This window comes from Streptomyces morookaense, assembly GCF_013030945.1.
GTDB lineage: Bacteria > Actinomycetota > Actinomycetes > Streptomycetales > Streptomycetaceae > Streptomyces > Streptomyces morookaensis.
Genome location: NZ_JABBXF010000004.1, coordinates 284,712 through 340,399 on the forward strand (window position 1 = coordinate 284,712; position 55,688 = coordinate 340,399).

General features: G+C 73.2%; 49 protein-coding genes and 2 pseudogenes (1 of these 51 only partly in view). 20 read left to right on the forward strand and 31 right to left on the reverse strand.

The genetic code is table 11. The annotated features are described in order from the left end of the window. Window positions 1–6,407, reverse strand: partial view of an SDR family NAD(P)-dependent oxidoreductase gene (locus HG542_RS35625; RefSeq protein ID WP_438816688.1) — the 5' portion only. It extends 3,142 nt beyond the left edge of the window; the window shows 6,407 of its 9,549 coding nt (coding positions 1–6,407); its start codon is at window positions 6,405–6,407; its stop codon lies beyond the left edge, outside the window. A gap of 161 nt (window positions 6,408–6,568) precedes the next feature. After that, complete coding sequence (locus HG542_RS02935; protein ID WP_171078394.1) at window positions 6,569–7,774, reverse strand: cytochrome P450; 1,206 nt, start codon at window positions 7,772–7,774, stop codon at window positions 6,569–6,571. Between the two features lie 386 nt (window positions 7,775–8,160). Here HG542_RS02935 and HG542_RS02940 point away from each other — a divergent pair, with 386 nt between their 5' ends. Together HG542_RS02940 and HG542_RS02945 are read left to right on the forward strand one after the other, a co-directional pair. After that, window positions 8,161–9,252 (forward strand): PP2C family protein-serine/threonine phosphatase, encoded by a 1,092-nt coding sequence (locus HG542_RS02940; RefSeq protein ID WP_171078395.1) that lies wholly within the window; start codon window positions 8,161–8,163, stop codon window positions 9,250–9,252. Between the two features lie 172 nt (window positions 9,253–9,424). Then, window positions 9,425–9,859 (forward strand): cupredoxin domain-containing protein, encoded by a 435-nt coding sequence (locus HG542_RS02945; protein ID WP_227722706.1) that lies wholly within the window; start codon window positions 9,425–9,427, stop codon window positions 9,857–9,859. A 63-nt stretch (window positions 9,860–9,922) separates the two neighbouring features. On the opposite strand, the gene HG542_RS02950 is transcribed toward HG542_RS02945, so the two are convergent. From HG542_RS02950 to HG542_RS02970, 5 genes are all read right to left on the reverse strand, one after another. Further along, window positions 9,923–10,786: a Tat pathway signal protein gene (locus HG542_RS02950; RefSeq protein WP_171078396.1), complete on the reverse strand. Its 864-nt coding sequence runs from the start codon at window positions 10,784–10,786 to the stop codon at window positions 9,923–9,925. Between the two features lie 166 nt (window positions 10,787–10,952). Continuing rightward, a complete protein-coding gene (locus HG542_RS02955; protein ID WP_171078397.1) occupies window positions 10,953–12,092 on the reverse strand; it encodes a permease in 1,140 nt (379 codons plus the stop codon). Between the two features lie 93 nt (window positions 12,093–12,185). Further along, window positions 12,186–12,818, reverse strand: a complete 633-nt coding sequence (locus tag HG542_RS02960; protein WP_171078398.1) for a 50S ribosomal protein L25/general stress protein Ctc — start codon at window positions 12,816–12,818, stop codon at window positions 12,186–12,188. Between the two features lie 124 nt (window positions 12,819–12,942). Further along, entirely contained in the window at window positions 12,943–14,121 is a 1,179-nt protein-coding gene (locus HG542_RS02965; RefSeq protein ID WP_171078399.1) for a MalY/PatB family protein, read from the reverse strand. Window positions 14,122–14,145: 24 nt separating this feature from the next. Then, window positions 14,146–15,363 (reverse strand): hypothetical protein, encoded by a 1,218-nt coding sequence (locus HG542_RS02970; RefSeq protein ID WP_171078400.1) that lies wholly within the window; start codon window positions 15,361–15,363, stop codon window positions 14,146–14,148. A gap of 180 nt (window positions 15,364–15,543) precedes the next feature. Here HG542_RS02970 and HG542_RS02975 point away from each other — a divergent pair, with 180 nt between their 5' ends. From HG542_RS02975 to HG542_RS02990, 4 genes are all read left to right on the forward strand, one after another. Next, window positions 15,544–16,467: an MBL fold metallo-hydrolase gene (locus HG542_RS02975; RefSeq protein ID WP_171078401.1), complete on the forward strand. Its 924-nt coding sequence runs from the start codon at window positions 15,544–15,546 to the stop codon at window positions 16,465–16,467. A 434-nt stretch (window positions 16,468–16,901) separates the two neighbouring features. Then, the gene (locus tag HG542_RS02980; protein WP_171078402.1) at window positions 16,902–17,201 is read left to right on the forward strand and encodes a hypothetical protein; all 300 of its coding nucleotides are present in this window, start codon (window positions 16,902–16,904) and stop codon (window positions 17,199–17,201) included. 153 nt (window positions 17,202–17,354) lie between these two features. Continuing rightward, on the forward strand, window positions 17,355–17,972 hold the full coding sequence (locus tag HG542_RS02985) for a trimeric intracellular cation channel family protein (protein ID WP_171078403.1): 618 nt from the start codon (window positions 17,355–17,357) through the stop codon (window positions 17,970–17,972). 712 nt (window positions 17,973–18,684) lie between these two features. Next, a complete protein-coding gene (locus tag HG542_RS02990; protein WP_171078404.1) occupies window positions 18,685–19,548 on the forward strand; it encodes an isocitrate lyase/PEP mutase family protein in 864 nt (287 codons plus the stop codon). 85 nt (window positions 19,549–19,633) lie between these two features. Here HG542_RS02990 and HG542_RS02995 read toward each other — a convergent pair whose 3' ends face one another. The 5 genes from HG542_RS02995 to HG542_RS03015 all read right to left on the reverse strand — a co-directional run bounded on the left by HG542_RS02995 (window position 19,634) and on the right by HG542_RS03015 (window position 24,547). After that, complete coding sequence (locus tag HG542_RS02995) at window positions 19,634–20,863, reverse strand: FUSC family protein (RefSeq protein WP_171078405.1); 1,230 nt, start codon at window positions 20,861–20,863, stop codon at window positions 19,634–19,636. Window positions 20,864–21,100: 237 nt separating this feature from the next. Further along, window positions 21,101–21,928, reverse strand: coding sequence for an ABC transporter permease subunit (locus tag HG542_RS03000; RefSeq protein WP_171078406.1), 828 nt, complete (start codon window positions 21,926–21,928; stop codon window positions 21,101–21,103). Beyond that, complete coding sequence (locus HG542_RS03005; RefSeq protein ID WP_171078407.1) at window positions 21,925–22,839, reverse strand: ABC transporter ATP-binding protein; 915 nt, start codon at window positions 22,837–22,839, stop codon at window positions 21,925–21,927. Before HG542_RS03005 ends, HG542_RS03000 begins: the two co-directional genes overlap by 4 nt. 43 nt (window positions 22,840–22,882) lie before the next feature. Beyond that, window positions 22,883–23,911: a zinc-binding alcohol dehydrogenase family protein gene (locus HG542_RS03010; RefSeq protein WP_171078408.1), complete on the reverse strand. Its 1,029-nt coding sequence runs from the start codon at window positions 23,909–23,911 to the stop codon at window positions 22,883–22,885. 15 nt (window positions 23,912–23,926) lie between these two features. Continuing rightward, on the reverse strand, window positions 23,927–24,547 hold the full coding sequence (locus tag HG542_RS03015; protein WP_171078409.1) for an Rv1733c family protein: 621 nt from the start codon (window positions 24,545–24,547) through the stop codon (window positions 23,927–23,929). Window positions 24,548–24,718: 171 nt separating this feature from the next. Between HG542_RS03015 and HG542_RS03020 the strand changes: the two genes are divergently transcribed. Continuing rightward, the gene (locus tag HG542_RS03020) at window positions 24,719–25,594 is read left to right on the forward strand and encodes a universal stress protein (RefSeq protein ID WP_171078456.1); all 876 of its coding nucleotides are present in this window, start codon (window positions 24,719–24,721) and stop codon (window positions 25,592–25,594) included. A gap of 4 nt (window positions 25,595–25,598) precedes the next feature. Here the strand turns inward: HG542_RS03020 and HG542_RS03025 are convergent, their stop codons facing one another. The 9 genes from HG542_RS03025 to HG542_RS03065 form a co-directional block, all read right to left on the reverse strand. Further along, entirely contained in the window at window positions 25,599–27,089 is a 1,491-nt protein-coding gene (locus HG542_RS03025) for a hydrogenase large subunit (protein ID WP_171078457.1), read from the reverse strand. 30 nt (window positions 27,090–27,119) lie between these two features. Next, the gene (locus HG542_RS03030) at window positions 27,120–28,766 is read right to left on the reverse strand and encodes a proton-conducting transporter transmembrane domain-containing protein (protein WP_171078410.1); all 1,647 of its coding nucleotides are present in this window, start codon (window positions 28,764–28,766) and stop codon (window positions 27,120–27,122) included. Then, the gene (locus HG542_RS03035; protein ID WP_171078411.1) at window positions 28,766–29,473 is read right to left on the reverse strand and encodes a hypothetical protein; all 708 of its coding nucleotides are present in this window, start codon (window positions 29,471–29,473) and stop codon (window positions 28,766–28,768) included. The genes HG542_RS03030 and HG542_RS03035 overlap by 1 nt, the downstream gene beginning before the upstream one ends. Window positions 29,474–29,480: 7 nt before the next feature. After that, entirely contained in the window at window positions 29,481–30,434 is a 954-nt protein-coding gene (locus HG542_RS03040; RefSeq protein WP_171078458.1) for a respiratory chain complex I subunit 1 family protein, read from the reverse strand. Window positions 30,435–30,439: 5 nt separating this feature from the next. Next, a complete protein-coding gene (locus tag HG542_RS03045; RefSeq protein ID WP_171078412.1) occupies window positions 30,440–32,470 on the reverse strand; it encodes a proton-conducting transporter transmembrane domain-containing protein in 2,031 nt (676 codons plus the stop codon). Further along, complete coding sequence (locus HG542_RS03050; protein WP_171078413.1) at window positions 32,467–32,949, reverse strand: NADH-quinone oxidoreductase subunit B family protein; 483 nt, start codon at window positions 32,947–32,949, stop codon at window positions 32,467–32,469. The genes HG542_RS03045 and HG542_RS03050 overlap by 4 nt, the downstream gene beginning before the upstream one ends. 139 nt (window positions 32,950–33,088) lie before the next feature. After that, window positions 33,089–33,694: a hypothetical protein gene (locus tag HG542_RS03055; RefSeq protein ID WP_171078414.1), complete on the reverse strand. Its 606-nt coding sequence runs from the start codon at window positions 33,692–33,694 to the stop codon at window positions 33,089–33,091. Window positions 33,695–33,877: 183 nt separating this feature from the next. Continuing rightward, window positions 33,878–34,471 carry a DUF4865 family protein gene (locus HG542_RS03060; protein ID WP_171078415.1) on the reverse strand — a complete coding sequence of 198 codons (594 nt, stop codon included), beginning with the start codon at window positions 34,469–34,471 and terminating at the stop codon, window positions 33,878–33,880. Window positions 34,472–34,490: 19 nt separating this feature from the next. Further along, window positions 34,491–35,078 (reverse strand): TetR/AcrR family transcriptional regulator, encoded by a 588-nt coding sequence (locus HG542_RS03065; protein WP_171078416.1) that lies wholly within the window; start codon window positions 35,076–35,078, stop codon window positions 34,491–34,493. Window positions 35,079–35,148: 70 nt separating this feature from the next. Between HG542_RS03065 and HG542_RS03070 the strand changes: the two genes are divergently transcribed. The 6 genes from HG542_RS03070 (at window position 35,149) to HG542_RS03095 (ending at window position 39,892) form a co-directional block, all read left to right on the forward strand. Continuing rightward, a complete protein-coding gene (locus HG542_RS03070; protein ID WP_171078417.1) occupies window positions 35,149–35,853 on the forward strand; it encodes a PhzF family phenazine biosynthesis protein in 705 nt (234 codons plus the stop codon). A gap of 34 nt (window positions 35,854–35,887) precedes the next feature. Next, a complete protein-coding gene (locus HG542_RS03075; RefSeq protein WP_171078418.1) occupies window positions 35,888–36,475 on the forward strand; it encodes an NADPH-dependent FMN reductase in 588 nt (195 codons plus the stop codon). A 145-nt stretch (window positions 36,476–36,620) separates the two neighbouring features. After that, window positions 36,621–37,304: a hypothetical protein gene (locus HG542_RS03080; RefSeq protein WP_171078419.1), complete on the forward strand. Its 684-nt coding sequence runs from the start codon at window positions 36,621–36,623 to the stop codon at window positions 37,302–37,304. 71 nt (window positions 37,305–37,375) lie between these two features. Then, a complete protein-coding gene (locus HG542_RS03085) occupies window positions 37,376–37,924 on the forward strand; it encodes an EF-hand domain-containing protein (protein ID WP_171078420.1) in 549 nt (182 codons plus the stop codon). 108 nt (window positions 37,925–38,032) lie between these two features. After that, on the forward strand, window positions 38,033–38,899 hold the full coding sequence (locus tag HG542_RS03090; protein WP_171078421.1) for a hypothetical protein: 867 nt from the start codon (window positions 38,033–38,035) through the stop codon (window positions 38,897–38,899). Window positions 38,900–38,974: 75 nt separating this feature from the next. Then, the gene (locus HG542_RS03095) at window positions 38,975–39,892 is read left to right on the forward strand and encodes an alpha/beta fold hydrolase (RefSeq protein WP_229922468.1); all 918 of its coding nucleotides are present in this window, start codon (window positions 38,975–38,977) and stop codon (window positions 39,890–39,892) included. A gap of 114 nt (window positions 39,893–40,006) precedes the next feature. Here the strand turns inward: HG542_RS03095 and HG542_RS03100 are convergent, their stop codons facing one another. Together HG542_RS03100 and HG542_RS03105 are read right to left on the reverse strand one after the other, a co-directional pair. Beyond that, the gene (locus HG542_RS03100) at window positions 40,007–40,555 is read right to left on the reverse strand and encodes an NADPH-dependent FMN reductase (protein ID WP_171078422.1); all 549 of its coding nucleotides are present in this window, start codon (window positions 40,553–40,555) and stop codon (window positions 40,007–40,009) included. 176 nt (window positions 40,556–40,731) lie between these two features. Further along, window positions 40,732–41,418 carry a helix-turn-helix domain-containing protein gene (locus HG542_RS03105; protein ID WP_171078423.1) on the reverse strand — a complete coding sequence of 229 codons (687 nt, stop codon included), beginning with the start codon at window positions 41,416–41,418 and terminating at the stop codon, window positions 40,732–40,734. 165 nt (window positions 41,419–41,583) lie between these two features. Here HG542_RS03105 and HG542_RS03110 point away from each other — a divergent pair. Next, window positions 41,584–42,348: pseudogene (locus tag HG542_RS03110) on the forward strand (aldo/keto reductase); the annotation flags it as partial. A gap of 434 nt (window positions 42,349–42,782) precedes the next feature. On the opposite strand, the gene HG542_RS03115 reads toward HG542_RS03110, so the two are convergent. Both HG542_RS03115 and HG542_RS03120 read right to left on the reverse strand, forming a co-directional pair. Further along, window positions 42,783–43,751, reverse strand: coding sequence for an aldo/keto reductase (locus HG542_RS03115; RefSeq protein ID WP_171078460.1), 969 nt, complete (start codon window positions 43,749–43,751; stop codon window positions 42,783–42,785). Window positions 43,752–43,762: 11 nt separating this feature from the next. Then, on the reverse strand, window positions 43,763–44,359 hold the full coding sequence (locus tag HG542_RS03120) for an NADPH-dependent FMN reductase (protein ID WP_171078424.1): 597 nt from the start codon (window positions 44,357–44,359) through the stop codon (window positions 43,763–43,765). Window positions 44,360–44,460: 101 nt separating this feature from the next. On the opposite strand from HG542_RS03120, the gene HG542_RS03125 reads away from it, so the two are divergent. After that, entirely contained in the window at window positions 44,461–45,297 is an 837-nt protein-coding gene (locus tag HG542_RS03125) for a helix-turn-helix domain-containing protein (RefSeq protein ID WP_171078425.1), read from the forward strand. Window positions 45,298–45,726: 429 nt separating this feature from the next. On the opposite strand, the gene HG542_RS03130 is transcribed toward HG542_RS03125, so the two are convergent. Further along, window positions 45,727–46,941 (reverse strand): MFS transporter, encoded by a 1,215-nt coding sequence (locus HG542_RS03130; RefSeq protein WP_176606183.1) that lies wholly within the window; start codon window positions 46,939–46,941, stop codon window positions 45,727–45,729. Beyond that, the gene (locus HG542_RS03135; protein ID WP_171078427.1) at window positions 46,941–47,288 is read right to left on the reverse strand and encodes an ArsR/SmtB family transcription factor; all 348 of its coding nucleotides are present in this window, start codon (window positions 47,286–47,288) and stop codon (window positions 46,941–46,943) included. Before HG542_RS03135 ends, HG542_RS03130 begins: the two co-directional genes overlap by 1 nt. A gap of 224 nt (window positions 47,289–47,512) precedes the next feature. Between HG542_RS03135 and HG542_RS03140 the strand changes: the two genes are divergently transcribed. The 3 genes from HG542_RS03140 (at window position 47,513) to HG542_RS03150 (ending at window position 50,431) form a co-directional block, all read left to right on the forward strand. Further along, window positions 47,513–48,154, forward strand: a complete 642-nt coding sequence (locus HG542_RS03140; RefSeq protein ID WP_171078428.1) for a TetR/AcrR family transcriptional regulator — start codon at window positions 47,513–47,515, stop codon at window positions 48,152–48,154. Window positions 48,155–48,222: 68 nt separating this feature from the next. After that, complete coding sequence (locus HG542_RS03145) at window positions 48,223–48,942, forward strand: VC0807 family protein (protein WP_229922470.1); 720 nt, start codon at window positions 48,223–48,225, stop codon at window positions 48,940–48,942. Window positions 48,943–48,973: 31 nt separating this feature from the next. Further along, window positions 48,974–50,431, forward strand: a complete 1,458-nt coding sequence (locus tag HG542_RS03150; RefSeq protein WP_171078429.1) for an FAD-dependent monooxygenase — start codon at window positions 48,974–48,976, stop codon at window positions 50,429–50,431. A 74-nt stretch (window positions 50,432–50,505) separates the two neighbouring features. Here HG542_RS03150 and HG542_RS03155 read toward each other — a convergent pair whose 3' ends face one another. Next, the gene (locus HG542_RS03155; protein WP_171078176.1) at window positions 50,506–50,715 is read right to left on the reverse strand and encodes a hypothetical protein; all 210 of its coding nucleotides are present in this window, start codon (window positions 50,713–50,715) and stop codon (window positions 50,506–50,508) included. A gap of 143 nt (window positions 50,716–50,858) precedes the next feature. Further along, window positions 50,859–51,518: a DUF4360 domain-containing protein gene (locus HG542_RS03160; RefSeq protein ID WP_171078430.1), complete on the reverse strand. Its 660-nt coding sequence runs from the start codon at window positions 51,516–51,518 to the stop codon at window positions 50,859–50,861. Between the two features lie 309 nt (window positions 51,519–51,827). Here HG542_RS03160 and HG542_RS03165 point away from each other — a divergent pair, with 309 nt between their 5' ends. After that, window positions 51,828–53,063, forward strand: a complete 1,236-nt coding sequence (locus HG542_RS03165) for a cytochrome P450 family protein (protein WP_171078431.1) — start codon at window positions 51,828–51,830, stop codon at window positions 53,061–53,063. A gap of 18 nt (window positions 53,064–53,081) precedes the next feature. Here the strand turns inward: HG542_RS03165 and HG542_RS03170 are convergent, their stop codons facing one another. Together HG542_RS03170 and HG542_RS03175 are read right to left on the reverse strand one after the other, a co-directional pair. Then, the gene (locus HG542_RS03170; protein WP_171078432.1) at window positions 53,082–54,710 is read right to left on the reverse strand and encodes an APC family permease; all 1,629 of its coding nucleotides are present in this window, start codon (window positions 54,708–54,710) and stop codon (window positions 53,082–53,084) included. Window positions 54,711–54,812: 102 nt separating this feature from the next. Then, window positions 54,813–55,229, reverse strand: a complete 417-nt coding sequence (locus HG542_RS03175; RefSeq protein ID WP_171078433.1) for a hypothetical protein — start codon at window positions 55,227–55,229, stop codon at window positions 54,813–54,815. Between the two features lie 240 nt (window positions 55,230–55,469). Between HG542_RS03175 and HG542_RS03180 the strand changes: the two are divergent. Continuing rightward, a pseudogene (locus HG542_RS03180) lies at window positions 55,470–55,688 on the forward strand (WD40/YVTN/BNR-like repeat-containing protein); the annotation flags it as partial.

Genomic DNA, 55,688 nt, shown 5'->3' on the forward strand with positions numbered 1-55,688 from the left:
TGCGCGGGGAGCGCCTCCGGGGTGGCCGCGGAGAGCACCCACGGGATCAGCGGCGGGGCCGCGGCGGTCGTCGGCTCCGGTTCGGGCCCGGGCTCGGGTTCCTCCAGGATCACATGCGCGTTGGTGCCGCTGAGGCTGAACGAGGACACCGCCGCCCGGCGCGGACGGCCCGCGCGCGGCCAGTCCATCGGCTCGTCCAGCAACTGCACCGCGCCGTCGTCCCAGTTCACGTGCGGGCTCGGGGCGTTCAGGTGCAGGGTCGCGGGCAGTCGGCCGTGCCGCATGGCCAGCACCATCTTGAGCACACCCGCCACACCCGCCGCCGCCTGGGTGTGCCCGAGGTTGGACTTCGCGGACCCGACCAGCACGGGCCGCGCCCGGTCCTGCCCGTAGGTCGCCAGCAGCGCGGTGGCCTCGATCGGGTCGCCGAGCGGGGTGCCGGTGCCGTGCGCCTCCACCGCGTCCACCTCGCCGGGCGCCAGGCCCGCGACGGCCAGCGCGTCCCGGATCACCCGCTGCTGGGCCGATCCGTTCGGCGCGGTCAGCCCGTTGGACGCGCCGTCGGAGTTGAGTGCCGAGCCGCGCAGCACGGCGAGCACCCGGTGGCCACGTTCACGCGCGGTGGACAGCCGCTCCATCACCAGCAGGCCGGCGCCCTCGCTCCACGCGGTGCCCTCGGCGGCCGCGTCGAACGGTTTGCACCGGCCGTCCGGGGCGAGCACCCCCACCTGGGAGAACTCCACGAACAGCGTCGGCGTGGTCAGCACCGTGACGCCACCCGCCAGCGCGACCGTGCACTCACCGGCCCGCAGCGCCTGCGCGGCCTGGTGCATCGCCACCAGCGCGGAGGAACACGCCGTGTCCACCGTGATCGCCGGGCCGTGGAAGCCGAACGTGTAGGCCAGCCGCCCCGACGCGACGCTGCCCGCGTTGCCGATCGAAACGTCGCCGGTGAGGTCCTCGGGCGTCCGGTGCGCGCGGCGCGCATAGTCGTTGCCCATCAGCCCGAGGTAGACACCGGTGCGGGTGCCCCGCAACGCGGTCGGGTCGATCCCGGCGTCCTCCAGCGCGTGCCAGGCCAGTTCCAGCAGGATGCGCTGCTGCGGGTCCATCGAGACCGCCTCCGCCGGGGCGATGCCGAAGAAGCCGTTGTCGAACTCGGCGATCCCGTCCAGGAAGCCGCCGTGCCGCACATAGCTGCGTCCGCCACGGCCCGGTTCCGGGTGGTAGACCTCGTCCAGGTTCCAGCCGCGATCGGCCGGGAACTCGGTGATCGCGTCCCGCCCGGCGGCCAGCAGCTCCCACAGTTCGTCCATGGTGGACACCCCGCCGGGAAAGCGGCAGCTCGCGCCGACCAGCACCACCGGGTCGTCCCTGTCGTACGGGCCGGGGCCGGCGACCGGTGTCCGGCCGCCGGGTACCGCGGCGGGCAACTGCCCGGACAGGTACCCGGCCAGGGCCGCGGGGGTGGGGTGGTCGAACACCGCGGTCGCGGGGAGCCGCACCCCGGTCGCGGCGGTGAGCCGGTTGCGCAGCTCCACCCCGGACAGCGAGTCGAAGCCGATGTCGCGGAACGCCCGCGCCGGGTCCACCCGGCGCTCCACGCCGAGCACGGAGCCCACCGTGGCCAGCACGAGTTCGAGCACCGCCCGCTCGCCACCGGAGACGAACGCGGGTGCCGCGGCCACGGCGGCCGGCCGGGCCGCGGTCCTCCGGGCGCCGAGCAGCCCGGCCCACACCGGAGCCCGTTCCGGGCCTGCCGCACGCACATTGGCCAGGTCGAAGCGGGCGGGCACGGTGCACGCCACGTCGGTGCCCAGCGCCGCGTCGAACAGTGCGAGCCCGTGTTCGCGGGACATCGGCACGAGCCCGGTCCGCCGCAGCCGGGCCCGGTCGGTGTCGCCCAGCCGCCCGGTCATGCCGGTGTCCTGCGCCCACAGTCCCCACGCCATCGACGATGCGGGCAGCCCCCGCGCGCGGCGGTGCTGCGCCAGCCCGTCCAGCCATGCGTTGGCGGCCGCGTAATTCGCCTGCCCCGGCGTGCCGAGGACGCCGGCTGCGGAGGAGAACAGCACGAAGGCCGCCAGGTCGAGGTGTTCGGTCAGTTCGTGCAGGTTGCGCGCACCTTCGACTTTCGGTCGCAGCACCGTGTCGAGCCGTTCGGCGGTGAGGGAGCGCACCGTGCCGTCGTCCAGCACCCCGGCGGCGTGGATCACCGCGGTCAGCGGGTGCTGCGCGGGGATCGCCGCCAGCAGCCCGGCGACGGCGGCCCGGTCGGCGACGTCGCATGCCACGACCGTGATCTCGGCAGTGCCGGCCAGGTCCTCGAGGCCGGAGTCGGGCGCCGTGCCGCCCCGCCGCCCCGCCAGCACCAGGTGCCGCACCCCGTGCTCGGTGACCAGGTGCCGGGCCAGCTCCCGGCCGAGTACGCCGGTCCCGCCGGTGATCAGCACCGTGCCTCCGTCGAGGGAGGGCCGGTCCCCCGTCCGCGTCACCCGGGCCAGCCGTGGCGCGAACGCCTGCCCGCCCCGGACGGCGACCTCCGGCTCACCGGTGCCCAACGCCAGCTCCAGGGCGGAGTCGGCGCCCTCGGCGTCGTGAGGGTGGTCCAGGTCGACCAGCACGAACCGGCCGGGATGTTCGGTGCGCGCCGTGCGGACCAGGCCCCAGACCGCCGCGGCGTCGGGGTCCTGGTCGTCCTCCGGGGCGATCGCGACCGCACCACGGGTCCGCACGATCAGGGGCCCGTCCGTCGCCTTCTCGTCGTCGGTGTCCAAGAACTCGCGTACCCGCGCCAGTGCTTCCCCGGGCCCGGCCACGTCCACGATCGGCGCGTCCGTGATCGCCGGGGCGGGCCGCCGCGCAACCGGCACCCAGTCCAGCCGGTGCAGCGCCCGGTCCACGCCCGCCGTCGCCGACCGCACCGGCCCCACGGGCCGGAGCGCGAGCGCGCCGATCGTGGCCACCGCTTCCCCCGCCGCGTCGGCGAGTGTCACGGCGAACGAGTCGTTGCCCTGCGGAGCGAGCCGCACCCGCAACGCCGTGGCCCCGACCGCATGGAGTGCGACCCCGTTCCAGGAGAACGGCAACCTCACCGGAGCGTCTCCCGCATCCAGCAGCAGCGGGTGCAGTGCGGCGTCGAGCAGGGCCGGGTGCAGGCCGAACTGCCCGGGATCGACGGGCAGTTCGACCTCGGCCCAGCGCTCCGCGCCGAGCCGCCAGGCCCGCCGCAGCCCCTGGAAGGCCGGACCGTACTCGTAACCCTGTGCGTCGAGCTGTGCGTACGCGCCGTCGAGGTCGATCTCCTCGGCACCGGCCGGCGGCCACTCCGTCAGGGTCGCGCCGCCGGACTCCGCGGCCCGGAGCGTCCCCGTCGCATACCGGGTCCACGGGGCGTCCGGCGCGGACCGGGCGTACACCGCCAGCGCGCCCGGATCCGTCTCGCCGATCGCGATCTGCACTTCGGTCTCGCCCCGCTCGGGCAGCACCAGCGGGTTCTCCAGCACCAGCTCGTCCAGCATCGGCAGCCCCGCCCGCTCACCCGCGTGCAGCGCCAGTTCGACGAACGCCGCCCCGGGCAGCAGCACGGTGCCGCGCACCTCGTGCTCGGCCAGCCAGGGGTGCCGGGCGAGGGAGAGCCGACAGGTGGCGACCAGGCCGCCGCCGGCGAGCTGGACCACCGAGTCCAGCATCGGATGCCCGGCGTCGGGCCCGGAGGCGGCGGTGGGCAGCATCCAGTACCGCTGCCGGCGGAACGGGTAGGTCGGCAGTTCCACACGCCGGGCACCGTCGAACAGCCCGTTCCAGTGCACGTCCACACCGTGCACGGCTGCCTCGGCCACCGCCAGCAGGAAGCGGTCGGCACCGCCGTCGTCCCGTTTGAGGGTCTCCAGGACCACGCCGCCCCCGTCGGGGTCCTCCTGGTATTTCCTGAGGATCTGCCGCACGCCGCCGGCGAGCACCGGATGCGGGCTCGCCTCCAGGAACGTGGTGTGCCCGGCCGCGACCAGGCCGCGCACCGTCGCCTCGAACTCGACCGTGGCGCGCAGGTTGCGGTACCAGTAGTCCGCGTCCAGCCCGGTGGTGTCCACCGGGCCGCCGGTCACGGTCGAGTGGAAGGGGATCTCGGCCGCCATCGGGGCCACCGGCGCCAGCAGGTCGCGCAGCTCCGCACGCAGCAGTTCGACCTGTGCCGAATGCGAGGCGTAGTCCACCGGCAGCAGCCTCGCCCGTTCGTCCTCGGCGACCAGGGCGGCGGCGAACTCTTCGACCGCCTGGACGGCGCCCGAAACCACCGTCGCCCGCGGCCCGTTGACCGCGGCCACCGAGAGATCCTCGCCCCAGCGGGCCATCGCCTCTTCGACCGCCGCTCTCGGCAGCCCCACCGACAGCATTCGGCCCGTACCGGAGAGCGCCCGCAAGGCCCGGCTGCGCAGCGTGACGATCCGCGCCCCGTCGTCCAGGGACAGCGCGCCGGCCACGGTCGCGGCCGCGATTTCGCCCTGGGAGTGACCCACCACCGCGGCCGGCCGCACCCCGTGTGCCCGCCAGAGTCCGGCCAGCGACACCATGACCGCCCACAGTGCGGGCTGCACCACGTCCACCCGGAGCAGCGCGTCCGCGTCGGTGAGCACGTCGCCCAGGTTCCAGTCCACGTATGGAGCCATCGCGTCCTGGCAGGCCGCCATGTGCCCGGCGAACACCGGGCTGGACTCCAGCAGTTCCGTGGCCATCCCGGTCCACTGCGTGCCCTGACCGGGGAACAACAGCACCGGATCGGTGTCCCGGCAGGGCGACCCGACGACCGTGCCCGGTGCCGAACGGCCCTCGGCGAGCGCCTCCAGTCCGTGCACCAACGAGTCCCGGTCCCGGCCGAGGACGGCGGCCCGGTGCTCGAACCCGGCCCGGCCGGCCGCCAGCGTGAACCCGGCGTCCAGCAGGCCGACCCGGTCCGGGCGGAGCCGCTCGGCCAGCCGGCCGGCCTGCTCCCGCAGCGCCTCCGCCGACCGTGCGGACAGCAGCAGCGGCACCGCGGACGCCGGTCGTGGTGCCGCGGCGGGCACGGGTTCCGGCGCCTGTTCGAGGATCACATGGGCATTGGTGCCGCTGATGCCGAACGAGGAGACCCCGGCTCGGCGCGGGAGTCCCGTCTCCGGCCACGGCGTGTCCTCCGCGAGCGCGGCGACCCTGCCGGAGTCCCAGTCCACGTGCGGGCTGGGCTCGGTCAGGTGCAGGATGCGCGGCAGCACGCCGTCGCGCATGGCGTGCACCATCTTCAGGATGCCCGCCACCCCGGCAGCGGCCTGCGTGTGCCCGATGTTCGACTTGACCGACCCCACCAGCAACGGGTGCGCCCGCTGCGGGCCGTGCACCGCCAGCAGCGCCCGTGCCTCGATCGGGTCGCCGAGCCGGGTGCCCGTGCCGTGCGCCTCCACCGCGTCGACGTCCGCCTCGGACAGTCCGGCGTCGGCCAGCGCCGCCCGCAGCACCCGTTCCTGGGCCGGCCCGCTGGGTGCGGAGAGCCCGTTGGAGGCCCCGTCCGAATTGACCGCGGTGCCGCGCACCAGCGCGTGCACGGTGTGCCCATGGCGCAGGGCGTCGGAGAGCCGTTCCAGCACCAGCATTCCGACGCCCTCGGACCAGGCCGTACCGTCCGCCGTCACGGAGAACGGCTTGCACCGGCCGTCCGGGGCGAGGCCCCGCAGCCGGGAGAACTCCACGAACATCTCCGGGGTCGCCATCACCGTCACCCCGCCGGACAGGGCCAGGTCGCACTCGCCGAGACGCAGCGACTGCACCGCGAGGTGAGTGGTCACCAACGACGAGGAGCAGCCGGTGTCCACCGTGACGGCGGGGCCGGTGAGGCCGAGCACATAGGCCACCCGGCCGGACACCACGCTGGAGGTGTTCCCGGTGATCAGGTACCCCTCCAGCCCGTCCGGGACGGTATGCACCCGGGGCGCGTAGTCGTGCATCATCGAGCCGGCGAACACGGCGGTGCGGCTGCCCCGCAGCGAGGTGGGATCGATGGCCGCGTTCTCCAGGGCCTCCCACGCCGTCGTGAGCAGGAGGCGCTGCTGCGGATCGGTGGTCAACGCCTCGCGGGCGGAGAGCCCGAAGAACTCGGCGTCGAAATGGCCGGCGTCGTGGAGGAATCCGCCGTGCCGGACGTAGGAGGTACCGGGCCGGTCCGGGTCGGGATCGTAGAGGGCCGCCAGGTCCCAGCCCCGGTCGTCCGGTAACTCGCCGATCGCGTCGATCCCGTCCCTGGCCACCTGCCAGAGCCCTTCCGGATCGACTATTCCGCCCGGGTAGCGGCAGGCCATTCCCACAATCGCAATCGGTTCGCCCGGCATCCGGTGCCCTCCCAAGAGCAGTTTGGACTTTGTCGGCTGCCATGGACGCAAAATCATTCGACGAACTCGCGACCATTCAACCGAACGCCGATAAATTGAGGCGCTTCAACAGCATGAGCGCCCAGGCTCATAATTTCTGCCGAGCGTTTTGCTCGGAAAACACGGCGCGATCCGACAGCCCTGCCATATTCGACAGGGCACGCAACGAATCGTCACCAGGTGACCGGCAGCTCCGATACCGAGAACGCGGAGCCGTTGACGTAGCGCAGCTCCTCGCTCGGCGTGGCCAGGCGGAGAGCAGGAATGCGCCGGAACAGGGTGTCGAGGACGATGCACAGCTCCAGCCGGGCCAGATTCCTGCCGAGGCACTGGTGCGGTCCCGAGCCGAAAGCAAGGTGCCTGCGACTGTCCCTGGTGATATCGAACGTGTCCGGGTCGGCGAAGACCGCGGGGTCGCGGTTGGCGGCGGCGGACAGGGCGGCGACGCCCTCACCCGCCCGTACCAGAGTGCCGCCGATTTCGACGTCCGCCGTGGCGCGGCGGATCAGGGACAGCTCGGCGACGGAGAAGTACCTCAGCAGTTCCTCCACCGCCGCCGGGGTCAGGCCCGGGTCGGCGGTGAGGAGGGCGAGCTGGTCGGGGTGTTCGAGGAGAGCCAGGATCCCGAGTGCGGTCATCGTGGCGGTGGTCTCCAGGCCCGCGACGACCAGGAGCATGCACAGTTCGACCATGGCCCAGCGGCTCTCGTCACCGCTGAAGAGCTGGTGGCCCGCCAGCCTGCCCAGCAGGTCCTCGGGCCGCTCGGTCATCTTGACGGCACACAGCGCGTCGAAATACGCGATCAGAGAGCGGAACGACTCGGCGCGATCCGCATCGGCGGAGTCGTGGGCCATCAGCACCGTGGTGTTGGTGGTGAACTCCTGCCGGTCACCGGTCGGGATGCCGAGCAGCTCGCACAGCACCAGACCGGACATCGGCACGGCCAGCGCGGACACCAGGTCGGCGGGCCCGGCGCCGGCCAGCGCATCGTCGAGCAGACCGTCGACGATGCGCTGGACCTTGGGGCGCAGTTCTCGCATGCGGCGCATGGCGAACTCGCCGGCGACCGCACGACGGGCGGGGCCGTGCTCGGGCGGGTCCATCTCGATCAGCGAGGGCCTGAAGCCGGGGAACACGGTCTCGCCGACGCGCATCCACGGGAAGTCCGGGTGCGAGCGGTCGGAGCTGAACCGGGCGTCGCCGAGCACGGCGCGGACATCTTCATGGCGTGCGGCGACGAACACGGTGCGCCCGCTCGGGCCCGTCACCCTGGGCAGGCCGGGGTGCTCGCGCAGGCCGGCGTAGTCCGGCGGCGGGGAGAACGGGCAGGTCCGGGACATCGGCCATGTCTCGGCCCGCAGCGGGCTCTGGTCGTGCATGGTCACCACCTCGGCTCTTTCGGAAGTCGAGGACGACCGTATGGCTGGTGATTCTCGAATTTCCGTAGTATCCCGTCGAGGCCGTAACTCGGCCGTCCGTCCGTATCACCCGCGGGAGAGAAAAGCGGTGACTGTATGGACGCCGAACCTTCTGTGACCGCCCGGGCAGGAGGACGAATCGCCGAGGGAAGGCGGACCAGGGGGCGGCGGCACCCGGCGCCGACATGACCGACGACGTGCGCACCGCGTACCTGGAGGGCCGGTCCATCGCCGCGCCGGCCCGCAAACACAAGGTCGGCCGCGGAGGCAACCAAGATCATCCCGCGGCCCCTTTGGGGCTTGCCCCGGCGATACCCCTAACGGACGAACCGGATAAAATTTCACGCATGGCGTCCGTCTCCGGGCAATGGCCGTGGTACGTGCGGTTCGCCCCCGGTGTGCTGATCGCCGCCGGGCTGGCGTGGGACGCGCTGTCGCCCGCGAACTACTGGGGCGACCCGATGACCGCCGCGGCCTGCGTGGTCGCGGGCTCCCTGCTGTCGCTGCGGCACACGATCGCGGTCGGTGCGGTGATCGTGGCGGGCGCACTGCTGCTGATCGTCAAGGACGGCCACCTGGGCCATGCCGCGGGCTGGCTCGAAATGGCCAACACCGTCTTCGCCGCTCTCATCGGCATCGGCGTGAACCGCGTGATCGCCCGCCACGGGCGCCGCCTGGACGTGATGCGCTCGGTGGCGGAGGCCGCCCAGCGGGCGGTGCTCCCCGTCCCGCCGTCCCGGATCGGCCCGCTGGCCGTCGCCGCCTGCTACCACGCCGCCCAGACCGAGGCGCAGATCGGCGGCGACGCATACGCGGTGCAGCGCTCGCCGTTCGGCACCCGGGTGCTGATCGCGGACGTCCGGGGCAAGGGGATGGGCGCGGTGGGCGCGGTGGCCCTCCTCCTGGGCGCCTTCCGGGAGGCCGCCGCCACCGCTCCCGACCTGGCCGGCCTCGCCGACCGCCTCGAACAGGCGATCCTGCGGGAGGTCGAGAACCGCAGCGAGGAAATCCGCATGGAGGGCTTCATCACGGCCCTGCTGGGCGAGTTCACGCAGGACGGCGGCACCCTCTCCCTCCTCGCCTGCGGCCACCCGGCCGCGTATCTCTGCCCGGGCACCGGCACCGGGGTCCGCCCGCTGGCCCCGCACGACACCGGCCTCCCCCTGGGCATGAGCCCGCTGGGCGTCCCCCGCCCGCGCCCCGACTCCTGGCCGGTCCGTGCCGGTGACACGCTGCTGCTGGTGACGGACGGAGTGACGGAGGCGAGGGATGCCGCCGGGGCGTTCTACGACCCGGCAGTACGCCTGGCAGGGCTCGGCCCGTTCGGGGATCCGGGGCAGATCATCGACGTGCTGGTCGCCGACGTGGAGCGGTGGATCGGGGGACCGCGGGACGACGACATGGCGGTCCTGGCGGTGCGTCGGGAGAGCACGGGATGACGTGTTCCCACCCGAGTGGCGGCGGCCGGATTGCGGAGTAGCGTGGTTTGTGTCTGGATGCGCGACCCGCATCCTGCGGGACGCGCGTGGACCCGCACCAGAGTGAAAATGGGTCGACATCATGACTCCCACAGACACCCCAACGCGCAAGCGCAGACACCGCGTTGCTGCCTTGCTGTTGGCCGCCGGCACCGCCGCCGCGGTCCCCGCCGTGGGCGGGTGGTGCGGTGGCGGCCATGGGCACGAACATGCCCACGGACACCGGCACGGCATGGTCGCGATGGCCCCCGTCATGGCCCCCTCCATGGGCATGGCCACGGCGGCCCCCGCGGCCCCCATGACGACGAACGCGCCGGCGGCGACGGCCAATCATGTGACGATCGCCGGCTTCGCGTACTCGCCCTCGACGCTCACCGTCACCAAGGGCACCACGGTGACCTGGACGAACAACGACTCGGCACCGCACACGGTGACCGGGTCGGGAGGACTGAACTCGCCGACGCTCCGCCAGGGCGGCACCTACAGCTTCAAGTTCAACTCGGCAGGCACGTTCAGCTATTACTGCACGTTCCACCCGTACATGCACGGCACGGTTGTCGTGAAGTGACGTGAAGTGAGGAGTGACAGGCAGCCCCTGCGGCGAGGCCGCGGGGGTCGCTGCTGCCCGCCCTCAGTCCTGGAGGTCGAAGCTCCGGAAGAACGGCGTACGGACACGCAGGTTCGTGCGCTTCAGGCCTTCGACGGTCTCCTCCAGGGCATCGGCATGCATCATCGGCCCGGTCCACGGCGGGTCGAAGCTCCAGGGGACGGGCCCTGTACGGTGGTTGGCGGTCATCCAGCCGTCGATCCGCGCGTCCACCCAGCCGTGCAGCTTCCAGAAGACCGGGTTGACGTGGGACGAGTAGAAGTCGGCGAGCCAGTCGTAACCGGGAGCGTCCCAGCGGGGATCGACGTCGAAGGGATCGCCGTCCGGTCGGTACGCGGGCAACCGGGCCGACCAGCGCAGGTGCATGCGGTTGTGGATGGTGAACTCGATGCGCGCGCCGAGCTGTCCGAGCGTCATCCCGCGCAGCGCCGAGGGATCGGTGTACTCCGCCTGCCATCGGCGTATTCGGTCGAACGAGGCCGTGCTCTTGGCGTCCTCGACGGCCCGGGTGGTGTCCGGATCGCCCGGGACGTCGAACGGCGGCGGGACGGGGTAGGCGGTGTCCCCGGGGGCGGGGATGCTCGACCACCCTTCCACGCGGGGGTAGCCGGGATCCGCCGCCCGGGCGAGGATCGCGTCGACGTCGGCGATCATCTGCCGGTGCATGTAGAGGAAGTCCTCGCCGGACCCGTTGTCGAGCTCGGGCCGGGAATCGGCCCCGCCCGTCAGCGCCGGGCGGGGCGGGTCCCAGCCGTGGGCGCGGAACTCCTGCTGCTGGGCGGGGGTCAGGTCGGCCCATTCGTTCCGCGAGACGTGCCACAGCATGTGGTGCATGCGCATCGCGCGCTCGGCCATGGCGTCGATCACAGGGCGGGGCAAGGGGACCATCTCGCCCTCCTGGGCGGCTCGGCAGCAGCGTGGGACGTGACCGGGCTCCACTGTGCTCCCACTGTGGCAGCCGTCGGGCGGCGGGCGGGTGCTCCGGCCCCCTTCCAGCGTCACGCAGGTCCCGCACCGGTGCATCCGGGGGCGTGCGCCGCCGGCATCCTCCCCCTCATGCCCCCGGGCCGCCGCCCATCATCCGCAGCATCTCCCTCCCGCCCGTCCGGAAGAACCGCACCACCAGCACCAACGCGAGCCCCAGGAAAGCCGTGTTGAGCCAGGACGTGTAGTTCCAGGAGACCCCCGCCGTCGGAACCTGCGCGGCCCCGTGCCCGGGCACGATGCCGAGCAGGCCGAACATCCACTCCACCGCGTACCCCGCCGCCACCGTCGCCGCGAAGAACGTGCCCAGCAGGAATGCCGCCATTCTGCCGCCGTAGTACTTCCGGTAGATGTTCAGGATCGGCAGGATCAGCAGGTCCGCGAAGATGAACGACACCACACCGCCGAAACTGATGCCGCCCTTCCACAGCACCACCGCCAGCGGCACGTTCCCGATCGAGCAGACGAAGGACGCCATCGCCACCACCGGCCCGACGACCGGGCCCCACGCCTTGGCCGCCAGCGGGTGCCCTTCGAAGAAGAATGCGCGCCAGAAGGAGTCCGGGACCCAGGCGGCGATGGCGCCCGCGACGAGCAGTCCGATGACCAGGTCCCGCAGAACGGCCGCCCATTCCATCACGAAGACGTGGGCGGTGGAGGTGAAACCCTCCGGCGACAAAAGCCGTTGCAGGAAGGTGCCTTCGCGCTGCACGGACATGTCCATGGCCGCATGGCCCTCCATGGAGCCCGCCAGGCCCCGCCCCGCCTGTTCCCGCGCCCCGCGCAGCAGGTCCTCCCGGAGGAATGCGCGGAAGAGCAGGGCCAGCACCGCGATCATCACGGGTCCGCCCGTGAATTCGGCCGCCGTGAACGGCCATCCCAGCAACAGGGCCAGAATGATGCCGAGTTCCACGACCAGATTCGTCGAGGCGATCTCGAACGCCATGGCGGCGGTGAAGTGCGCGCCCTTGCGGAACAGCGAACGTGCCAGCGCCACCGCCGCGTAGGAGCAGGACGACGAGGCGGCACCCAGCCCCGCGGCCAGGGCGAGGGTGCGGGGGCGGTCGTCGCCCAGCGCGGAGACGACGGTGGAACGTCGCACCACCGCCTGGACGACGGCGGACAGGGCGAAGCCCAGGATCAGTGCCCAGGTGATCTCCCACGTCATGGAGCCGGTGATCGAGAGGGCGTGCAGCACGGCGTGTGTCATTCCCGGAGCCTTCCCCGGTCCCGTCCCGGTCCCGGTCCCGGTGCGGGGCGTGCACGGCCGAACGGTCCTGCACGCCCCGGCCTGCCGGCGGCGTCAGCCCTCGGAGGCGGCCGCCTCCTCCTCGGCGGGCGCCGCGGCCGGTGCCGCTTCCACGCCCTCCTCGGCCTCCTCCTCCGGCGGCGCCTCGACCTGGGCGAGGACGACCTGCAGGACCGCCGCGTCCTCCTCCACCGCCAGCGACACCCCGCGCGGCAGCTCGATGTCCCCGGCACGCACCGTGTGGCCGGCCTCCAGGCCCTCGATGGAGACGGTGAAGCCCTCGGGGATGTGTGTGGCCTCCGCCTCCACGGGAAGGGCGTTGAGGATGTGCTCCAGGACATTGCCGCCGGGCGCCAGATCGCCCTCGGTGTGGATCGGGACCTCGACGGCGACCTTCTCGCCCTTCTTCACCGCGAGCAGGTCGACGTGGATGAGGAATCCCTTCAGCGGGTCGCGCTGCACTTCCTTCGGAATGACCAGTTCCTTCTTTCCCTCGATGTCGAGGTTGATGAGGACGTTCGGCGTCTTGAGGGCCATCCACAGCGCATGGCCGTCCAGCGAAACGTGCTTCGGGTCGGCGCCGTGACCGTAGATGACGGCGGGAACCCTGTTGTCGCGGCGGATGCGCCGGGACGCACCCTTTCCGAAATCGGTGCGCACGGTGGCGGGCAGCTTTACCTCGGCCATGACGGCACTCCTCGTCAGTCAGAATGTCAGTGGCCGTTGTCCGGGCCGCCGCGAGTGTATCCACGGCGAGGAGGCCGGACGGCGCGGCTTTACTCCGTTCGGCCGAAGGGAATTGACGGGAAATTCAGACGGCCGCCGCCATCCTCCGCACCGCCTCCGTGAGGATGTCCGGCGACGTCGCCAGCGTGAGGCGGGCGTGCCCGGCACCGCCGGTCCCGAAGGGCGCGCCGCCCGCCAGCGCCACGCGTCCCCGCTCCAGGAAGACCGCGGCCGGGTCGTCGCCGTCCAGACCGAGGCCCCGGCAGTCCAGCCACGCCAGATAGGTGCCCTCCGGCTGCCGGTACTCCACCCCGGGCAGGTGCTCGGCCAGCAGGGCGGCGAGCAGCTTCCGGTTGGCGTCCAGGCCGTCCAGGACGCCGTCGAGCCATGCGCCCCCGTGCCGCAGGGCGGCGCTGTGCGCGATGACGCCCCAGTGGCTCGGCCCGTGGCTCACCACCAGCGGCATCCGGGCCAGTTCCGCGGCCGCGTCCCGACCGGCCACGGCGAGCGCGCACTTGAGCCCGGCCAGGTTCCACGCCTTGGAGGCCGACAGCAGCGCGAACGCGCCCTCCGCCCCGGGGACCGACAGGAACGGCACGTGCTCCGCGCCCGGCAGTACGACCGGCGCGTGGATCTCGTCGGCGACGACCCGCACGCCGTACGCGTCCGCCAGCCCGGCCACCGCCGCCAGTTCGTCGCGGGTGTGCACGGTGCCCGTCGGGTTGTGCGGGCTGCACAGCAGGAAGGCCGCGCGGCGCCCGCCCGCCGTGGCCTCCCGGAAGGCGGCCTCCAGCGCATCCATGTCGATGCGGTGCCCGGCGCCCAGCGGGGCCTCGACGACGCGGCGGTCCATGTGCCCGATGAAGCCGTAGAACGGCGGATACACGGGGGAGTTCACCACCACTGCGTCCCCCGGCCCGGTGACCAGCCGCAGCACTTCGACGGCGCCCGTCATCACGTCGGCCACGAGCGCGGTGCGGTCCACCACCACCCCGTCCCAGCCCCAGCGCTCCCGCGCGAAGCCGTCGAACGCCTCCGCGTAGGCCGGGCCGGCCGCGTACCCGGTGTCGCCGCGGGCGAGCGCTTCGCCGAGGGCCTGCGCTATGGGTTCGGCGAGGGGGACGTCCATCTCCGCTATCCACAGCGGCAGGACGTCCGGGTCGTGCACGCGCCACTTGGCGCTGGTGCGTCGGCGCAGATCGGTGAGGGAGAGCCGCTGCAGCGGTCCGGTCGTGTCGTTCGTGTCGTTCGGCAGTGAGGACATGCAGAGCATTGTGCTGCCCGTGCCTCACCGTGTGACCGCGTCCTTCAAGTGCGCCATCGCGCGCTCGCACAGCTTCGCCGAACCGTCCGGGTCGGTCGAGGTGACGCTCAGGAAGAGCCGGCCGCCCACACCGGCGGCCAGCACGATCGGTGCACCCGACAGGCTCGTGTGCGCGGCCCCGTACAGCGCCGACAGGCGCAGCGGGCCGTAGTCGAGCGGGATCGGCACCCGGGCGCTGCCGAGGAACACGTCGAAACGGGCGCCCTGGGCCTCGCTGCGGCGCAGGACGGACCCGATGACCCGGCGGGGGAGCGGGGCCAGGAGACCGAACGTGCGGACGAGCGAGGCGAGTTCGTCGGCGTGCGCCCGGTGCCGGACCGCGGCGCGGATGTCCCGGGCCAGCGACCAGAAGTCGCGGTGCGTCGTACCGTCCACCGCCAGCAGGAAGTTCGCCGCGTACAGGCCCACGGCCTCGCCGGGCGAAGGCGTCAGGATGCGGCGCAGGTCCGCACCCACGGCGATGCGGGCGGGATGCGGCAGGGCGCGGGCGAACGCCAGGCAGAGGGCGGACTGCAGCGTGGCCCGTTCGGCGCGGCAGCGGGACCGCAGGGCGGAGACCTCGGACGCACACAGCGTCCACGCCGCGCACGAGAGCGGGCCGGGCGGCTGCACGGGCCGCGTGCCGTCGCCGCCGAGCGTGCGGGCGAACGGCACCAGGTCGGCCGGCCGGGCGCGGCCGCCGGGCAGGAGCCCGTCGGCGGGCGGCGGGAGCGCCGCGGCGGGGGCGGGGTCGGGGGCGGGCCCGGCGAGCCGGCGCAGCACGTCGCGGACGACGACGCAGGCGGACAGGGCGTCGGCGACGAGCTGGTGGAAGACGCAGACGAGGTCGAAGGCGTCCCCGGCGTCGACGAGCACGAAGCGGGCGAGCGGCCCGGCGGCGGTGTCGAAGCGGTGCTGCAGCTCCTCCTCGACGACCCGGGCCCAGGCGTCCCGGCCACCGGCCCCGACCACCCGCAGCGGCGGACCCGGCACGCCGTCCGTGGTCAGCAGCGCGTGCCGGCGTCCGCGGGAGGCGATCCGGGCCCCGAGCAGCGGGTGCCGCAGCCGGGCGGCGGCGAGCGCGCCGGACAGCCGGTCCGGGACGGCGCGCCCGTAGACCCGGGCAACGGCGGCGACGTTGGCGGGCAGCACCTCGCCCGCGGCCCATATGACCCGTTCGTACGGGGAGAGACGTCGGCGCATGGACGCAGACTGCCGTGCGGGCAGCGCCCCTGCCGCGGAGGCGGCACGGTTTTCACCCGCGCGGGGACGCCCCGTGCCGCACACGTACATCCCCGTACGTCCCCGCACAACCCCGGCCGCCCCGCGTGAATGGGCCGTTCCTCTCCCGCCCCTGTGCGGGAAGTCCCTAGGGTCGGGGCCATGCAGACGATCACTTTGGGCGCGGTGGAGATCACCCGCGTCGTGGAATGGCACGCCCCGATGGGCCCCGCGGCCGCCGTGTTCCCCGGACTGACCCCCGACAAGTGGGAGGAGCACGCGGCGTGGCTGGTGCCGGACTTCTGGGATCCGGAGCAGGACGCGTTCTCCGTCAACGTGCAGACGTGGGTGCTGCGCAGCGGCGGCATGACGGTCCTCGTCGACACGGGGGTCGGCAACGACAAGGAACGGCCGCACATGCCCGCCTGGACGCACCTGAGAACCGGCTACCTGGACCGGCTCGCCGCCGCCGGGGTGCGGCCCGAGGATGTGGACGTCGTCGTGAACACGCACCTGCACCCGGACCACGTCGGCTGGAACACCCGCCTGGTGGACGGTGAATGGGTCCCGACCTTCCCCAACGCCACATATCTGATCCCCCGTTCCGACTTCGACCACTGGAACCCTGCCGAGGACCGTCCCCGGCGCGGCACGCTCGGCGACGTCACCGTGGAGCAGATCTGCGGGAGCATGTTCGAGGACAGCATCCTGCCCGTGCACCGGGCCGGGCACGCCGTGCTGTGGGAGGGCGAGCGCCGCCGCATCGACTCCGCGCTCACCCTGGAGGCGGCCCCCGGTCACACGCCCGGCTCGTGCGTCGTCCGGCTGGAGTCGGGCACGGACCGGGCGCTGTTCGCCGGCGACATGATGCACACGCCGCTGCAGTTCGCCGAGCCCGACTGCGACACCTGCCTGAGCGAGGACCAGGCCGGGGCGGTGCGCACGCGGCGCCGGCTCCTGGAACAGGCCGCGGACACCGGCACGCTGGTCTTCCCCGGGCACTTCCCCGGGCACGGCGGCGCCGAAGTGCGGCGCGAGGGCTCGGCGTTCGCGATATCCCGCTGGGCGCCGTTCGACCGGACCTGACGCGGCGCCGTGGTGGTGCGCGCCGGGGCGCGGCCGTCGTGTGCGCGCATCCGCCCGGCGGTCACCGCCGGTGACGGCCTCGCACCCGGCTGAAATCACCGGTGCTGCAAGGCTCTCGACGAGGAGCACCGGCGCCGGGAGAAAGGGCGTGCCGTACCACCGGAGATCCGTCTCGACCCACCCCCGCAGCGGCCCGGAGCCGAGGAGTTCCCCGCGGTCGTCGAGCCGCCCCTCACCGGCATACCGCCGGCCGCCCCGCCGCCGGGCCCGGCCGATCCGGTCGCCTGGGAGCCCGCCGGCCACCCGTCCGGTGCGGAGCTGCCGGCCCGGACGACGCCCGTGCTGATGGCGGACGGGCGCGTCCGGGCCGCGCTGGACGGCCGGCGGTACGTCGTCCTCGGGCCAGCGCGCTGAACGACGACAAGGACCGGTCCGTGCCCGCGATCCTCGTCCTCGTCCACGACTACACGGGCCGCCGCACGCTGGAGATCACGCTGGCCGACGCGCAGCCCCCGGCCGACCTGTGGCTGCTGCGCCACCACGGCAGCGAGGACCGGCACGGGCGGCAGGGCAGCGCCGCCGCGGACGGGCTCGGTGCCTACCTGAACGGCGAGGACACCGACGGGCAGAACCTGGTCGTCTGGTACTGCGGCCACCTCGTCCACCATGTCGACGACGCCGGCCGCGACCGGCACGCCGTCGGCCCCGGCCTCGTGCCGCTCGGGCCCTGGTGACGGCGGCCCCGCCGGTTCGTTCCTTCGGCCGATGCGGCACCGGCCGGACGGAGGAGGCGGCGGGGCGCGGGGCGGTGGTTGGGTGGGCCGGTCGGATTGCGGACGACGGCGTGCCGCTTTCTCCTCCCCTGCACCACCGGAACGGAGACGGCGATGCTGCACGTCCTCTACCTCGTCGGGATCGCGGCGTTCGCGGCCAGCGGTGTGCTGGCCGCGCACCGGGCGAGGCTGGACCCCTTCGGCGGCCTGGTCCTGGCCTTCGCCGCCTCGATCTCCGGCGGCACCCTGCGGGACCTGATCCTCGGCCGCCGGCCGCTGTACTGGACCCACGACTGGGTGCTGCTCGCGGTCATCACCGGTACGGCGCTGGCGACGATGCTCTTCCTGCGCCACCGGGACCTGCCGCACCGCTCGCTGATGACCGTGGACGCGGTGGGGCTGGCCGTCGTCACGGTGATCGGCGCGCGGGCGGCGATCGACGCCGGCGTCACCCCGTTCGCGGTGATCATCCTGGCCGTGCTGACCGGAGTGACGGGAGAAGTCGTCCGGGACGTGCTGTGCGGGGAGTTCCCGCCGTTGCTGCTGCGCGAGGAGGTGTACGCGACGGCGGCGCTGGCCGGCGCGGGCGCCTATCTGCTGCTGGACCGGGCCGGGGCGGGGGCCACGGCCGCGGCGGCGGTCTCGATGGGGCTCGTCTTCGTGGTGCGCATGGGGGCGCTCCACTTCGGCCTGCATCTGCCGAGACTGCCGGGCGCGCGGCGGAACGCGTGACGAATGCCCAACCGGCTGAGAAGCGACCGGACTCCGGCGTACCGTGAAAGGCAGGGGCGGTCCGACGGCTGAGAGCGGGTCAGGCGTGAGACTTCGGGGGTGGCTGTGGCGTCGTTGTCGTTCCGGGGCGTGGGTGGCGGTGCTCGCGCCACCGCGCCGGGCCCGTAGGGCGAGCGGGCCGAAGGCGCCGAGATGCCGTCGCTGCTGGTGCACTTCGGCGCGTACGCGGTTCCCCGCGGGGTGAGCGGGCCGCAAGGGCGTACGGAGATCTCCTCCGCACCGGCGACGCCGTCTACATCTGCGGCCGTAAATCCGGCACTTGGTGCCCGCGCCGGGCGTGTCCGCGGCGACGGCCGCTCGTTGCCCCGGGCATGGGGAGTGGTTGCAGGGGGTGCATGGTTCCGGACAGCTTGTGGCGGTGGGCGGGGCCCTCGTCGCCGCTGGTTCCCAAGTGCCCGCGAGGCCAGGGGGCTTGTTGCGATCGGCGTGAATTCGGCGCAACGCAACGGGCTTTGCGTGGCGGCTATTGTTTCATTACCAAAGCTTTGACTAGCCTCCGGGAACACACCCCAGCACCCCCGGGGTGCGCGCCCTCGCACGGCGGCACGCACCCCCGGGCTTCTCCAGTTCACCGACACCACCGCACCGGTCAACAGCTTGGCGGCGTAAACCGGCGCGACATGCCGGTGAACTCCAGTCTTCGGAGGGTACCGTGAATCATCCCGCCCGACTACGTACCGCGATAGCCGCGGACGGCACGACTCCGCTCATCGGCGTCTTCGACATGCTCTCGGCCTCGGTGTCCGCCCAGCACTACGACGGCATGTTCATCTCCGGCTTCGGCTTCGCCGCGTCCCACTACGGCCTGCCCGACATCGGCTTCATCGCCTGGCCCGACATCGTCGCCTTCGTCCAGCGGCTGCGGCTGGCCTTCCCCCGCCAGCACCTGCTCGTCGACATCGACGACGGCTACGTCGACCCCGAGACCGCCTGCCACACCGTGCAGCACCTGGAGGCCATCGGCGCCTCCGGGGTGATCCTGGAGGACCAGAAGCGCCCCCGCCGCTGCGGGCACGTGGACGGCAAGCAGATCCTGCCGCTGGAGGAGTACCTCGAGAAGCTCCACATGGTGCTCGACGCCCGCCGCGACCTCGTCGTCGTCGCCCGCACCGACGCCACGGAGGAGGCCGAGATCCTGCGCCGCGCCAAGGCGCTCGCGGCCACGGACGCCGACGTCGTCCTGGTCGACGGCGTCCGCAGCGTGGACTGGATCCGCAAGGTCCGCGACGTCATCGGCGACAAGCCGCTGCTGTTCAACCAGATCGCGGGCGGCAAGTCGCCCCGGCTGTCGCTGTCCGAACTGACCGAACTCGGCGTGGACGTGGCCATCTACAGCACCCCGTGCCTGTTCGCCGCGCAGTCCGCGATGGACGCGGCGATGGTCCGGCTCAAGGAGGACGACGGCAGGCTCCCGGAGTTCACCTCATCCAGCATCGGCGTCGCCGAATGCCTGGGCCTGCTGGAGAAGAACATCAGCCGCAACCACGGCCGCGAGACCACGGGCGCCCTCGCCTGATGCCCCCACCGGTACGCCGCCCTGCCGGGACGCCCCTCGTCCCGGCAGGGCCCGCCCGGCGGATCTTCGACCCATCGGACACGCCCTAGCCCCCGCCGCTGCTCTGCCAGCCGTAACGGCTGCTGCGCAGCCGGCGCCTGATCCGGTTCATCACCGGGTGCCGGTCGTGCTGTTCGCGGGAGTGCCGGTCCAGCTCCTCCACCAGCCGCTCGGACCGCTTCTCCACATCCAGCTCGTCCAGGATCCGGTCGATCTCGGCCAGCAGCGCACCGTGCAGCTGCCACTGGCCCGGATGCTCCCGGACCCGGACCAGCAGCAGCTCGGCGGCCTGGTCGCGGCTGCTGCGCCCGGCGGCCAGCTCGCGGGCGAACCGCGCCTCGGCCTCCTCCGCGCTGCGCCGCACCTGGGTGGTGATCAGCACCGCGAAGCTCTCGACGGCCCGGGCGAGATGGCCGAACACCTCCTCCAGGGCCGTGGCCACGTCCGCCGGGAACAGCGGCTCGCCCCTGCGCTCCTTGGCGAGGTCGGTGAGCGTACGGGCCGACACCCGCAGCACCACGGCGGCGATCTCCAGGGCGTCCAGCCCCGTCCGCAGCACCACGCGGAACAACAGCCCCTCCTTGACCCGGGGGTTGAGCCGCAGACTGTCCTCGGCCTGCCGCAGCGAGGCATCCACCTGCACGATGTCGTGATCCAGCCGCCGGGCCGCGTGCAGCCGGGCCGCGGCCTCCTCGACGGGCATGTGCCCGCTGATCTCCCGCCCGATGTCCAGCAGCAGGTCCCGCATGCGGCGCGCCAGCTCCTCGATGGCGTCGCCCGCCGGCTGCACCCACACCGGCGGCACGAACAGGAAGTCGAACATCAGGCCCACGACCGCACCGATCAGCGTCTCCAGGACCCGGTCCCACGCCGTCTGCGTCACCTGGGTGACACCCAGCACCAGCATCGCGCTGATGGCCACCTCGGGGACGAACTCCCCCACCCGGACGAACCGCCCGATGACCAGCGAAGCCAGGATGATGAGCCCGAGGCTCCACCAGGTCAGGCCCACCAGCACGCTGAAGCCGATGGCGATCAGGACGCCCGCCACCACCGAGTTGACCCGGCGGATGCTCGTCGTCAGCGTCGAATAGAGCGTCACCTGCACGACGAGCAACGCCGTCAGCGGCGCGGTCAGCGGCAGCGGCTCCCGGCTCAGCTGCAGCGCCACCACGTACGAGATCACCGCGGCCAGCGTGGAGCGCACCGTCTGCACGACCGCGGGCTCCCGGCCGCGCCGCACCAGGGTCGTCAGGGGGTCGGGAAGCTCGCGCACACGGTGCCCTTTCCCGCTGCGCGGTGCACCGCAGTCGTCCCTCGCACCGTGCCACCCGGCTGGTGGTAGGGCTCGTGATCGCGCCCCGAAGGGGCGCGGGGCTGTGTCGATATGCGGCTCCGCCGCGTGGGCGCGACCAGGGCGCCCCGTCAGGGGCGCGGGGAACTGCGCGACCAGCCCCCACCGGCCTGCAGCCGAAGCGCCACCCCCGGGGTCCGGGGCGCAGCCCGGGGGGCGCTACGGCGCCAGGTCCCTGCGGAGCAGCACGGCGAAGGCCGCGGCGATGCCCGCCACCCCCACCCCGCACAGCACGCTCAGCGAACCCCACGGCACGGTCGGGTGCGCCAGGATGTCGCCCGGCGTGTAGTAGTGGAACGGACTGGCATAGCGCAGCGGCCCCGCTTTCGACCAGGCCAGGGCGACGAAGTTCAGCGCGAAGCCCACGGCCCCCAGGGCGATGGCCGCACCGAGGACGTGCGCCCGGCGCCGCGCCGCCGCCGAGACGGCCAGCGCCGGGCCCAGGAGGCACAGCGTCAGCGCCCAGCCCAGCAGCCCCGCGATGAACACCCCGCGCAGGGGCACGTCGTGGTGCATGTCCGGCGAGAGGGCCACGCCCGCGGCGACCGTGAGTGTGGCCACCGCGTTGAGCGCCAAGGCGGCCAGCACCGGCGCCGCCGTGCGCTCGGCCAGCAGCCTGGCCCGGGAGACCGGCCGCACGACCACGAGCTCGATCGTCCCGGACTCCACATCGGCGGCCACCGCGGCCGCCGACAGCGAGGCGATGGCCGTCACCTGCAGGGCGATCCAGAACGGGTGGGTCAGCCCGGCGCCGACCAGCCCCGGGTAACTGCCGATCGACACGCTGCCGGTGGAGCCGGAGAACGCCTTGAACGCACTCGGCGGGGTCCGCCCTCCGCCATCGCCACCGAACATCCGCCCGTGCGGCACGGTGCCGGCGATCACGACGATGAGCAGCTCGAAGACCGCCATGCCGAGCACCAGCGCCGTCAGCATCCGGCGCCGCCGGTGCAGCGCCAGCCACAGCAGCGGGAAACGGTCCCTCATGTTTTCTCCACGGGACTGCGGTAGAGGTCCAGAAAGGCCTCGTCCAGGCCCGCCTCCTCGACGGTCAGATCGGCCACCGGCAGCGCCAGCAGCCCGCGCAGCGCGTCCACCACCTCGTCCGGCGGCACCAGCAGCTCGGCCCGGTTCCCGGTCCACCGCGGCGGCCAGCGGTCCGCCCCCGGAAGCGGCCGTTCCCCCTGCCCGTCGGCGAACGCCAGCCGCACCCTGCGGGCCCGCGCCCGGCGCAGCTCCGCCACCGACTGCACCGTGACCAGCCGCCCCTGCCGCACGATCGCCACCCGGCCGCAGGTCCGCTGCACCTCCGGCAGGACATGGCTGGAGAGCAGCACCGTGCGCCCGGCCGCCGCAGCCTCGGCCAGCAGTTCGTAGAAGGTCTCCTGCACCAGCGGGTCGAGCCCCTCGGTCGGCTCGTCCAGCACCACCAGCTCCGGATCGTGCTGCAGCGCCTGCACCAGGCCGAGCTTCTGCTTCATCCCGCGCGAGTACTCGCCGACCGTGCGCGCCAGATCCGCCGCCGTGAGCCCCAGCCGCTCGCACAGTTCCGCCCGGCGCGGGGACGGCGCCCCCTGCAGGGCCGCCAGCAGGCCCAGCGTCCGCGCCCCCGTGAGCTCGGGATAGAAGCGCAGTTCGCCCGGCACGTAGCCGAGCCGCGGCGCCACTTGGCGGTGCCCGTCCACCGGGTCGTGGCCGAGCAGCCGCACGCTGCCCGACGTCGGCCGCAGCAGTCCGACCAGGCAGCGGATGGTGGTGGTCTTGCCCGCCCCGTTGGGGCCCAGGAAGCCGAAGACCTCGCCCGTGCCGACACTGATGTCGATGTCCTCGACGCCGGTGGTCCGGCCGTACCGCTTGGTCAGCGAGCGGATCTCGATGGCGGGTCCGGGATCGTGCACACGGCACCTCCTCCTCTTCTCACGTCCCTCCTTACCCGCGACGTCACTCGGCGATCAGCACACCGACCCCGGTCATGCGGTCGGCCGCCAGATCGGCCAGCGCCTCGCCGGCCCGGCTCATCGGATAGCGCTGCACATGGACGACGGGCCGGTGCCGGGCCGCCGCGGCGAGGTATGCCCGGCCGTCCGCGCGGGTGTTGGCGGTGACGCTGCGCAGGGTGCGTTCTTGGAAGAGGTGGTCCTGGTAGACCAGCGGCGGAATGTCCGAGAGGTGGATGCCCGCCACCGACAGCGTGCCGCCGCGGTCCAGGGCTGCCAGGGCGACGGGCACGAGGTCGCCGACCGGGGCGAACAGGATCGCCGCGTCGAGCGGTTCGGGCGGGGCGTCGCGCGCGCCGCGCGCGGACGCCGCACCCAGGTCGAGGGCCAGGCGCTGCGCGGCCGGGGCGCGGGTGAGGACGTGGACGGTGGCGCCCTGGGCGATGGCCAGCTGCGCGGTCAGATGTGCGGAGGCGCCGAAGCCGTAGATGCCGAGCCTGCCGCCCGGCGGCAGTTCGGCGCGCTGCAGGGCGCGGTAGCCGATGATGCCCGCGCACAGCAGGGGCGCCAGTTCCTCGTCGGGCGGCCCCTCGGGCAGGCGGTAGGCGAACCGGGAGTCGACGACCGTGTGTTCCGCATAGCCGCCGTGCAGGTCCCAGCCGGTGTACCGCGACTGCGGGCAGAGGTTCTCGCGCCCCGAACGGCAGTACGGGCACGCGCCGCAGGTCTCCGCCAGCCACGCGGCGCCCACCCGGTCGCCGGGGGCGAAACCCTCCGCCTGCGGGTCGGCGGCCAGCACCCGGCCGACGATCTCGTGACCGGGCGTGCACCGGGGCAGGTGCGGAGGCAGGTCCCCCTCGGCGAGGTGCAGATCGGTACGGCACACCCCGCACGCATGCACGCGGATCAGCAGCCCGGAGGGTCCGAGCGGCGGCAGGGCGCGCTGCACCCGGCGCAGCGGGCCCTCCGCGGCAGGGGCGGTGCGGTCGACCACCCAGGCCGTGGTCGTCACGAGGTCACCGGACGGCGTCATGGCCGTCGCCTCCGCTCAACTGCTCGGCCCCCTGGACCACTTGGGCTCCAGCTCGCTCCACTCCGCCTCCCACTGCGCGTACCGCCTGCGGTCCAGCACGGCCGCGACCGCCGCCCGGGCGCCGAGCGAGAGCACGGCCAGCGCGCTCGCCGTCATGCCGCCCGCCACCCAGCCGGTCAGCACGGCGGACTCCACCGGCATGGGCGGGTCGGTGACGGATCCGCTGCGGTCCACCCAGATGCGCACGGACGCGCCCGTGGGTGTCCCCGAGGCCACCTTGGCGATGCCCGTGTGCTTGTGGCCCGCCGCGTCCGTCCAGGAGACGGGGGCGTCGTCCAGCCGGGCGCCGGTCACCGAGAGGGACTGCGGGGTGCCCTGCGGGTGTGCCGTCAGCCGGCCGGTGACCTGGTGCCGCTCGGCCGCCTGCGCGTGGACGGTGTGCAGCTGGGAGTCGTACACCGCCCTGCCCACCGCGGGCGCCGCCGTGGGCAGGGCGAGCAGGAGGAGTGCGGTCAGGCAGGCGTTGATCCGGGCCTGCAACCGGTCGGAGGGGCGGCGCAGGGCGTCGCCGCCCCCGCCCGGGCCCTGGCCGAGGGGGCCGGAGCCGGGTGTGCTGTGCCTGCCTCGCAGGTTCATGAGGTGCCTCCCTGAGCCCGGCGCAGCGGTCTTCCTTCCATGGTCGGGGCAGACACGCGTGACGTCACGGGGAACGCAGTGCCCTCTTGCCCGCCGCGGGCCGACACTGGAAGCAGAGCGGCGGCCGTGCGCCGCACGGGAGCCGCCGCGGACCGGACGGAGGCGGACGCCATGGAACCGGCACCCATCACCGCAGGACTCGACGGCTCGCCCGAGAGCCTGGCCGCCGCGCACTGGGCGGCCGGCGAGGCCGACCGTCGTGGAGCGACCCTTCGGCTGCTCCACGCCTGGATCCTGCTGGTGGCGCAGCCGCGCAACGTCGCCCGCGAGGACGACCAGGACTACTGGGCCAAGCGCCTCGTGCGCGCCGCCCACACCGAGGTCCAGGCGCGCCGCCCCGGCCTGCACATCGTCGACGAGCTGGTGGCCGGGGACCCCGCGACCGTCCTGCTCAAGGCCGCCGGCGAGTCGACGATGACCGTCCTCGGCTCCCGAGGGCTGGACCGCGTCTCCAGCTTCTTCCTGGGCGACGTGGCCCTGCACGTCGCGGGCCGGGCCGAGCGCCCGGTGGTGCTGGTACGCGCCGGGGCGCACGGGGAACACCCGGCGCCCTCGCCCGGGAGCGGCGTGGTCGTGGGGGCCGGTCTGCACGGCCCGGGCGGCGACGAGGTGCTCGGCTTCGCGTTCGGCGCGGCCGACGGGCGCGGGGTGCCGCTGACGGCCGTGCACGGGCTGTCCCTGCCGGTGCAGGCCTACGCGCCCTGGGGCGTCGACCCCGACGTGGCCGAGGAGCTGAGCCATGACGCCCGGCAGCAGCTGGCGGCCGCGCTGCGGCCCTGGCGCGCGACCTACCCCGACCTGCCGGTGACCGGCACGGTCCGGCTGGAGAGCCCCGCCCGCGCGGTCGTCCGGGCGGCGGAGGGCGCCGGCCTGGTGGTGGTCGGCCGGCGCAGGCACCGCACCGCGCTGACGCCCCGCCTGGGAGCGGTGGTCCAGGCGTGCGTGCACCATGCCTCCTGCCCGGTCGCCGTGGTCCCGCACGACTGACGGGTCAGAGGTCGTTGCCCGCATAGGACAGGTTGAAGCTCTTGTTGGTCAGGGGGAAGTCGGGGACGATCGTGTCCGCGAGCGCCACCGGCAGGGCGGGCCAGTTGAAGAACGACGGGTCCACCGGCTTCACCCGGGTCAGCGTGCCGTCGACGGCAACCTCGGCACGGGTGGTGATGGCGCCGCGCCAGCCCTCGACGATCCCCACGCCGGACCCCGCGGGCCGGGCGCCGCCCGGGTAGGGGTCGTGGACGGACAGGCCCGGATGCAGCCCCGCGGACAGGTGCACGATCACGTCGACGGAGGCGTCGATCTCCTCGGCCCGCACCAGGAACCGGGCCAGCACATCGCCCGCGGAGTGCACGGGCACGGCGGGCGGCGCGGCCTCCTCGTGGAAGGGGTGGTCGGTGCGGGCGTCGGCGGGCAGGCCGCTGGCCCGCGCCACGCAGCCCAGGCAGCCGAGGTCGCGGGCGGCCTGCGCGGGGAGTCGGGCCGTGCCGGTGAAACGGTCGCGGACCCCGCCGTGCCCCAGAGCAAGGTCGGCGATCTCCCGGATGTCGTTGCGGATCGCCCGCATCCGCGCGGGCTCCGGCACGGCCCGCAGCCGGGCGCCGCCCGGCAGTACGGCGCCGCGCAGCAGCCGGTGCCCGGTGACCTGCTGATTGAGGCGCAGCAGGGTCTCGCGGACGCGCAGGGCCTGGGAGTTGAGCACGGAGTGGCCGACGTCGTTGCACAGCGCGCCGAGGTCGGCGACGTGGTTGTGCAGGCGTTCGAGCTCCAGCAGCAGCGCGCGGGCCCGCTGCGCGGCGCGCGGTGCCCGGATGCCGACGGCCTCCTCGACGGCGAGGCAGTACGCGAGGGCGTGCCCGACGGCCGTGTCGCCGCTGATGCGCTCGGCCAGCGCCAGGCCGCCCGCGAGGTCGCGGCCCTGGAAGAGCTTCTCGATGCCCTTGTGGACGAACCACAGCCGGGCCTTGAGCTTGAGGATCGTCTCCCCGACGACGGAGAAGCGGAAGTGCCCCGGCTCGATGAGACCGGCGTGCACGGGGCCGACCGGGATCTCGTAGACGCCGTCGCCCTCGACCTCCAGGAACGGGTACGGCCCTTCCGGCTCGCCGAACTCCGGCGGGGGGCCGGCGTCCGGGCACATCGGGTACCAGCCCTTGGGCCAGTGGAAGTGCCGTACCAGGCGCCGGGGCAGCGGGTGGTCCAGCGGGACGACCCCGTGCAGGTCCCGCATCTCGCGCTCGAAACGGCCGGCGGGGAAGGACAGCGGTGCCAGGGAGGGCACTTCGGGGTGCTCCGGGTCCAGCCGGACGTGCAGTTCGGTGCGCACGTCCGGCGGTCCCGCCACGAAGAGGTAGACCACCCGCACGGCCCGGCCGCCCGGTGCCCCCTCGTCGTCGTGGTGGGCGGCGACCAGGGCGAGCCGGTGGCCCTCGCGCAGCAAGGCGCCTGCCCGGTGGGCGAGTTCGCCGGGGCCGATGTCGGTGATCTCGCGGGGCGCGGAGAGGGATCGCAACGGTCAGGGCCTTCCCGGGAGCGCGGCGGCGGACAGCAGGTCGGTCAGCGGCCCCGCGGCCACCCCGAGGGCGGCGCACGCGGCCAGCCCCAGCACGAGCGGCAGCCCGGCGGCCATGCCCAGCCGCACCGGGACGGCCGGGGTACCGGGGGCGAGGCGGGCGGGGCCCGGGCGGTCTCCGGCGGGCCGGTACGGACCCTGCGGCGTTCCCTCGGCCGCTACCGGGGGCACTCCCAGGCGCTGCTCCGCCGGTTGCAGCTGCAAGGCGACCCCGGCACCGGACGCCGCAGGGCCCGCGCCGACCCGTGGGACATCCCCCAGCAGCATCGCGGCGGTGCGCACGGCGAGTGCGGCGAAGGCCGTCAGCACCAGGAGCAGCACGGCGGCCGCGGCCCAGCCGAAGCGGGCGGCGAACGCGGCCCGGGCCAGGGCGAGTTCGGAGGCGAACAGGCCGGACGGCGGCAGGGCCAGCAGCGCCAGCACGGACAGTCCGAAGGCGGTGCCGAGCCCGGGGGCGCGGGCCAGCAGCCCGCGGACCCGGCCGATCCGGGTGGTGCCGCGCAGTTGCAGCACGTGCCCCGAGGCGCAGAACGCCACGGTCTTGGCCAGCCCGTGACCGGCGATGTGCAGCAGCGCGGCGGACATGGCGAGCGGGGTGCCGACGGCGGCGCCCAGCGCGATCAGGCTCATGTGCTCCATGCTCGAATACGCCAGCATCCGCTTGTAGTCGCGCTGGGCGAGCAGCAGCGCGACCGCAAGTGCCAGGGTCAGCAGGGCGGTTGCGGTCAGCAGCGTCCGGGTGTAGCCGGGGCCGAGCACCAGGTCGGCGACGGCCTTGCAGCGCAGGACGGCTGTGAACGAGACCGACAGCAGCACCCCGGACATCAGCGCGGAGACCGGGGCCGGCGCCTGGCTGTGCGCGTCCGGCAGCCAGGCGTGCAGCGGCACCAGGCCCGCCTTGGCGCCGAACCCCAGCACCACCAGCGCGGTGGCGAGCCGGGTGACCGCCGGGTCCAGCCGGTCCGCGTGCGCGACGAGCACCGGCCAGTCCAGCGCCTGTGCCTCGGGGATCTGCGCGGCCCGCGCCGCGTAGTACAGCAGCACGATGCCGAGGAACGCCAGGGCGATCCCGGCCGAGCAGATCACCACGTACTTCCACGCGGCCTCGACGGAGGCGCGGGTGCGGCGGTGGCCGACGAGGAAGGCCGTGACGATCGTGGTCGCCTCGATGGCCACCCACAGCACCCCGAGGTTGGCGGCCAGGACCGCCGCGCACATCGCGCCCAGGAAGGCGTGCACCAGCACCTGGTAGCGGCGGGCCGTCGCGGCGTCCGCGCGCCCGGCCGCGCGCTCGCCCGCCAGGTGGGCGGGGGCGGCGGCAGCGGCCAGGGCCGCGACCGCGCCGACGACGAGGAGTATCCACACCGACAGCGCATCGGCGCGCAGCACGCCCCGGAAGGCGGTCGGCGGGTGCCCGCCGGAGAGCACCGCCCGGGCCAGCACGACCCCGGCGGCGAGCACGGCACAGGGGGAGAGCAGGCCCGTCCACGCGCTGAGCGCGCGGCGGCGGAAGGCGGTGTGCACTCCCGCGGCGGCCAGCGGGACGGCCACGGGGACGGCGAGCCAGACCTGAGAGGCGAGGGGGGTCATCAGTCGTGCAGCTCCCGCAGGTCGTCGATGTCCGTGGTGCCGAAGGCGGTCCGCATCCGGGTGGTGAGGATCTGCAGGACGAGCACGGCGAGCACCACGTCGAAGGAGACGCCCAGTTCGACGATGAGGGGGACGCCCGACGCGGCCAGGAAGGCGGTGGCGGTGATGCCGTTGTCCAGCAGCAGGAAACCCACCACCTGGGCCAGGGCCCGGCGGCGGGTGGAGAGCACGAAGAAGCCGATCAGCATGACCGCCAGCCCGACCGGCAGCGCCCGGGTGGCGGGCGCGGGCCCGAGCAGGACCAGCGGCCGCGCCACCGCGTAGGCCAGCAGCGTCAGCAGCGCCGCAGTCAGCAGCGAGGCGGCGACGTTGACCAGCGGCTGGGTCTCCCAGGCCTCGCTGACGTTCTCCACGTAGCGGTGCCCGGCCCCCGTCACGGGCGCGGGGACGAGGGAGTCCAGGGCGCGGCGCATCAGGTACGGCAGGACGCCGGTGCGCAGTACGCCGATCCCGGCGGCGACGGCGATGAGTTCGCCGCGCGCCTCGTGCAGCCCGAGAAGGAACGGCAGCGCCGCCAGGGCTACGCCCTGCAGGGCGAACGTCCGGACGATCGCGGTGAGTTTGCGCTGCCACAGCACCACCACGGCCGCCAGCAGGAACGCCCCGCAGGCGAGGTCGAGGAGCTGGGTGTACGTGCCTTCGCTCACGGTGCCCTCACTCTCCGCTCAGGAAGTAGGAGGCGGTCACGGCGAGCAGCGCCAGCAGGAAGGAACCGGCGAGGAGTTCGGGCACCCGGAAGAGCCGCAGCTTCGCCCAGAACACCTCGCCCGCCGCCAGTGCCGCGCCGAGCAGCGCGGTCTTCGCGACGAAAACGGCCAGGGCCACGGCCAGCGCCGCCCACGAGGGCCCGGTGGCGATGCCCCAGGGCGCGAAGACCGAGGTCAGCAGCCCCAGCAGCACCGTCAGCCGCATCTGGGCGCCGAGTTCGACCAGGGCCAGGTCCGGCCCGGCGTACTCGAGCACCATCGCCTCGTGCACCATGGTCAGTTCGAGGTGGGTGGCCGGGTTGTCCACCGGCAGCCGCCCGGTCTCGGCGAGCACCGCCACCGCGAGCGCCGCCGTGGCCAGCAGCCCGGCGGGCGAGGCGAGCCGGGCCGGCTGCTCGACGGCGCCCGCGACGATGGCCGGCAGGTTGGTCGACCGGGCCGGTATCGACAGCGCGAACACCGCGAGCAGGATGGTCGGTTCGACCAGGGCGGCGATCGTCATCTCCCGGGAGGCGCCCATCCCGCCGAACGCCGTGCCCGAGTCCAGCCCCGCCAGCGCGAGGGCCACCGTGCCCAGGGCGAGCAGGGCCACCACCAGGATCACGTCCGCGTTGCGGCCGACCGGGGTGTCCGTCGAGAGGAACGGCACCAGCGCCGCCGTGACGGCCGTGGTGGCGACCAGCAGCGCCGGGGCGGCGCGGAAGGCGGGGCCGGTGCCCACCGGTGTGATGGGCTCCTTGCGCAGCAGCTTGCGCAGATCGCGCCACGGCTGTGCGATCCCCGCACCCGCCCGTCCCTCCAGGCGCGCCCGTACCTGCCGCATCAGGCCCGCCAGCAGCGGCGCACCGGCCGTCACGACCGCCACCTGCGCGGCCACCGCCGCGATGCCCGGCCCGCTCATGCCGCTCACCAGCCCACCGCCAGGGCGAGGAGCACCGTCACCAGCCCGCAGAAGCCGTAGCCGACGTACAGATGTGCACTGCCGTTGGCCAACCTCCGTGCCGCCGCACCGACATGGGACAGCCCGGCCAGCACGGGCCGGTACAGCCGGTGCTCCAGCCGGTCGGGGACCCGCTGCCGGTAGCGCACCCGCTCGACCAGATAGGCCGATTCGCGCACCGGCGTGACGTCCACGTCCTGCTCGGGCGCCACCACGTCGTCGAACACCCGCTGCAGCGGCTCCGCGAACGAGGTCGCGGTGTAGGCCATGCGCGGCGTCGGGGCCCCGCCCCCGCAGTCCCACAGCCGGGCGCGGGTGCGCCGGGGGCGGCGGCGGACGAGCCGGGGCAGCCCGGCGGCCGCAGCCGTGGCGGCCGTCAGCGCGGCGACCACCCACAGCGGCGACAACCGCGCGGACACACCGTCCAGTTGAGCCTGGATCCCCGTACCCGACAGCGAGGCACCGTGCCGGAACCCGGCCACCGCCACCGCCCGGTCCAGCGCCGGGCCGAGCAGCCCCGGCACCAGCGCGAGGGCGGCGCAGCACACGGCCAGCAGGACCATGCCGGCCAGCATGGCGGGCGGGCTCTCCTCCGCCCCGGCCGCCCGGTCGCTGCGGGGCCGGGCGAAGAAGCCCACGCCCAGGGCCTTGACGAACACGGCGGCTGCCAGCCCGGCCGACAGGGCGATCACCGCGAACGCCAGCGGGAGCACGATCGAGGTGACCTCGCCCGGCACCGCCAGACCGTGGATCAGCGACTGCAGCAGCAGCCACTCGCTCACGAAGCCGTTGCCCGGCGGCAGCGCCACCGCACCCAGCGCGCCCACCGCGAACAGCCCGGCCGTCAGCGGCATCCGGGCCCGCAGCCCGCCCATCCGGTCCAGGTCCCGCAGCCCGGTCGCCCGCAGCACCGAGCCCGCCGCACAGAACAACAGGGCCTTGAACGCGGAGTGGTTGACCATGTGCAGCAGTGCGGCCGCCAGCGCGAGGGCCGCCAGCTCCTCGTGGTGCGCATCGGCGAACAGCCCGGCCGCGCCCACCCCGATGAGCATCAGCCCCGTGTTCTCGCTCGTCGAACAGGCGAGCAGGCGCTTGAGGTCCGAGGCCATCGCCGCCTGCAGCATCCCGTACACCGCCGACAGCCCGCCCGCCCCCATCAGCGCGAGCCACCACCAGCGGGGCCCGCCGCCGAGCAGGTCGAAGCCGACCCGGACGATGCCGTAGAGCCCCAGGTGCACCATGGCCGCGCTCATCAACGCCGAGACGTGGCTGGGCGCTTCGGGGTGGGCGCGCGGCAGCCACACGTGCAGCGGCACCGCACCGGCCTTGGACGCGAACGCCACCGTGGTGAGGACGAACACCGCGCTGCGCACCCCGCCGGGCAGGCCCGCGGCACCCGCGCGCAGGTCCGTGAACGTCTGCCCGCCGGCCCCGGCCGCGAACCGGGCCAGCCCGGCCAGCAGCAGGACCAGGCCCAGGTGCGTCATCACCGCGTACCAGACGCCGGCCTCCCGCACCGCGGAGCGCTCGCGGTGCCCGGCGAGCACCAGCACGAGCGAGGCGAGCGCCATGAGTTCCCACAGCATCAGGAACGCGGACACCGACGCGGCCGCCGGGACGAGCAGCAGGGTCAGCGCGAACAGCGGAAGCACCGTCTGCACCCCGCGCGCCGACTCCCCGGTGCCGGCCGGGCGTACGTACCCGGTGCCGTAGAGGGCGACGGCCGCGATGACGATTCCGGCGGTCGTCAGGAACGGGCCCGACAGCCCGTCCACCGCCAAGTGCAGCCCGGACAGCGGCAGAACACCCGGCAGGACGAGCGACCAGCGGTCCCCGGCGCAGGCGGCGATCCCGGCGGCGGCACCCGCCGCCCCGGTGCCCGCCGTGCACACCCCGGCGAGGACCGTCCGCGCCCGGTGCCGGGGCAGCAGCCCCGCCAGCGCCCCGCAGCCTGCCAGTCCCGCGGCGGCGCCCAGGGCGGAGCCGACGGGGTTCACCGGCCGGTCACGGTGCGCAGGGCCGCCACGATCGCGTCCGGGGACGGCGGGCAGCCCCGTACCTTCAGGTCCACCGGCACCACGTCGCCGACGGCGCCCGCGACCCCGTACCCTCCTGCGAACTCGCCGCAGTCCAGGGCGCAGTCGCCCACCGCGACCACGACGCGGGGCTCGGGCATGGCGGCGAGGGTGCGGCGCAGCGGCCCGTCCATGTTGCGGGTCACCGGCCCCGTCACCAGGGCCACGTCGGCGTGCCGCGGGGAGGCCACCAGCCGGGCGCCGTAGCGCTCGGCGTCGTACACCGGCCCGAAGGCATTGCCGATCTCGATCTCGCATCCGTTGCACGAACCCGCGTCCACGCAGCGCACCTGCGCCGACCCGCGCAACTCCCGGGCCAGGGGCGGCGCGTCGCCCTGCGGCGCCGGAGGGGCGGGCCGGGCCACGCGGCCGGTGTCACGGATCTTTCGCAGCAGGCTCACCAGTGCTCCTCGATACCTGGCGTTCGTACCGCCTGTAACGGCACGACCCCTGCTCCGGGTGCGGGGCTTTTCCGGAATTTGGCCTACCGCGGATGCGGCGATGACGGAGCGGGATGCCTGCTGCGCACGGGGGGTGTTGTCAGCGGCCGCCTCCCAGCAGCGCGGACAGCAGACCGCTGATGATGCTCGGGACCCCGCCCACCAGCTTGCTCAGGGAGTTGACCAGCGGTTGCACCAGGTTCGTCACCACGCTCAGCAGACTCGACGTGCCGTCGCCCACGTGCTCCCGGCCGCCGCTGCGCATCGCCTCGCGGTCCTGGGCGAGGCGGGCGGTGGCCGCGACCGCGTCCGTGGTCGCCCGGGCGACCGCATCGACGTCCGGGTGCTCGGCCGTGGAGAGCCGGTCCAGACCGGCGCGGGCCCTGCCCAGTTCGCCCAGGTGCTCCTGGAGTGCGGCGCACCGCCTGCGCTCCGGTTCGGCGTGCCGGCCGCGGGCGGTGCAGGCGGCCGCGGCCTCGTTGGACTCCTTGGTGATGCTGTTGGAGTCGATGGCCTTCATGCTGTCGCCCGCGGCCGAACGCAGGGCCGCGGGCGACGGGACGGGAACGGAGTGCCGCGTCTCCGCCGCGGGTTTCCGTTCCGCGGGCGGGCCGGCGGCCGTGGCCGTGTAGTGCGCCGTACCCAGGGCGAGAGCGCTGCACACGGTACTGGCCAGCAGGAACCGGGTTCTGACGGAGGCACCCATGGACGTACTCCTTCGAGCGGAGGGATCTTTGCGATCACCCTCCGCCGGGCCCCGGAACCCCGCAATCGGGAGCACGCCATCCGGGGCCGGGCACTTTCCTTGGCCGGATGGGGAGTTGGGTGGCCGGTCCGCGACGACACCGCGGAAGGTCACCAGAGAGATTTGTAGACAAATATCAGGCTTTCACCAGTGCCGGCCCCGCGGGATCTCGTCCAGGTGCGGCGAGGACAGGTGCAGGACCTCGTAGCGCTCGGTCGCGTGGTGGTCCGGGGCCACGGCCTGCTCCCACAGCACGAAGAGCATCAGCTGCCAGTGCCGGGGATCGAAGGCGAGGGCGGCGGTGTGCACCCCTTCGGTGCGGGCCAGAGCGGCCAGTTCGCCGAGCGCTGTGTCGACGACGGCAGCCGGGTCCGCGCCGTCCGGCATCGGGGTCAGGCGCCGGGATGCGGCCTTGGGCGTGACGGCCCGGGCCGGTCCGGCCTCGCAGGCGATGCCGGCCCAGTGGTGGACGGGCGGTCGGCCGAAGGAGGCGATGATGTTCTGGAATCCGCCGCCCCCGACCAGGAACTCGCTCATCCGTCCGGTGTCGTGCCACAGGTAGAGGGGCGCGTACTGGTTGACCGGGGAGCCGTCGACGCCCCGTTCACGGATGACGTAGGCCTTGAGGCCCAGTCCGGCCCGGTCGTCCAGGATGTGGGCGGCTCGTGCGACCCGGGTGCGGATGACGCCCATGTCGTAGTCGGCGGGCAGGGTGATCTCGTACTGTTTGGCGTACATGGGGTGGCTGTGCCTCGTATCAGCGGTCGTGGGACGGGGCCGGGGCCGTGGCGTGACCGGCGAGCAGGCCGAGCACGCCCTCGACGGCCCGGTGGAAGGGCTCGTCCGAACCGGCCGCGCGGGCCAGCACATAGCCGCCCTGGAGCACGGCGACCACCGTCGACGCCGTACTGGCCGGATCGAGTGCCGCATTGAGCTCGCCCTGGTCGCGCGCCTCCGTCAGGAGTGCCGTGAACCGGCCGTGCAGCCATGCGAAGGTCTCGTCCACGGGCCGGCGCAGCTCGGGGTCGGCCATGACATCGGGGTCCTGGGTCAGCCGGCCGATCGGGCAGCCCTTGAGAACCTCGCGCTCGCGGCGCAGGTAGGCGGTGATCCGCTCCAGGGCCGTCCCCGGCCCGCCGAACTGCTGCTCCGCCTTGGCCTGCATCTCCTCCGCCGAGCGCCGGATCGCGGCGAGCGCGAGGTCCGGCTTGCCGGAGAAGTGGTGGTACATGCTGCCCTGGCCCGCTCCGGCCCGTTGCTGGATGGCCTTGGGGCTGGTGCCCACGTAGCCGCGCTCCCACAGGAGTTCGCGGGTGGTCTCGATGAGTCGTTCCGCCGTGCTCATGATCGCAGTGTACATACTGGTAGGTACAAAGAGGGGTGCGGTGCCGGTGCCTTGATGGTTGAATCGCGCCATGATCGATCCGGACATGGCAGTGGTGCGCGTCTTCGCCGGTCCGCCGGGGCGCGCGGAGGGCGGGAATCCGCTCGGCGTCGTGCTCGACGGCGCGTCCGTCCCCGGCCGGGAGGAGCGGCAGCGACTCGCCGCCCAACTCGGCTACAGCGAGACGGTGTTCGTCGACGACGCGGCACGCGGTGCGGTCGACATCCACACGCCCAGCACCCGACTGCCGTTCGCCGGGCATCCGTTGGTGGGGACGGCATGGCTGCTGTGGCAGCGGGGGTACGAGGTGACGGTGCTCCGGCCGCCGGCCGGGGACGTCCCGGTATGGCGGGAGGGGGAGACCGTCTGGATCCGGGCCCGGGCTGCGTGGGCCGCCGGGCGGCGCACACAGCAGTTCGCCACGGTCGCCGAGGTCGACGCACTGCCCGCCCCGCCGCCCGGCGAGGGCTGGCTGTACGCCTGGGCCTGGGAGGACGAGGAACGGGGGCGGGTCCGCGCCCGGGGCTTCCCGCGGCGCGGCGACGGCATCGCCGAGGACGAGGCCACCGGAGCCGCCGCCCTGACGCTCACGGCGGAGCTCGGCCGGCCGCTGGAGATCCGGCAGGGCGCCGCCTCCCGGATCCTGACGCGCTGCCGGCCCGGCGGTGTCGTGGACCTGGGCGGCCGCGTCACGCCCCTTGGCTCTGCGAGGACTTGTGGTTCTGTGGGGACTTGACAGATCATCCGCCGGATCCGGCAAGATCAAAGTCATGAACGCGACTGATCTCTCCACCGGCCCCGTCCGGGTGCTCGGCATATCCGGCAGCCTCCGCTCCGGTTCCTTCAACACCGCGGCGCTCCGTGCGGTCGCCGCACTCGCCGGCACCGAGGTGCAGCTGGAGGTGTGGAACGGGCTCGCCGCCGTTCCGCCGTACAACCAGGACCAGGACGACGCGCCGCCCGCGGCCGTGCTCGCACTGCGCGAGGCCGTCACCGGCGCCGACGCCCTGCTCTTCGCCACCCCCGAGTACAACTCCTCCCTCCCCGGCCAGCTCAAGAACGCCCTCGACTGGGCCTCCCGTCCGCACGGCAAGGGCGTCCTCGCCGGCAGGACGGCCGCCGTCATCGGAGTCAGCCCCAGCGGCTTCGGCGCCAAGTGGGCCCAGGCCGAGCTGCGCAAGGTCCTGACCGCGTGCGGTGCCGAGGTCGTCGGCCCCGAACTGTGCATCGCCCAGGCCCACTCGGCGTTCGGCCCCGACGGCCTGCCCGTGAGTCCCGAGCTGCAGGCCTCCCTCACCGACCTCGCCCGGCTCCTCGCCGCGGCCGTCCGCGAGGGCGTGGCGGAGCCGGCCGCCTGAGCCTCTCCGCCCGAGTCCTCCGCCTGACTCCCTCCGCCGGGGCCGCGCCCGCCGCGCGCAGCCCCGGCGCGACCGGTTGTGCTCCTTGTGCGGGGCTGCCCCCGGGCGCACGGTGGTGGAGTTCGCGCCGGCCCCTGGAGGCAACGTGATCCACATCAGCGAAACCCTGACGGTCCAGACGGTCGAGGACTTCCTGACCGCGGACGAGCTCGCCCAGCTGAACAAGATCATGGACATCGAGCTGCGGAGCACCGCCTGGCGCCCCGCCCACCAGGCGGAGGTCCTCCCGGCCCCCGCGGACGCCGAGGACATCCTGCAGGTCGCCACCGCACGGGCCCTGCCGGCCATCCGCCGCGCCATGCCGTCCGTCCGGGCCGCCGCCGCCTGGGGGTTCACGGAACTGGGGGAGGGGCAGAAGGTGCCCACCCACCTCGACGGCATCCCCGCCCCGGCGGCCCCGCCGCGCCGCATCGGCCGGATCGGAGTGACGATCGGCGACGCCGAACAGGGCGGCCTCTTCTACATCGAGACCACATCCAGCCCCCTGCCGTGGACCGGTGCCCTGGTGGGCGAGCCCGAGGGCTATGTACCGGGAACGCCCCTCACCCGCTGCCTCTCGCACCAGGCCGCCGCCGTCCGCGAGCACGCGGAGGAGGCCGGCTGGCTGGAGGCGGTCCCCACCAGCCGCTGGACCGCCCACGCCCCCGCCGGGGTGGCCGTCGCCTACGGGGCGCACCTCATCCACGGCGTGACCCCCGTCGTACGGGGCCGCGTCCGCAAGTTCGTCACGGACCTCACCGACCGGCCCGCCTCCGGCCGCGGTGCGTGACGCGCCGGACGGGACGAAATCCGTATAGTCGCCCATGGCGGGAGGAAAACCCCAGGGAAAGGCGACGGACCATGACCAGCGAGGTGCTCCGCGAGCGGTACGCCCACCGTTTCCGGGCCCACGACACCGACGGCGACGGATGGGTGAGCCAGGACGACTTCGTCCGCCGGGCGCGGCAGCTCGTCGACGGCCTGGGCGAACCCGCGGACTCCGCACGGGCGAAGGCCCTCGTGGACGGAGTGCGCGAGAGCTGGCGCAGCATCGCCGACATCGCGGGCGTCCCCGTCGACGGCCGCATCGACGAGGAGCGGTTCGTCGCCGCACTCGCCGGTGCCTACGACTCCGGAATCGTCGCCGACATCATGCGCCCCTCGGTGGCGGCACATGTCGCCCTCGTCGACCGGGACGGCAACGGCCGGGTAGACGAGGGCGAGTTCGTGGCCGCACAGCAGGCCGCCGGAATCGGCGCCGACGACGCCCGCACGGCCTTTTCCCTTCTCGACCGCGACAAGGACGGAATGCTCGCCATTTCCGAATGGCAGTCCGCTGTACTGGAGTTCTACACCAGTACCGGATCCGACGTTCCCGGAGTGCGTGTCCTCGGGATGAAAGCCGGATAACCGCAGCCGGACCGTTCACCGGCCAAAGGGTGCCCTTGAGAAACGGCCCGCCGAGGCGGGATCCTCGAACTCCGCGTTTCCTCTGGGGAATCAGGAGGGCCGGCACGGATGACCACACGGACGGAATGCTCGGACTGGGGAAAAGCCGATTTCCACGCCATCTACAACTGCCCGGATCCGCGCGCCTATTTCAGCACGCTGGCACCCCTGCAGTACCAGATCCCGCACCATGCCCAGGCCGTCTTCCGCACCCTGCTCGCCGCCCTGGGCCCGCTGCGCACCGGCGGCGCGCCGCTGACCGTCCTGGACCTGTGCTGCTCCTACGGGATCAACGCCGCCCTGCTCAACCACGAGGTCACCCTGGCCGAGCTCTACGAGCGTTACACGGACGGGAAGCTGTCGGCCGTCCCGGCGACCGGGCTCGCCGCGGCGGACCGCCGCTACTTCGCCGACCGCCGCCGCCCGGACCCCGTGCACGTGGTCGGCCTCGACGCCGCGCCCCAGGCCGTCGGCTACGCCCGCTCCGTCGGCCTCCTCGACCACGCCTTCGCCGAGAACCTCGAGGGCCACCACCCGTCCGACGCGCTGCGCGGGGCCGTCGCCGGCACGCATCTGATCACGGTGACCGGCGGCCTGGGCTACATCTTCACCCGCACCTTCGCCCGGCTCTTCGACTGCCTGGCGGCACCGCCGTGGATCGCGGCGTTCGTCCTGCGCACGATCTCCTATCAGCCGGTCATCGACCTGTTCGCGGAATCCGGACTGGTGACCGAGCAACTCGCCGGACACACCTTCCGGCAGCGCCGGTTCGCCGACGGCCACGAACGGGCCGCCGCGTTCCAGGCACTCGGCCGGCAGCAGCTGGACCCGGCGGGCAAGGAGGACGACGGCTACTACCATGCCGACCTGTACCTCTCCCGGCCGGCTGCGGAGGTGGCGGTGCTGCCCATGAAGGCCTTGCTGCCCACCGGGTGAACGCCCTGCGGGGACCCCGCCGTTGCGCGCGACCGGCTCCCTGCGATGCTGTCACGGCCGTCGACAGTGGCGGCCGTGACCAGGGGGGAGTCCGTCACCATGGGCGGAAACACGCTGAGTTCCTTCACCGACGACGCGGCGCGGGCGCGTTTCCTCGCCGCCTACGACCGGGCGATGGCCCTCTGGCCCGACGAGCGCGAGGAACGGGACGTCCCCACCCGGTTCGGCACCACCCGGGTGTACGTGCACGGCAAGGGCGAGGGCACCCCCCTCGTCCTGCTGCACGGGGCGAACGCGACACCGGCCGTCTGGGCCTCCAACGTCGCCGCCCTCGCCGAGGGCCGCACCGTCCTGGCCGTCGACCGCCTCGGCGAGCCGGGCCGCAGCGTCCAGACGGCGCCGATCCGCACGGCGGACGCCGCCGCGGCCTGGCTGGAGGAGCTCCTGGCCGGGCTGGGCCTGGACCGGGTCCACCTGGCCGGCCAGTCCTACGGCGGCTGGCTGGCGCTCAACCAGGCCGTGCGCAGCCCCGCCCGGCTCGCCTCCGTCACCCTGGCCGACCCGGTCTGCGCCCTGGCCCCGCTGCGGCCGGGCTTCATCATCGGCGCCCTGGCCGCCGTGGCGAGCGGTTCCGAGAACGTCCAACGCCGCTATCTGCAGCGGGTCCTGGGTGCCTGGGGCGAGACCGGCGAGGCGGCCGAGGCGCTGATGGCGGTGCTCGTCGAGGCGATGCGCGGCTTCCGCGGGCGGCTGGTGTGGCCGCAGCGGATCGGCGACGCGGAGCTGCGCTCGGTCTCCGTCCCCGTGCTGCTCCTGGCGGGCGGCGAGAGCCGGGCCGCCGACGCCCGCCGCGCGGAGACCAGGGCCCGGCTGCTCCTGCCGGACGTACGGGCCGAGATCGTGCAGGGCGCGGGGCATGCGATACCGGTGGCGGTGCTGAACTGCCAAGTTCCGGCGTTCCTCAGGGCGGTGGAGGGGGAGGGCGCTCCGTAACCGCGCCGTGTACCCGCGCCCTGTATCCGCGCCCCCGGAGGGGGCGCGGGGCTGTGACATATGCGGCTCCGCCACGTGGGCGCGACCAGCCACGACGAACCCGCAGTTGACGCACTACACTTCGCAGCCCGCTTGACTTGCCGCGCTTTCAAGGGCCTTGAGACTCGCGGACAGCGAGCCCAACGTCGCTTCGTCCACGATGCGCCCGGTCCCCTGGTCGATCCGGGTCGCGATCAGCCCGATGCACAGGCACGCATCGTCGACGACCGCACCGGTCATCATCCTGAGCGTCTCGCGCAGCTGCGCATTGGCGAAGTCGCCCCCGGACGGTGACGGGGAGGCGGTGACCACACCGACCGGCTTGTCGATGAACTCGCCGCTGCTGACGAGCCAGTCGAGCGCGTTCTTGAGCACGCCGGGCACGCCGTGCGCGTACTCGGGGCTGACGATCAGCACCGCGTCGGCCTCCGCCACGGCGGACCGCAGGGCCGCCACCGGGGCGGGTGCGACGGCGCCTTCGCCGTCGAGGTCGGGGTTGAAGTGGGGGAGGGAGCCGATGTCGGCGGTGCGGGCCTCGGCGCCGGTGAGTTCCAGCGCGGTGCGCAGGACGGTGCCGTTGGCCGAACGGGCCCGCAGGCTGCCGGAGATAGCGGTGATCTTCATGGGGAGAGAGCCTAGGGGAGTGGTCTTGGCGGGGAATCGCCGACCGCCGGTGGGCCGGCTGCGGAGGTGCCTTGACACCAGGGCGGGCTGCTGTCCTGTTGCGTTGAATCTGTCTGTGGGTCTTGTGCTGAGCTGCGGGGTTGCCCTGTCGAGTGAGAACGCTCGGCGCGGGAATCTCAGTGCATCTGGCTTCTGCGGAATTCGGGGATGGGCTGCGAGCCGAGCCGTCGCAGGACCGTCAGGAAGAACCCGGCTCGCTGGGCGTCTGGAACGCCCTGTGGGTGCGCGGCCCATGCTGCGCGCAGGTGGGCGATCCCGTCCCGCAGCACCTGCTCCCGGTCGGCGTAGAAGCCGCGCATCGCCGGGTGCAGCAGGCACAGCCACATCGCGTTGCGCCGTGCCGGCGGCACGGCCTCGAAGCCCGGTAGCAGCCGGGCCATTTCGGGGTTCCAGGCGAGGATGTCGTAGCGGTGGTCCGGCAGCACGGCCGGCAGCGGCGAGAGGTCACCGACCAGGCGGGCCAGCGACGGGGCCGCACCGACGGCCGGCCCACCGGTGGTGCCGGGACGGCGCTGTCCGGCCAGGTCGAACAGGTAGTCGCGTTCGCCCGGTTCCAGGCACAGGGCCCGGGCCAGCGCCGCCAGCACCTCCGCCGAGGGCCGCAGTCCACGGCCCTGCTCCAGCCGGACCACGTAGTCGGTGCTGACCCCGGCCAGTTCGGCGACCTCCTCCCGGCGCAGCCCCGGCGTCCGCCGGGGCCGGCGGTGCGACGGCAGGCCCAGCCGGTCGGGGTCGAGGCGTTCGCGCCTGCTCCGCAGGAAGGCGGCCAATTCCCGGGCGGTGTCCATGGTCCGGGTCGTCATGGCCGGTCCAACCGCCAGGATGGGACTGGTCTTCCCAGGAAGTGCCGTCCCTTACCCCCGGGCCGCCGCTGCCACAGACTCGGTCCCGGCAACGGACCACGAGACAGGAGGACCTGATGACACTGACCCTCGACGCCTATCGGCTGCTGGGCCGCTCGGGACTGCGGGTCTCACCGCAAGGCCCTGTTCGGGTCGGTGGAGGGTAGCCTGCGGCGGCTGGCCACTGACTACATCGACCTGCTGTACCTGCACGTCTGGGACTTCCGGACGCCGGTGGAGGAGGTGCTGCGCGGCCTGGACGACCTGGTCCGGCAGGGCAAGGTGCTGTACGTGGCGATCTCCAACACCCCGGCCTGGCAGGTGTCCCGGATGCAGGCGATCGCGGACCTGCGCGGCTGGTCGCCGCTGGTCGCGCTGCAGCTCGAGTACAGCCTGATCGAACGTACCGCGGAGCGCGACCTGATCCCGATGGCCCGGGAACTGGGCCTGGGCGTGGTCCCGTACTCACCGCTGGGTGGCGGGGTGCTCAGCGGCAAGTACGGCAGGGACGACGTGACCGCGACGGGCGCCGGCACCGGCGACGGCACCCGCAGGGGCCACAATCTCGCCCTGGGCACGCTCACCGAACGCAACCTGGCCGTGGCCGGGGTCGCCCGGGAGGTCGCCGCCGAGCTGGGCCGCACCCCGGCCCAGGTCGCGCTGGCCTGGACCCTGCGGAACCCGGGCGTGGCGACCACGCTGATCGGGGCCCGCACCCCTGCCCAGTTGGAGGAGAACCTCGGCGCCCTCGAAGTCGAGTTCACCGCCGCCCAGCTGGCCCGCCTGGACGCGGCGAGCGCGATCGAGCTCGGCCAGCCGCACGACCTGCTGACGAGCGACCACAGCCGTCGGGTGACCACCGGCGACCTGCGGATCGAGACCCGCCGCTGACCCGGCCGCCAGCGGCGGGAGCCGCGGTCCGGAACCGCGGTCGGTTCACCGTCCGGGCGAGCAACGTCCGGATCGCTTCCGCCGTCGGACTCCGTCGAACGTGTCCATCGGCCCCCTCCGGCCCTCGCGTACCTGCCGCAAACGACCGTGACAGGAACGATGAGAACGCAGCCTATGGAGAGAGACCGAACCACCTGAACGAGGCAAAGGCCCTGCCCGGCACGCGAGGCACTGCGAATCCGACAATACGGATGAGGCCGCGTGAGAATCCGCCATCTGCCGTGCGACAGGACAGCTGCCACGACGGTTGTCGCGCCGAAGCTGCCGCGAAGTGACAAGCAACTCAGCGTGTCGTCAGGGTCTTGGTGTCTGCGCGAGGTTCAGGAATCTCGCTGCCGGTGAGGACGGCGACGTCGTGGTGTGCCTGGGCGTGCTCAGAACCCGGTGGGCAGCCGGGACGTGTACGGACGCTCCAGCGCCGCGAGTTCGTCGCCGGTCAGCCGGACGTCCAGCGCGGCCGCCGCAGCGTCCAGGTGTTCCGGGCGGGTCGCGCCGACGATCGGGGCGGTGACCACCGGGTTGCCCAGCACCCAGCCAAGCGCGATCTGCGCCATCGGCAGGTTCCGGGCCCCCGCGATGGACTGCACGGCGTCCACGATCGGCCGGTCGACGTCCGCGAAGAACCGCCTGGCGACCGGATCCCCGGCCGAGCGGACAGTCGCCTGCCCGTACGGGCGGGCCAGCCGCCCGGAGGCGAGCGGGCACCACACCAGGCTGCCCACCCCCTGGTCGGCGAGCAGCGGGAACATCTCCCTCTCCTCCTCGCGCTGCACCAGGCTGTACTGGTGCTGCATCGACACGAAGGCCGGGCCGCCGTCCCGCGCCGCGGTGTGCTGCAGCTTGGCGAACTGCCAGGCCCACATCGAGGAGGCGCCGACGTACCGGACCTTCCCGGCTGCCACCACCTCCCGCAGCGCCGCCACGGTCTCCTCGACCGGGGTCGCCGGGTCGAAGCGGTGGAGCTGGTAGAGGTCCAGGTAGTCGGTGCCGAGGCGGGTCAGCGAGTCGTCCACCTGCGCCAGGATCGCCTTGCGGGACAGCCCGGAGCCGCCCGGGCCGTCGTGCATCGGCAGGCCCACCTTCGTCGCGAGGACGACGTCTTCGCGACGGGTGTACCGCCGCACCGCGCGGCCGACCAGTTCCTCCGAGGCACCACCGCCGTACACGTTGGCGGTGTCCCAGAAGGTGATGCCGAGCTCGACCGCCTGCCGGAAGACCGGCGCCGCGGCCTCTTCGTCCAGCGCCCACGGGTTGTGTCCATGGCTGCCGCCGCCGAAGCCCATGCAGCCGAGCGCGATCCGGCTGACCGTCAGGCCGGTGCCGCCGAGTTTGACGTACTCCATCGTTCCTCCGCTCATGCCGGGTACGGTTCGGCGGCACGCGCGCGCTTCAACGCGCCCGTCCACCAGGACAGTTGGTCGAGCATGGTCTTGGCGTGGCCGGCCGCCTGCGGGTCGTCCGGGCGGCCGTCCGTCCAGGCGGTGAAGTAGTTCGGGAAGGCCAGTCCGTCCCGGATGGTCACCGCGTGCAGCTCGGTCAGCACGTTCTCCAGGTGCAGCACGGCGTGGCGGCCGCCGGCCGCGCCGCCGTAGCTCACGAAGGCGACCGGCTTGGCCGTCCACTGGGTGAAGTGCCAGTCGATGGCGGCCTTCAGCGAGGCGGGGTAGCTGTGGTTGTACTCCGGCGTGACGATCAGGAAGGCATCCGCACCCTCCAAGGCCTCGGTCAGCCCATCCATCCCGGCCGGGCGGGGGTAGCCGGCGCCCGCGACCTTCGGCGGGGCAGCGGGCAGCGCCAGTGGGAGGTCCACCTCGGCCAGGTCGACCCCCTCCACCTCGAACCCGCCGTGTGCGACGGCCTGTTCGGCCACCCACGAGGACACCACCGGGCCGAACCGGCCCTCCCGGACGCTGCCGACGAGGATCACCAGCTTGTGCGTGTTCTTCTCCATGGCCACCACAATCTGCCCGCCCGCCGGCCGCAACCAGACCGTGCCCAGGCTGGCCCCCGCAGGGCCACCCTCCGTGCTGCCGCCACCGCTACGCTCGTCACATGGGCACACCACTGGGGGACTTCATCCGCGCCAAGCGCGACAGCATCCAGCCCGAGACGCTCGGCCTGCCCGACCACGGCCGCCGCCGCTCACCCGGGCTGCGCCGCTCCGACCTGGCCGTCCGCGCCGGCATCAGCGTCGAGTACCTGACCCGGCTGGAGCAGGGCCGCGACCGCAACCCCTCCCCGGCCGTGGTCCACATGCTCGCCGACGCCCTCAGTCTCGACCCCGCCGAGCGCGGCCACCTGCGCTACCTCGCGAAGATCACCGGCGGCGCCTGCGCCGGCCGCACCCGGCCGGCCCCACCGCCCCGCGACGTCCGCCCGGCCGTCCGCGAGACCCTGCGCCTGCTCGAACCGGGCGTCGCCGCCGTCACCAACCGCCTCGGCGACATCCTCGCCCACACCAGCGGCTACGCCGCCGTCCTCGGCTCGGCCGGCCTGCTCGACGGCGCGGCTCCGAATCTCACCCGCTACGTCTTCACCGACCCCCGGTCCCGCACCCTCTTTCCGGACTGGGACGAGGTCGCCGACGAGCAGGCCTTCGACCTCTGGCTCGGCCCCTCGGCCGAGAACTCCGAGTGGCTCAGCACCGAACTCGCCCCCGTGGCAGGCCCCGAGTTCACCCGCCGCCTGGGCAACCACCGCGTTCCCCGCCGCGGCCCGCTCCGCCTCCAGCACCCGGCCGGGCCCGAACTCCGCCTGCTGCGCGAAACCTTGGACCTCACCGCCGACGCCCAGCAGCTCCTCGTTCTGCTCCCCGCCGACGAGGACAGCGCCGCTCACCTCGACCGGCTCACCCAGCCGGCCACGGCCCGCCTGCGGGCGATCTCCTGAGCGGGGCGAATTCGACGATCCGGTCCAGGGGCGGCTTCCGGCCTTGTGCGGTATCCACGACCAGGCAGGGGATGTCGAGCGAAACCGCGCCCACGGATCGATCGGCTGCTTCCCCTGCGTGATGCCGGGCCCGACTGGAGGTCGAACCCACGCTCACCATCGACCAGTCGATCCTGCCGTCTGCCGTCTGCTGATCAGCGGCACCGGCTGGGACCTGCTCGAATACCGTCACTCTGCCCTGACGCACCTTGGCGAGCAGGGCGCCTCGCTGCTGACGCCGGTGACCGAGTCGAGGTACAAGAAGCCGGAAAGCGCCGGTACTTCAAGCCTTCCCCGGAGGCCATCGCCGAGCTGACCAGCCCGCTCGCCCCCAGTAGCAGCCGACGCTGATCCGCCCCGGGCGGCGTGACGCTGTCCGCGCCCGGGCTGCTACGGGCAGCGTGACTCAGCTGGCGTGTGCTGTGTCGGCGGGGTCCGCGGGGCGAGGGCGTCAGGCGCAGCGGCGGGTGCGGACCGAGGCGTCAGCCGGGCGACCAGCACGGCGAGCACCACGCCGCCCGCGACGGCCAGTGCGGCACATCCCGGCAGTGCGTCGGCGCTGACGCCTCCGGCGAGGAGGGCGCTGCCCAGGGCCGATCCCGCGGCGGAGCCGAGGTACATCGCGGCCATCTGGAAGGCGATGATGGGCATGGCCTGCTCGGTGCGGTCTCGGGTGAGCGCCTGTTGCAGCACGGGCACGCTGACCCAGCCGCTCGCGCCCCACACCGCGGTGGCGATCAGCCATGCCGCGGGGGTGTCGACGAGCCAGACGATGAGGAAGGAGGCGAGGAGGAAGGCCGGGACGACCGGCATCAGCCGTCGGGGGCCCAGCGTGTCCAGCGGTCTGCCGATCAGGCCGGAGCCGAGTACGCCGCCGATGCCCCAGGCCCATACGAGTGCGAATCCCCAGCTGTTCAGGCCGTTTTCGTCGGCCATCGGCAGCAGATAGGTGTAGAGACCGAGACTGGCCATCCCCAGGACGAAGGACAGCGCGATGCCGAGCGCGACGCGCGGATTCCTGAGTACGGCGCCGTTCCCGGAGCTGCGGGAGGCGGGAAGCTGTGGCAGCGTGCCGGAGCGCAGGGCGAGGGCGAGCATGCTCAGGACGCCGATGAGCACGACGAAGCCCATCGTCCCGCGCCATCCCATGTGTTCGCCGATCAGCATGCCCAGCGGCACGCCGGCGACGGTTCCCGTGGACAGGCCGAAAGTCACCTTCGCCATCGCACGCCCGCGTTCGTGGTCCGCCACGAGGGCTCCGGCCGTCGCCGTGGCGACCGCGGTGAGCACGCCGGCCCCCGCGCCCGCCACGGCGCGAGAGATCAGGAAGACGCCCAGCGTGGGTGCCAGCGAGGTGGCGAGGTTGCCGAGGTTGAACGTACCGAGCGCGACCAGCAGCGCGGTACGGGTCGATCGGCCGACCAGGACGCGAGAGAGAAACGGGCCCGCAGCCGCATAGGCAGCGGTGAACGCGGTGACGCCCAGCCCGATCGCACCGGCCGTGGTGGCCAGGGAGTCGGCCATGTCCGGCAGGACACCGGCCAGTACGTAGGCGTCGATACCCAGGGAGACCGCGGCGATGACCAGCGGCCAGACCTTCCCCATCACGCGGCACCCCCCTCGGCCCCGGCCGTGCCCTCGCCCTCGTAGCCGGCCAGGACCGTCCGTACCAGGCCGGGGAACCGGGCCTCGAGGTCCTCGGCACGCAGCCTGATCATGCACTTGCGCCCCTCGGCGCGGACGAAGACCACGCCGGATTCACGGAGCAGGCTCGTGTGGTGGGTCAGCGTCGAGCGCGGCAGGTCGGGGCCGAGCTCCAGACTGTCGACCTCCCCGCGCTCGGTGAGGATGCGGACCATCGTCAGGCGCAGGGGCTCACTGAGCGCGAACAGCACGCGCGGGAGCGCGATTTCATCCGCATCGGGATGGTGGTACGTGCGGGCGGCAGCCATGAGTCCAATCCAATCGTTCGGGAATTCCCGCACAAATATAGTGCGGGAATTCCCGAACGATCAACCCCTGACGGCACAGCTCCGCACTGCCGGTTCGGCGGTGCGGAGCGGGAGAACATCTGCTTTGTCCGCTGCGCCCGCCGCAGAAGTGGAATCCCTCCCTCAACTTCCTTGCTCGAACGCCCTCTTGCTCGCCCGAGCAAACGTCCGGTACTGTCCTGCTCATGCAAGCAAGCCACAGCTCGGACAAGCAAGACGCTGCCGTTTCCCGGACGTTCACCGAGTCCGCCCGGAGGGCGCAGATCGTCGCCGCCGCCATAGAGGTCATCGCCGAAGTCGGCTATGGCAAGGCCTCGTTCGCGCGGATAGCCCGGCACGCCGGGCTGAGCAGCACGGGGATGATCTCGTACCACTTCGCCGGCAAGGACGACCTCATGCGCGAGGTCGTCGCCGAGGTCCTGCGCGTCGCCGAGGCGTATATGCGCCCGAGGATCGAGGCGCACTCCGACTTCCCGGGCCGGCTGCGCACGCACATCGAGTCGAACCTGGCCCTGCTCGTCGAGTACCCGAAGCACCTGCCGGCCTTGGTGGAGGTGCTGTCCAACATCCGCGGGGAGAGCGCGGGGATGAGCGAGTTCGTCGGGGCGACGGAGGAGATGAACCGCGTCCTGGCGGAGCGCCTGCGCGAGGGCCAGCGGGCGGGGGCCTTCCGGGAGTTCGACGCCGAGGTGATGGTCCACGCGATGCGCGGCGCCATCGACGAGGTGGTCGGCCGCGCGGCGCGCGAACCCGATCTCGACGTGACGGCCTGCGGCCGGGAGCTGGCGGAGATATTCGACCGCGCGACGCGCAAGACCGCGATGTGACGGAATCGGCAAGGGGCTTGCGGACGCACTTGGGTACGCACTCACGGACAACAACGGGGGAAAGAGCAGTGCACAACGAACGGCACAACGGACAGGTGCTGCAGGAGCAGCATGAGCGGCAGGCGGCGGAAGAAGAGACCGCCCGGGCGCACCGCCCGACGGAGCGGGAGAAGGCCGCCGGCCTGCGCCGGCACCTCGCGCGGCAGCTCGTCCTCGAACTCGCCCTGCCGCTCGGCAGCTACTACGGGCTGCGCGCCGCGGGGTGGGGGCAGTGGCAGGCCCTGGCGGTGGGCAGTCTGCTGAGTGTGCCGTGGCTCGTCCACGGCATGGTCCGGCAGCGCAGGATCGACGCGACCGCGCTCTTCAGCCTGGTCCTGATGTTCGTGGGCACACTGATGGCCATGGTGACGGGCGATGCCCGCGTGCTGCTGATCCGCGACAGCTGGATCTTCGGCCTGATGGGGCTGTGGATCCTCGGCACGCTGCCGACGCGGCGCCCCTTCATACTCGCCATGGGGCGGACGATCGCCGTCGCGAAGGCGGGGGAGGCCGGGGCGCGGGAGTGGGAGTCCCGGTGGGAGGAGGAGGCGTTCCGTCGGCACATACGGGTGATCTCGGCTGTGTGGGGTGCGGTGTTCGCCCTGGACGCAGGGGTGCGCGTCGTGCTCGCCTGCACCCTGCCCGTCGACCTGATCGTGGCGGTCAGCACCGCCCAGTGGCTGGTGGTGCTCGCCGGCCTGCTGATTTTCCACACTCGCTACGTCACCCGGCACGGGCTGAAGGCCTAGAGGCGGGAAGGGATATCGGGGGGACATGGTCATGGAAACCGATGTGATCGTCGCCGGCGCCGGGCCCACCGGGCTGATGCTGGCCAACGAGCTGGGGCTGGCCGGAATCCGCGCCCTCGTCGTGGAGCGGCTTCCCGCGCGCAGCGGCCAGTCCAAGGCGTTGGGCCTGCAGCCGCGCACCGCCGAGGTGCTGGAGATGCGCGGCTGGCTGGAGCCGCTGCACCAACGGGCCGTCGGCAGGCTGGAGGGCGGGCACTTCGCCGGGATCCCGCTGGACTACGGGGTCTTCGGCACCCGCTTCCCGTACCAGATCGGCATCCCGCAGCCACGGGTCGAGGAGTACCTGGAGCAACGGCTCGCCGGATACGGCATCCCGGTGCTGCGCGGCCGGGAACTGACCGGTTTCCGGCAGGACGCCTCGGGTGTCACCGTGACGGTCGACGGGCCGGAGGGTCCGTGCCCGGTGCGGGCCGCGTATCTGGTGGGGGCCGACGGCAGCCGCAGCCGGGTGCGCAAGGAACTCGGCGTCGCCTTCCCCGGCCGGGACGGCCGCGTCTCCCTGGCCGTCGCGGACGTCGAACTCGACGACCCGGGCGGCATCCTGCCCGAGGACTGGCAGCTGCCGTCCTTCGCCGGCCGCGACGGAGGGGGAGCGTTCCTGCTTCCGCTCGGCGGCGGAGTGCACCGGATGCTCTTCGGCGGACCGGAGCAGCAGGGCCTCGACCGCGACGCCCCGGTCACCGAGGAGGAGGTCCGTGTGGCGCTGCACCGCGAACACGGTGACGCGCTCCGGCTGAAGGCGGTCCGCTGGGCGTCCCGGTTCACCGACGCCTCGCGCCAGGCCGCACAGTACGTCGTCGGCCGGGTGCTGCTCGCCGGGGACGCCGCCCACATCCACCTCCCGGCGGGCGGGCAGGGGCTCAACCTCGGCATGCAGGACGCCGTCAACCTCGGCTGGAAGCTCGCCGCCTGCGTCCGGGGCCGGGCGCCGGAAGACCTCCTGGACACCTACCACTCCGAGCGCCATCCGGTCGGCGCGCGGGTCCTGGAGAACACCCGGGCCCAGGGCGTCCTGATGCTTCCCGACACCGACGTCCAGGCCCTGCGGAGCATCGTCACCGGCCTGTTGGAGACGCCGGAGGGCAACCGCCGCATCGCGGGCATGATTTCGGGCCTCGACATCCGCTACCCGATGCCGGGTGCCCCCGAACACCCGCTGCTGGGGCGCCATATAGCAGGCGTCCCGCTGGGCACCGGCCGGGGGCTGCTGCTGACCTCCGGTGCGCAGCCGGTCCCGGAGGCGCTGATACGGCCCTGGCAGGACCGGGTCGACCGGACGGCGGCCGATCCGGCCACCGGCATCCCGGGCGGGGCGGGGGCCGCGGCGGTGCTGCTGCGCCCGGACGGGCACGTGTGCTGGGCCGGGCCTGCCGATGGCGAGGGACTCGGCGCTGCGCTCGGCCGCTGGTTCGGCGACCCGCAGCACTGAGGGGAGGGGGACGGGTGTCGCGTCAGGGCCGGTCCGGTGCCCGCAGGGCGAGGACGGCCATGCCGTCGTGGCCTTCACTGGGCCGCGCCCTGGCAACGGTCTTGCCCGGCACGTCCAGTGGCCGGCCGCCGCGGGTTGTGGCCACTTCCGAAGTCGGCCAGCCCGGCGCCCTCCTGGTCGAGGACGCCGAGCGCGCCGTAGCGGGCGCCGACGAGTTTTATGGCGGTGGCGACGATGCGGCGCAGGACCGCGGCGATTTCCAGCTCCCCGCTGATGGAGAGCACCGCTCCCGGCAGCGCCCGCCCGCTTCCTCTCCTGGGTCCTGCCGGATTCGGCGGGCTGCTCGCCGAGCCGGCCGGGGACCGCGTCGTCCGCTGCGCTCGTGGCCGCGGCTCACACAGCAGCGATCCGGTGGCGCGGCGGCCGGTCAGCGGGAGGGGCAGTCCTTCCAGGCGAGCCGGTAGATGGTGTTGATGGCGCCGTCGGTGGAGTCCATGGACATGAAGCTGGTGGTCTTCTCCGGGTCCGAGGTCCCGGCCGCCACGGTCAGTTCCGTGTTGACGTTGAAATTGCGTTCCTCGCCGCAGGGCGACCACACCCGCTGGGCGATGTCGGTGGTGTCCGTGGCCTGCCAGTTGTCGGCGAGCGGGCCCTTGAACGGGTGGGAGGCGACGGAGGTGTCCGCCTGTCCCTGGAAGTAGTACGAGGCCTTCTGCACGGCCGTGGCGCCGGCCTCGAGGTGCGCGAAGCCGCGGTAGTCGGCGCTGGCGACGGCATAGGTGAAGCCCTGGGGGACGTGCACGATCAGATTGAGCTGACAGTTCTTGCGGAAGTCGGTCGGCAGGGCGCCGATGCCGACCTGGGCGAGGTATTTGCTGTACGTAATGGTGAAGGCGGTGTTGTCCGGGGAGACGGCCACGGCGGCCGAACCGGCCGGACAGCCCGAGCCGTTGACGGTCGCGACCTCGATCACAATCTTGTCGGGCGGCACATGGATGCCGGCCGCCGCCGCGGGGGATGCATTGGTGGCCAATACCGGGGCGCATAACGCGGCGAGTGCGCTGCCGGTGGCCAGGAATCTGGACATGGGGCTCCCATGGTGGTCGCGACCGTGCTGCAGGGCACGGCCTGGCTGCGGAAACGATGCCGAGCGGATGCGAACGGAAAATTGAGAGCGCAATAATCCGTATCCGGGGGAATCCGGATACCGGATACGAATGTTTCATCAATTTCACACGCCCGTGCAGAAGTCAATACGGTTCGTCCGCAGGGGAAACGGGAATCGGCCCTTCCGGCACGGGCCGCGGAAAGTTGTAGGAACCGTACAGCCGGACCCCGGTCCCTCCTGACGGGGCCCGCCGCCGACGGGCCGTGGTGCATCGGCGAGGATGACGGAGTGCTCGCTCCCCTGAACCCCGCGGACCCCGGCTTCGCGCGCGACCCGTACCCGTACTACGCGCACCTGCGCTCCCGGGGACCCGCCGTCCGCGTGCCCCTGGCCAACGGCACCCACGCCTGGCTGGTCACCGGCCACCGGCAGGCGCGGGAGGTGCTGGCCGACCCGCGCTTCTCGAACGTCCCGCCGCAGGGTGCGGGCCGCCCCAAGCAGGACTCCCCGGCCCAGCGGGCCCGCGGATGTCTCGCCCGGCACATGCTCAACTCCGACGCCCCCGACCACACCCGGCTGCGCCGGCTGACCACCGCGGCCTTCACCCCGCGCCGCGTCGACGCCCTGCGCCCGCGCATCGAGCGCCTGACCGACGGGCTGCTCACGGAACTGTCCGGGCGGCTGGCCCGGGAGGGCACGGCCGACCTGGTCGACCACTTCGCCTTCCCGCTCCCGGTCCTGGTCATCGGTGAAGTGCTCGGCGTGCCCGAGGTCGACCGCGCCGACCTGCGCACCTGGACCTACCGGGTCGGGTCGCCCGCCGACGCGCTGGAGGACGGCGCGGCCGACGACGCATGGACGCGCCTGCACGCCTACTTCACCGAGCTGATCGCCACGAAACGGGATGCCCCCGGCGACGACCTGTTCAGCACCCTCGTCCACGATGCCGACGAGGGCGGGCTGGACGACGGCGAACTGCTCGCCATGGCCTTCCTGTTGCTCTTCGCCGGCTACGAGACCACCATGAACCTCCTCGCCTCCGCCGCCCTCCTGCTGCTCACCCACCCGCAGGAACTGGCCGACGCGCAGCAGGGCGGCCCCGGGCATTGGGCCGCGGTGACCGAGGAGGTGCTGCGGCACGCGAGCCCCCTGGAGGGGACGACCTGGCGGCGCACGACGGAGGCGGTGGACCTCGGCGGCGGCACGGTCGTACCGGCGGGGGCCTCGGTCCTGGTCGTCCTCGCCGCAGCCGGCCGCGACCCCGAGTACTTCCCCGACCCGGACGCCTTCCGGCCCGCCCGCCACCGCTCCGGCGGCGAACGGCCCGCGCCGCACCTGGCGTTCGGCCACGGCCCGCACTTCTGCCTCGGCTCCCGCCTGGCCCGTCTGGAGGCCGCCGTCGCTCTCCCGCGCCTGTTCGCGGCACTGCCGGACCTGCGCCTCGCCGCCGACCCGGAGACGCTGCCGTACCGGCCGGGCCTGCTGGTCCGCGGCCCGCGCACGCTGCCGGTGCGCAGCGGCTGAGCCGCCGGCAGCGCGCGGCTACACAGCCATGGCCCGCAGGCGTTCGGCCGTCAACTGCCGCACGCCCGACCGGACGGCCCAGAAGAAGACGGCGAGCGAGACGGCCGCCACGGTCACCGAGTCGTAGGGGGCCGGCAGCCGTCCCGAACCCTTGAACGTGCCGAGCCACGACAGCAGGGTCAGCACCCCCAGGTACACCACCATCCATGTCCCCGTGCGCAGTTCACCGGCCAGTGAACTGCCGTGATCGGGGCGCCACATGGTGACGAAGAGCACCAGCCCGGCCAGCACGAGCGGCAGGGCCAGCCGCAGGTCGTGCCAACCGGACCAGTACACGAACTCGCTCGACACCACGAAGCTGAGGGGAGCGATCCAGCGCAGCCCGGGCACCCAGCCGGCTGTGCCGGCGCCGCCCGGATCGGCCCGGAACACCGCGACCGCGACGGCCGAGGCCGCGTAGATCAGCAGATACATGTCGCCCATGACGCGCACGATGCTCTGCCAGCCGCCGAACGGCAGCAGGAACAGCACGATCACCACGAGGTTGAGCAGCAGCGCGCGGCGGGGGATGCCGCTGCGCGGGTCCACCCGCATGAAGAACCGGGGGAGCGTGCCGTTCTTGGCGAGCGCGTAGGTGTGCCGCGCGTCGATCGCCACCCCGACGTAGGCCGAACCGCCGGGCGAGAGCACGGCGTCCGCGTACAACAGGCTGGACAGCCAGTGCAGATTGAGGATGAGTGCCAGCTGACCGAACGGCGAGTCGAAACTGACCCCGCGCCAGCCGTGCCCGAGCAGCTGCTCCGGCACGCTGAACAGGAAGGCCACCTGCAGCGCCAGATACATCAGCAGTGCCAGCGCGATGCCGGTGAGCACCGAAGCGGGAATCGTCCTGCGGGGGTTGGGCGTCTCGGCCGAGAAGTCCAGCGGGGCCTGGAAGCCGTTGACCGAGTAGACGATGCCGCCCCCGGCCAGGGCGGTCAGACAGGCCGCGTAGCCGTAGGGCGCGAAGCCGCCGTGGTCGGTCAGCCGACCGGAGTGCCAGCCGGAGGCGAACAGGGCGACGACGGTGACGACCGGTACGACGACCTTGAAGACAGAGACGAGGTTGTTCAGCCGCGCGAACAGCCGTACGGCGAACCAGTTCAGGGCCGTCAGCAGCACGCTGAGCCCGGCGGCGACGCCCAGGCCGGTGAGCGTGAGCGTGTGACCGTTGTAGATGGCCGGCCAGTAGTGCGCCATGTACTGCATGATCGCGCTGATCTCGGCCGCGGTCCCGCCCACCGACAGCAGCACCGACCAGCCCACCAGCGTGCCGACCAGCCTGCCGCTGGCGTACAGCGGCCAGCGGACCGTGCCGCCGCCCTCCGGCCGGGTGGCCCCCAGCTCGATCATCACCAGGGCCACCAGGGCGCACAGCAGACCCGCACCGATCCACGACAGCAGTGCCGCCGGCCCGGCCGTCTGTGCCGCGTACATCGCGGCGAACAGCCAGCCGGAACCGACGATGTTGGAGAAACCGATGGCCGTCAGGCCCCAGAAGCCGAGGTCCCGGTGCAGCCGCCGCTCCTGCGCGAGCACGGTCGGCGCAACACCGTCTCCCGCGACGCGCCCTTCGGGCGCCGTCCCGTCCGGATCCGCCTGCGACATGACACGGCCCTCCTCGTCCCTGGTTACGGACCATGATCCTTCTCCCGCGGAGAGGATGCCAGTGTCGGGGCAGGAGCAACCGGAACGAGGTGAAGCGGGGTGCTAATCGGCCGACGACGGGAGGAGTTTGAGCCGCACCTCCAGCTCGTGCTCGCCCGGAACCGTTCCCTGGTCCTCCACGTCGAACGCCGCCGCGAGCTCCTGCCTGACCTGGCGGACGGGATCCGCCGCGCCGAAGAGGTCGACGCTCACGGGGGCCGACAGCGGCACCGCGACGCCCTTCGAGGGGACGCTGCGGGTGCGGGCGTCGACGACCATGCACCAGACCATGCGGTCGGCCACGCCGGCGGCCGCGGCCGGGACCTCGCTGCGCGACTCCTCCTCCTGCTCGGGGAAGGCCGCGTCCAGCGCGCGGAAGACCGCACCCGCGTCCTCGTGGTCGCAGGCGGTCAGATGCACACTGACATGGTCGGCACTCTCGACGTGACCCCCGTGGCCCGCACGGTCGTGGACGCTCATGACCCGGTGCTCCTCTGTGGCGGCAGTGTCACTGTCGACCGTACGAGATGCCGGGCCGGCCGGCACCAGCACAGGGCCAACCGGGCCCTTCCCGCCCCGCGGTCCGGACCGGAAGACTTCCGTCAAGATCATTACGAGACAGCAGGATTGGCGCCCGGACGGGTTCTGCGGCAAAGGTCCTTGCGGCTACAACGTGATCGTCAAGCAGCCCTGCTGCCCGTTCCCCACAAGGGAGAGACCATGAAGCGGATCCGTACGGCCGTCATCACGGCCGTGGCGGCCTTCGCCCTCGCCCAGCCGTCCTTGCCCGCCGCCGCGGCGGGCAAGGACGGCTGGACCCCGCCGGCCTGCAACCGCGTCACCGGCGACGGAGCCGTCACCTTCACCACCGACGACGGCAGGACCCTCGCTCCCACCAGCAGCACCCTCCAGCACACCGGTTACACGCACGGACTGGTG

Bases quoted from the DNA above. Each gene is read 5' to 3' on its own strand.
- HG542_RS03040 (WP_171078458.1), bottom strand. From the start codon at position 30,434: ATGAGCGGGCCGGGCATCGCGGCGGTGGCCGCGCAGGTGGCGGTCGTG.
- HG542_RS03030 (WP_171078410.1), bottom strand. From the start codon at position 28,766: ATGACCCCCCTCGCCTCTCAGGTCTGGCTCGCCGTCCCCGTGGCCGTC.
- HG542_RS03090 (WP_171078421.1), top strand. From the start codon at position 38,033: ATGACCACACGGACGGAATGCTCGGACTGGGGAAAAGCCGATTTCCAC.
- HG542_RS02950 (WP_171078396.1), bottom strand. From the start codon at position 10,786: ATGGTCCCCTTGCCCCGCCCTGTGATCGACGCCATGGCCGAGCGCGCG.
- HG542_RS03065 (WP_171078416.1), bottom strand. From the start codon at position 35,078: ATGAGCACGGCGGAACGACTCATCGAGACCACCCGCGAACTCCTGTGG.
- HG542_RS02935 (WP_171078394.1), bottom strand. From the start codon at position 7,774: ATGCACGACCAGAGCCCGCTGCGGGCCGAGACATGGCCGATGTCCCGG.
- HG542_RS03010 (WP_171078408.1), bottom strand. From the start codon at position 23,911: ATGACGCCGTCCGGTGACCTCGTGACGACCACGGCCTGGGTGGTCGAC.
- HG542_RS03140 (WP_171078428.1), top strand. From the start codon at position 47,513: ATGCAAGCAAGCCACAGCTCGGACAAGCAAGACGCTGCCGTTTCCCGG.
- HG542_RS03115 (WP_171078460.1), bottom strand. From the start codon at position 43,751: ATGGAGTACGTCAAACTCGGCGGCACCGGCCTGACGGTCAGCCGGATC.
- HG542_RS03160 (WP_171078430.1), bottom strand. From the start codon at position 51,518: ATGTCCAGATTCCTGGCCACCGGCAGCGCACTCGCCGCGTTATGCGCC.
- HG542_RS03060 (WP_171078415.1), bottom strand. From the start codon at position 34,471: ATGTACGCCAAACAGTACGAGATCACCCTGCCCGCCGACTACGACATG.
- HG542_RS03070 (WP_171078417.1), top strand. From the start codon at position 35,149: ATGATCGATCCGGACATGGCAGTGGTGCGCGTCTTCGCCGGTCCGCCG.
- HG542_RS03000 (WP_171078406.1), bottom strand. From the start codon at position 21,928: ATGAGGGACCGTTTCCCGCTGCTGTGGCTGGCGCTGCACCGGCGGCGC.
- HG542_RS02960 (WP_171078398.1), bottom strand. From the start codon at position 12,818: ATGGCCGAGGTAAAGCTGCCCGCCACCGTGCGCACCGATTTCGGAAAG.
- HG542_RS03150 (WP_171078429.1), top strand. From the start codon at position 48,974: ATGGAAACCGATGTGATCGTCGCCGGCGCCGGGCCCACCGGGCTGATG.
- HG542_RS02940 (WP_171078395.1), top strand. From the start codon at position 8,161: ATGGCGTCCGTCTCCGGGCAATGGCCGTGGTACGTGCGGTTCGCCCCC.
- HG542_RS03085 (WP_171078420.1), top strand. From the start codon at position 37,376: ATGACCAGCGAGGTGCTCCGCGAGCGGTACGCCCACCGTTTCCGGGCC.
- HG542_RS03100 (WP_171078422.1), bottom strand. From the start codon at position 40,555: ATGAAGATCACCGCTATCTCCGGCAGCCTGCGGGCCCGTTCGGCCAAC.
- HG542_RS02975 (WP_171078401.1), top strand. From the start codon at position 15,544: ATGCAGACGATCACTTTGGGCGCGGTGGAGATCACCCGCGTCGTGGAA.
- HG542_RS03170 (WP_171078432.1), bottom strand. From the start codon at position 54,710: ATGTCGCAGGCGGATCCGGACGGGACGGCGCCCGAAGGGCGCGTCGCG.
- HG542_RS02965 (WP_171078399.1), bottom strand. From the start codon at position 14,121: ATGTCCTCACTGCCGAACGACACGAACGACACGACCGGACCGCTGCAG.
- HG542_RS03120 (WP_171078424.1), bottom strand. From the start codon at position 44,359: ATGGAGAAGAACACGCACAAGCTGGTGATCCTCGTCGGCAGCGTCCGG.
- HG542_RS03105 (WP_171078423.1), bottom strand. From the start codon at position 41,418: ATGACGACCCGGACCATGGACACCGCCCGGGAATTGGCCGCCTTCCTG.
- HG542_RS03175 (WP_171078433.1), bottom strand. From the start codon at position 55,229: ATGAGCGTCCACGACCGTGCGGGCCACGGGGGTCACGTCGAGAGTGCC.
- HG542_RS03135 (WP_171078427.1), bottom strand. From the start codon at position 47,288: ATGGCTGCCGCCCGCACGTACCACCATCCCGATGCGGATGAAATCGCG.
- HG542_RS03130 (WP_176606183.1), bottom strand. From the start codon at position 46,941: ATGGGGAAGGTCTGGCCGCTGGTCATCGCCGCGGTCTCCCTGGGTATC.
- HG542_RS02985 (WP_171078403.1), top strand. From the start codon at position 17,355: ATGCTGCACGTCCTCTACCTCGTCGGGATCGCGGCGTTCGCGGCCAGC.
- HG542_RS03055 (WP_171078414.1), bottom strand. From the start codon at position 33,694: ATGGGTGCCTCCGTCAGAACCCGGTTCCTGCTGGCCAGTACCGTGTGC.
- HG542_RS03020 (WP_171078456.1), top strand. From the start codon at position 24,719: ATGGAACCGGCACCCATCACCGCAGGACTCGACGGCTCGCCCGAGAGC.
- HG542_RS03125 (WP_171078425.1), top strand. From the start codon at position 44,461: ATGGGCACACCACTGGGGGACTTCATCCGCGCCAAGCGCGACAGCATC.
- HG542_RS03075 (WP_171078418.1), top strand. From the start codon at position 35,888: ATGAACGCGACTGATCTCTCCACCGGCCCCGTCCGGGTGCTCGGCATA.
- HG542_RS03015 (WP_171078409.1), bottom strand. From the start codon at position 24,547: ATGAACCTGCGAGGCAGGCACAGCACACCCGGCTCCGGCCCCCTCGGC.
- HG542_RS02955 (WP_171078397.1), bottom strand. From the start codon at position 12,092: ATGACACACGCCGTGCTGCACGCCCTCTCGATCACCGGCTCCATGACG.
- HG542_RS02970 (WP_171078400.1), bottom strand. From the start codon at position 15,363: ATGCGCCGACGTCTCTCCCCGTACGAACGGGTCATATGGGCCGCGGGC.